Origin of the sequence: Polynucleobacter kasalickyi (assembly GCF_900176405.1) — a bacterium.
In the GTDB taxonomy this organism is placed as follows: domain Bacteria; phylum Pseudomonadota; class Gammaproteobacteria; order Burkholderiales; family Burkholderiaceae; genus Polynucleobacter; species Polynucleobacter kasalickyi.
In genome coordinates this window covers 1-57,671 of sequence record NZ_FWXJ01000005.1, presented here as the reverse complement: position 1 = coordinate 57,671, position 57,671 = coordinate 1, and the positions used below count along the sequence as shown (strand labels likewise).

At 39.8% G+C, this 57,671-nt stretch carries 47 protein-coding genes and 1 pseudogene (1 of these 48 running past the window's edge); 36 read left to right on the top strand and 12 right to left on the bottom strand.

The window, feature by feature from the left end:
• The 6 genes from purF to B8983_RS05825 form a co-directional block, all read left to right on the top strand.
• Positions 1–560: the final stretch of an amidophosphoribosyltransferase gene (purF, locus tag B8983_RS05850; RefSeq protein ID WP_084283210.1), read on the top strand. It extends 982 nt beyond the left edge of the window; the window shows 560 of its 1,542 coding nt (coding positions 983–1,542); its start codon lies off the left edge, out of view; it ends in the stop codon at positions 558–560.
• A gap of 14 nt (positions 561–574) precedes the next feature.
• The gene (locus B8983_RS05845; RefSeq protein WP_084283209.1) at positions 575–1,771 is read left to right on the top strand and encodes an O-succinylhomoserine sulfhydrylase; all 1,197 of its coding nucleotides are present in this window, start codon (positions 575–577) and stop codon (positions 1,769–1,771) included.
• A gap of 54 nt (positions 1,772–1,825) precedes the next feature.
• The gene (locus B8983_RS05840; RefSeq protein WP_084283208.1) at positions 1,826–2,170 is read left to right on the top strand and encodes a protein tyrosine phosphatase family protein; all 345 of its coding nucleotides are present in this window, start codon (positions 1,826–1,828) and stop codon (positions 2,168–2,170) included.
• Between the two features lie 85 nt (positions 2,171–2,255).
• Positions 2,256–2,669, top strand: a complete 414-nt coding sequence (locus B8983_RS05835; RefSeq protein WP_143736111.1) for a hypothetical protein — start codon at positions 2,256–2,258, stop codon at positions 2,667–2,669.
• A 2-nt stretch (positions 2,670–2,671) separates the two neighbouring features.
• Complete coding sequence (radA, locus tag B8983_RS05830; protein WP_084283206.1) at positions 2,672–4,033, top strand: DNA repair protein RadA; 1,362 nt, start codon at positions 2,672–2,674, stop codon at positions 4,031–4,033.
• Between the two features lie 17 nt (positions 4,034–4,050).
• On the top strand, positions 4,051–4,509 hold the full coding sequence (locus B8983_RS05825; RefSeq protein WP_084283205.1) for an acyl-CoA thioesterase: 459 nt from the start codon (positions 4,051–4,053) through the stop codon (positions 4,507–4,509).
• A gap of 18 nt (positions 4,510–4,527) precedes the next feature.
• Here the strand turns inward: B8983_RS05825 and prmB are convergent, their stop codons facing one another.
• The 4 genes from prmB to dapD are packed head-to-tail and all read right to left on the bottom strand — an operon-like array spanning position 4,528 to position 7,824.
• Positions 4,528–5,418 carry a 50S ribosomal protein L3 N(5)-glutamine methyltransferase gene (prmB, locus tag B8983_RS05820; protein ID WP_084283204.1) on the bottom strand — a complete coding sequence of 297 codons (891 nt, stop codon included), beginning with the start codon at positions 5,416–5,418 and terminating at the stop codon, positions 4,528–4,530.
• Positions 5,419–5,447: 29 nt separating this feature from the next.
• The gene (gene dapE / locus B8983_RS05815) at positions 5,448–6,620 is read right to left on the bottom strand and encodes a succinyl-diaminopimelate desuccinylase (RefSeq protein WP_084283203.1); all 1,173 of its coding nucleotides are present in this window, start codon (positions 6,618–6,620) and stop codon (positions 5,448–5,450) included.
• Entirely contained in the window at positions 6,617–6,976 is a 360-nt protein-coding gene (locus B8983_RS05810; RefSeq protein ID WP_084283202.1) for a Spx/MgsR family RNA polymerase-binding regulatory protein, read from the bottom strand. The genes dapE and B8983_RS05810 overlap by 4 nt, the downstream gene beginning before the upstream one ends.
• Before the next feature lie 8 nt (positions 6,977–6,984).
• Positions 6,985–7,824 carry a 2,3,4,5-tetrahydropyridine-2,6-dicarboxylate N-succinyltransferase gene (gene dapD, locus B8983_RS05805; protein ID WP_084283201.1) on the bottom strand — a complete coding sequence of 280 codons (840 nt, stop codon included), beginning with the start codon at positions 7,822–7,824 and terminating at the stop codon, positions 6,985–6,987.
• A 135-nt stretch (positions 7,825–7,959) separates the two neighbouring features.
• On the opposite strand from dapD, the gene smc reads away from it, so the two are divergent.
• From smc to ligA, 3 genes are read left to right on the top strand one after another with little or no spacing between them, the layout of a single operon-like run.
• Positions 7,960–11,481 carry a chromosome segregation protein SMC gene (gene smc / locus B8983_RS05800; protein ID WP_084283200.1) on the top strand — a complete coding sequence of 1,174 codons (3,522 nt, stop codon included), beginning with the start codon at positions 7,960–7,962 and terminating at the stop codon, positions 11,479–11,481.
• Positions 11,482–11,500: 19 nt separating this feature from the next.
• A complete protein-coding gene (locus B8983_RS05795; protein ID WP_084283199.1) occupies positions 11,501–12,715 on the top strand; it encodes a cell division protein ZipA C-terminal FtsZ-binding domain-containing protein in 1,215 nt (404 codons plus the stop codon).
• A gap of 11 nt (positions 12,716–12,726) precedes the next feature.
• On the top strand, positions 12,727–14,802 hold the full coding sequence (ligA, locus tag B8983_RS05790) for an NAD-dependent DNA ligase LigA (protein WP_084283198.1): 2,076 nt from the start codon (positions 12,727–12,729) through the stop codon (positions 14,800–14,802).
• Here the strand turns inward: ligA and B8983_RS05785 are convergent.
• Positions 14,799–17,366 (bottom strand): [protein-PII] uridylyltransferase, encoded by a 2,568-nt coding sequence (locus B8983_RS05785; RefSeq protein ID WP_084283197.1) that lies wholly within the window; start codon positions 17,364–17,366, stop codon positions 14,799–14,801. The two genes, ligA and B8983_RS05785, sit on opposite strands and share 4 nt — an antisense overlap.
• Positions 17,367–17,380: 14 nt before the next feature.
• The gene (gene map, locus B8983_RS05780) at positions 17,381–18,202 is read right to left on the bottom strand and encodes a type I methionyl aminopeptidase (protein WP_084283196.1); all 822 of its coding nucleotides are present in this window, start codon (positions 18,200–18,202) and stop codon (positions 17,381–17,383) included.
• Between the two features lie 165 nt (positions 18,203–18,367).
• Here map and rpsB point away from each other — a divergent pair, with 165 nt between their 5' ends.
• The 16 genes from rpsB (at position 18,368) to B8983_RS05700 (ending at position 33,309) form a co-directional block, all read left to right on the top strand.
• Entirely contained in the window at positions 18,368–19,114 is a 747-nt protein-coding gene (gene rpsB / locus B8983_RS05775; RefSeq protein ID WP_084283195.1) for a 30S ribosomal protein S2, read from the top strand.
• Complete coding sequence (gene tsf, locus B8983_RS05770) at positions 19,114–20,001, top strand: translation elongation factor Ts (protein WP_084283194.1); 888 nt, start codon at positions 19,114–19,116, stop codon at positions 19,999–20,001. Before rpsB ends, tsf begins: the two co-directional genes overlap by 1 nt.
• A gap of 100 nt (positions 20,002–20,101) precedes the next feature.
• The gene (gene pyrH, locus B8983_RS05765; RefSeq protein ID WP_084283193.1) at positions 20,102–20,812 is read left to right on the top strand and encodes a UMP kinase; all 711 of its coding nucleotides are present in this window, start codon (positions 20,102–20,104) and stop codon (positions 20,810–20,812) included.
• Between the two features lie 14 nt (positions 20,813–20,826).
• The gene (gene frr, locus B8983_RS05760; protein WP_084283192.1) at positions 20,827–21,387 is read left to right on the top strand and encodes a ribosome recycling factor; all 561 of its coding nucleotides are present in this window, start codon (positions 20,827–20,829) and stop codon (positions 21,385–21,387) included.
• 23 nt (positions 21,388–21,410) lie between these two features.
• Entirely contained in the window at positions 21,411–22,187 is a 777-nt protein-coding gene (gene uppS / locus B8983_RS05755; protein ID WP_084283191.1) for an undecaprenyl pyrophosphate synthase, read from the top strand.
• Positions 22,180–23,016 carry a phosphatidate cytidylyltransferase gene (locus B8983_RS05750; RefSeq protein WP_084283190.1) on the top strand — a complete coding sequence of 279 codons (837 nt, stop codon included), beginning with the start codon at positions 22,180–22,182 and terminating at the stop codon, positions 23,014–23,016. Before uppS ends, B8983_RS05750 begins: the two co-directional genes overlap by 8 nt.
• Positions 23,013–24,185, top strand: a complete 1,173-nt coding sequence (ispC, locus tag B8983_RS05745; protein ID WP_084283189.1) for a 1-deoxy-D-xylulose-5-phosphate reductoisomerase — start codon at positions 23,013–23,015, stop codon at positions 24,183–24,185. Before B8983_RS05750 ends, ispC begins: the two co-directional genes overlap by 4 nt.
• A 2-nt stretch (positions 24,186–24,187) precedes the next feature.
• On the top strand, positions 24,188–25,306 hold the full coding sequence (locus B8983_RS05740; protein ID WP_084283188.1) for a M50 family metallopeptidase: 1,119 nt from the start codon (positions 24,188–24,190) through the stop codon (positions 25,304–25,306).
• A gap of 58 nt (positions 25,307–25,364) precedes the next feature.
• Entirely contained in the window at positions 25,365–27,770 is a 2,406-nt protein-coding gene (bamA, locus tag B8983_RS05735; protein WP_084283187.1) for an outer membrane protein assembly factor BamA, read from the top strand.
• An 18-nt stretch (positions 27,771–27,788) separates the two neighbouring features.
• Positions 27,789–28,307: an OmpH/Skp family outer membrane protein gene (locus tag B8983_RS05730; RefSeq protein ID WP_084283186.1), complete on the top strand. Its 519-nt coding sequence runs from the start codon at positions 27,789–27,791 to the stop codon at positions 28,305–28,307.
• A 35-nt stretch (positions 28,308–28,342) separates the two neighbouring features.
• Positions 28,343–29,395, top strand: coding sequence for a UDP-3-O-(3-hydroxymyristoyl)glucosamine N-acyltransferase (gene lpxD, locus B8983_RS05725; protein ID WP_084283185.1), 1,053 nt, complete (start codon positions 28,343–28,345; stop codon positions 29,393–29,395).
• A 4-nt stretch (positions 29,396–29,399) separates the two neighbouring features.
• On the top strand, positions 29,400–29,852 hold the full coding sequence (gene fabZ, locus B8983_RS05720) for a 3-hydroxyacyl-ACP dehydratase FabZ (protein WP_084283184.1): 453 nt from the start codon (positions 29,400–29,402) through the stop codon (positions 29,850–29,852).
• A gap of 1 nt (position 29,853) precedes the next feature.
• Positions 29,854–30,663, top strand: a complete 810-nt coding sequence (gene lpxA / locus B8983_RS05715) for an acyl-ACP--UDP-N-acetylglucosamine O-acyltransferase (RefSeq protein WP_084283183.1) — start codon at positions 29,854–29,856, stop codon at positions 30,661–30,663.
• Between the two features lie 3 nt (positions 30,664–30,666).
• Entirely contained in the window at positions 30,667–31,860 is a 1,194-nt protein-coding gene (gene lpxB, locus B8983_RS05710) for a lipid-A-disaccharide synthase (protein WP_084283182.1), read from the top strand.
• A gap of 10 nt (positions 31,861–31,870) precedes the next feature.
• Positions 31,871–32,455: a ribonuclease HII gene (gene rnhB, locus B8983_RS05705; RefSeq protein WP_084283181.1), complete on the top strand. Its 585-nt coding sequence runs from the start codon at positions 31,871–31,873 to the stop codon at positions 32,453–32,455.
• Entirely contained in the window at positions 32,452–33,309 is an 858-nt protein-coding gene (locus B8983_RS05700) for a TrmH family RNA methyltransferase (RefSeq protein WP_084283180.1), read from the top strand. Before rnhB ends, B8983_RS05700 begins: the two co-directional genes overlap by 4 nt.
• 61 nt (positions 33,310–33,370) lie before the next feature.
• On the opposite strand, the gene ppsR is transcribed toward B8983_RS05700, so the two are convergent.
• Positions 33,371–34,195 (bottom strand): posphoenolpyruvate synthetase regulatory kinase/phosphorylase PpsR, encoded by an 825-nt coding sequence (ppsR, locus tag B8983_RS05695; protein WP_084283179.1) that lies wholly within the window; start codon positions 34,193–34,195, stop codon positions 33,371–33,373.
• 68 nt (positions 34,196–34,263) lie between these two features.
• On the opposite strand from ppsR, the gene ppsA reads away from it, so the two are divergent.
• The gene (ppsA, locus tag B8983_RS05690) at positions 34,264–36,642 is read left to right on the top strand and encodes a phosphoenolpyruvate synthase (protein ID WP_084283178.1); all 2,379 of its coding nucleotides are present in this window, start codon (positions 34,264–34,266) and stop codon (positions 36,640–36,642) included.
• A 67-nt stretch (positions 36,643–36,709) separates the two neighbouring features.
• Here the strand turns inward: ppsA and B8983_RS05685 are convergent, their stop codons facing one another.
• The 5 genes from B8983_RS05685 to smpB form a co-directional block, all read right to left on the bottom strand.
• Positions 36,710–37,504 (bottom strand): proteasome-type protease, encoded by a 795-nt coding sequence (locus B8983_RS05685; RefSeq protein ID WP_084283177.1) that lies wholly within the window; start codon positions 37,502–37,504, stop codon positions 36,710–36,712.
• A 33-nt stretch (positions 37,505–37,537) separates the two neighbouring features.
• Positions 37,538–38,332, bottom strand: a complete 795-nt coding sequence (locus tag B8983_RS05680) for a transglutaminase family protein (RefSeq protein WP_084283176.1) — start codon at positions 38,330–38,332, stop codon at positions 37,538–37,540.
• Positions 38,332–39,342 carry an alpha-E domain-containing protein gene (locus tag B8983_RS05675; RefSeq protein WP_084283175.1) on the bottom strand — a complete coding sequence of 337 codons (1,011 nt, stop codon included), beginning with the start codon at positions 39,340–39,342 and terminating at the stop codon, positions 38,332–38,334. Before B8983_RS05675 ends, B8983_RS05680 begins: the two co-directional genes overlap by 1 nt.
• 2 nt (positions 39,343–39,344) lie before the next feature.
• A complete protein-coding gene (locus B8983_RS05670) occupies positions 39,345–40,760 on the bottom strand; it encodes a circularly permuted type 2 ATP-grasp protein (protein WP_084283174.1) in 1,416 nt (471 codons plus the stop codon).
• Positions 40,761–40,858: 98 nt separating this feature from the next.
• Positions 40,859–41,308 (bottom strand): SsrA-binding protein SmpB, encoded by a 450-nt coding sequence (smpB, locus tag B8983_RS05665; protein ID WP_084283173.1) that lies wholly within the window; start codon positions 41,306–41,308, stop codon positions 40,859–40,861.
• Positions 41,309–41,404: 96 nt separating this feature from the next.
• Here smpB and B8983_RS05660 point away from each other — a divergent pair, with 96 nt between their 5' ends.
• The 10 genes and pseudogenes from B8983_RS05660 to B8983_RS05610 all read left to right on the top strand — a co-directional run bounded on the left by B8983_RS05660 (position 41,405) and on the right by B8983_RS05610 (position 57,581).
• The gene (locus tag B8983_RS05660; protein ID WP_084283331.1) at positions 41,405–41,839 is read left to right on the top strand and encodes a type II toxin-antitoxin system RatA family toxin; all 435 of its coding nucleotides are present in this window, start codon (positions 41,405–41,407) and stop codon (positions 41,837–41,839) included.
• Positions 41,836–42,195: an RnfH family protein gene (locus B8983_RS05655; protein WP_084283172.1), complete on the top strand. Its 360-nt coding sequence runs from the start codon at positions 41,836–41,838 to the stop codon at positions 42,193–42,195. The genes B8983_RS05660 and B8983_RS05655 overlap by 4 nt, the downstream gene beginning before the upstream one ends.
• A 51-nt stretch (positions 42,196–42,246) precedes the next feature.
• Entirely contained in the window at positions 42,247–43,710 is a 1,464-nt protein-coding gene (gene guaB, locus B8983_RS05650) for an IMP dehydrogenase (RefSeq protein ID WP_084283171.1), read from the top strand.
• A 24-nt stretch (positions 43,711–43,734) separates the two neighbouring features.
• Entirely contained in the window at positions 43,735–45,342 is a 1,608-nt protein-coding gene (gene guaA / locus B8983_RS05645) for a glutamine-hydrolyzing GMP synthase (protein ID WP_084283170.1), read from the top strand.
• A 161-nt stretch (positions 45,343–45,503) separates the two neighbouring features.
• The gene (locus B8983_RS05640) at positions 45,504–45,761 is read left to right on the top strand and encodes a type II toxin-antitoxin system Phd/YefM family antitoxin (protein WP_084283169.1); all 258 of its coding nucleotides are present in this window, start codon (positions 45,504–45,506) and stop codon (positions 45,759–45,761) included.
• On the top strand, positions 45,752–46,162 hold the full coding sequence (locus B8983_RS05635; RefSeq protein ID WP_084283168.1) for a type II toxin-antitoxin system VapC family toxin: 411 nt from the start codon (positions 45,752–45,754) through the stop codon (positions 46,160–46,162). The genes B8983_RS05640 and B8983_RS05635 overlap by 10 nt, the downstream gene beginning before the upstream one ends.
• A gap of 87 nt (positions 46,163–46,249) precedes the next feature.
• Positions 46,250–46,504: pseudogene (locus tag B8983_RS05630) on the top strand (GMP synthase (glutamine-hydrolyzing)); the annotation flags it as partial.
• 535 nt (positions 46,505–47,039) lie between these two features.
• Complete coding sequence (locus tag B8983_RS05620) at positions 47,040–47,360, top strand: hypothetical protein (protein ID WP_084283166.1); 321 nt, start codon at positions 47,040–47,042, stop codon at positions 47,358–47,360.
• Positions 47,361–48,180: 820 nt separating this feature from the next.
• Positions 48,181–55,698: a multicopper oxidase domain-containing protein gene (locus B8983_RS05615; RefSeq protein WP_084283165.1), complete on the top strand. Its 7,518-nt coding sequence runs from the start codon at positions 48,181–48,183 to the stop codon at positions 55,696–55,698.
• A 731-nt stretch (positions 55,699–56,429) separates the two neighbouring features.
• The gene (locus B8983_RS05610) at positions 56,430–57,581 is read left to right on the top strand and encodes a histidine kinase dimerization/phospho-acceptor domain-containing protein (protein ID WP_084283164.1); all 1,152 of its coding nucleotides are present in this window, start codon (positions 56,430–56,432) and stop codon (positions 57,579–57,581) included.
• Positions 57,582–57,671 lie beyond the last annotated feature (90 nt).

Below are 57,671 nucleotides of genomic sequence, written 5' to 3'. Positions count from 1 at the left end.
AAAATCGTTATATTGGTAGAACCTTTATCATGCCTGGTCAGGCCGTTCGTAAGAAGTCGGTGCGTCAGAAGTTAAATGCGATGCGGGTTGAGTTTCACAATAAATCCGTTTTAATCGTTGACGACTCAATCGTAAGAGGTACTACTTCTTATGAAATTGTCCAAATGGCCCGTATGGCTGGTGCTAGAAAAGTTATTTTTGCTTCTGCTGCACCACCAGTCTGCTTTCCGAATGTGTATGGTATTGATATGCCTACTCGCAGTGAGTTAGTTGCATATGGACGCACCCATGATGAGATCAATGAAATGATTGGGTCGGATCAATTAATTTATCAAGATGTAGAAGATTTGAAACAAGCTGTGAGAGATATTAACCCGATTATGACGAACTTTGAGGCTTCCTGCTTTGATGGTTTTTACGTCACTGGTAATATCACCACTTCTTATTTAGATGCATTGGAAGCGTCGAGGATTAATCCTGAGGCCACTTCCGATCGTGCTGGTGATAATTCTGACTTTTCAAGATCACAATTACATCTTCAATTAACTCAACAAGAATAATTAAAAAGATCAAAATGACTACCGATTCATTTTCCTCCAAGCCTCTTCACCCTGAGACATTAGCTGTTCGAGCGGGTACCCTTCGATCAAGCTTCAATGAACATTCCGAGGCAATTTTTTTAACCTCTAGTTTTGTATATGCGAACTCAGCTGAAGCAGCAGAAAAGTTTGCTCATGCTGAGACAGGATTTATTTATTCAAGATTTACGAACCCAACCGTATCGATGTTTCAGGATCGTTTGGCCGCGCTAGAAGAAGCCGAGGCTTGTGTTGCAACTTCCTCGGGCATGTCAGCAATTTTTGCAATCGTCGCAGCGCATCTTAAGGCTGGGGATCATATTGTTTGTTCAAGGGCTGTTTTTGGTTCGACGATTCAGCAGTTTAGTAATATTTTTTCACGCTTTAACATTGAAACGAGTTATGTCGATTTAGTTGATCTTCAAGCCTTTGAGAATGCCATGCGCCCGAACACCAGAATGGTGTTCATTGAAAGTCCTTCAAATCCATTAACTGAAATTGCGGATATCGCTGGGATTTCTAGGATTGCTAAAAAACATGATGCCTTGTTCGTGGTGGATAACTGTTTTTGTACTCCCGTTCTGCAAAAGCCTCTCAAGCTTGGCGCTGATGTTGTTACCCATTCAGCAACTAAATTCATTGACGGTCAGGGACGTGTTTTAGGTGGTGCGATCCTTGGTTCTAAAGAATTTATTTCAAAGGTTTTTACTCTCAATCGAAGTGCTGGTTTTACCCTGTCAGCATTCAATGCTTGGGTATTATTAAAAGGTTTAGAAACCCTTTCTTTACGAGTTGAAAAGCAAAGTCAAAATGCTTTAGATTTGGCAAAATGGCTTGAACAACAACCAGCGGTTGAACGTGTTCTTCATCCTGGTTTAGCCTCACATCCACAACACACTTTAGCGATGCAGCAGCAAAAGATGGGTGGTGCAGTTATTTCATTTATTGTCAAAGGTGGCCGACAAAATGCTTGGACTGTAATTGATAATACAAAAATTTGTTCAATTACAGCGAACCTTGGTGACACAAGGACGACCATTACTCATCCTGCAACTACGACGCATGGCAGAATGCCGCCGGCTGATCGTGAAAAGGCTGGTTTAGTTGAGGGGTTAGTGCGACTATCTGTTGGCTTAGAACATGTCGATGACTTAATTAACGATCTAGCTCTTGGATTATCTCTCATTGGGTAATTCTGGTATTCAATTCAATCATATTTAACTTCATCAATTAATAAGGATTTTTTCATGTCAGTTTCAATCATTTCTCATAACAGTGATTTTGGTACTACGGGTCAAATTTTCCAAGAGGATATCCCTGAGATTGTTGCTGCAGGTTACCAAACAGTGATAGATAATCGACCTGATTTTGAGGGAGGACTTGATCAACCTCAGCATACAGACATTGAAGAGGCAGTAAAGTCTGCAGGACTTACTTTTGCCTATTTGCCTGTCATTAGTGGTCAAATTACTCTGGCACAGGTGCAGCAAATGGCCGAACTATTGGATACCTTACCAAAACCAATCCTGGCCTTTTGTAGAAGTGGTGCCAGATCAACCAATCTTTACCAACTTGCATTACAACTCGGTTAATTGGTTAGGCTCGGTGCATAAACTTTGGCTTCTAACTAGTTTGTTAGTTTGGTGTTTTGCACCAGTTGTAAATGCAAGTCAAAGCTTGCAAAATGAATTGTTGACACTTGATCAAATCCAAGAAAAGATTGATTTAAAAAGGGATTGGATGAAATATCGTTACGATATGGAGTTTCAAACTTGTCAGGATTTGTTTTTTACAACGAGTTGCACCACGAAGGCAAAAAAACAATTACAAAAAGAAGAAAAAGATCTATTTGATCAGGAAAATCTGCTTCATACTCGTCAAAGAGATATCAAAAAAGCGCTAAAAGATGAAGCGGAACAACTTCGGATTGCCGAAAGAGCTGATCCGAAACAGGTTCAGATCAGAGCAAATAATCGAGCAAGTTTTGAGGAAAAACAACGTGAAAAAGCTTTACGTGAAGCAGATGTTGAAGAACGCCGCAAGGAAGCTGCTAAGCGTGCCCAGGAAAATCGTAATACATCTCCATTTTAATTTTGGCTAAAAATAAAACCCAATATATCTGTAATGCTTGTGGCGCTGACTTCCCAAAATGGCAGGGCCAGTGTCCTGCATGTAATGAGTGGAACTCTCTCGAAGAATCCATTGAATTAAAAACTCAACATCGCTATGCGAGTATTGCTAAAACAACACCTAATCAAAAACTCTCAGAGATTGCGCTAGAGGATTTCGGTCGAATTTCAACGCGTATCCCTGAGTTTGACAGAGTGCTTGGCGGGGGATTAGTGGATGCAGGGGTTGTTCTCATTGGCGGAGACCCAGGTATTGGTAAATCCACTTTACTCCTACAAACGTTGGCAAATTTAAGTCTTGATGGGATTCCAGTAATGTATGTGAGTGGGGAGGAGTCAGCGGCTCAGATTGCTCTTAGAGCGCAAAGAATTGATAGCGATGCTCCAGATTTAGTTGTTTATCCAGAAATTCAATTGGACAAAATCCTTTACTCTTTAGAAACTGAAAAACCTAAAGTGGCTGTAATTGACTCTATACAAACGATCTATTCTGATCAGTTAACTTCTGCGCCAGGTTCAGTAGCTCAAGTTCGAGAATGTGCTGCTCAGTTAACTCGTTTAGCTAAATCTACAGGTATCTCACTCATTTTGGTTGGTCATGTTACCAAAGAGGGTAATATTGCTGGGCCACGTGTTCTTGAGCATATTGTGGATACCGTATTGTATTTTGAGGGTGATACCCAATCATCCTTTCGTCTTGTTCGGGCAATTAAAAACCGCTTTGGTGCGGTTAATGAACTTGGCGTATTTGCCATGACAGAAAAAGGTTTAAAGGGGGTCAATAACCCTTCCGCATTGTTTTTATCGCAAAGTAGCGATGCTGTTCCAGGCGCTTGTGTGTTAGTGACGCAGGAGGGGAGTCGGCCCATTTTGGTAGAAATTCAAGCTTTAGTTGATAGTTCACACATCCCAAATCCGAGACGTTTAGCTGTCGGGCTTGAACAGAATCGTCTAGCTATGCTATTAGCCGTCATGAATCGACATGCTGGGATTTCTTGTTTTGATCAAGATGTATTTTTAAATGCTGTGGGTGGGGTGAAAATTTCAGAACCAGCCGCTGATTTAGCGGTATTACTAGCGATTCAATCATCACTTAAAAATAAAGCGCTCCCAAAGGATTTAGTAGTATTTGGTGAAGTTGGTCTTGCTGGTGAAATTCGTGCTTGTCCCAGGGGGCAAGAACGTTTACGCGAGGCTGCTAAATTAGGTTTTAAGAAAGCAATTATTCCTAAAGCTAATTTACCGAAAGGTGTGCAATTTGATTCCATGGAAATTCATGCGGTGGAAAGAATCGAAGTTGCTTTACAGTTAGTGCGTGATTTTTAACTGTCAATCAAATTACTATGGCTAAAATACCTTCTTTAACGCGTTCAGATTTTCCTAAAATAATTCAGATATCCACACGTTGGTCTGATAACGATGTTTATCAACATGTGAACAATGTGGTGTATTTTTCATTCTTCGATACGGCAGTCAATCAAAATTTGTTAGAGCAAGGTTTAATTGATTTGCATTCTAGTAAAGTCGTGGGCTTAGTGGTTGATAACCATTGTCAATTTTTCTCCTCCATAACATTCCCAGATGAAGTTTATGTTGGCATTGCTGTTGAAAAAATAGGTAACTCTAGTGTGGTATATCGCTTGGGTATTTTTAAAAATGATGATCCCGGACTATGCGCTCTAGGGCGTTTTACTCATGTATACGTTAACCGAGATGACCACCGTCCAACACCAATTCCCTTAGAACTCCGAACAGCTTTGACTGCAATTACTCGTGAATGGAATGATGTCGAAGGTATTTAAAGTAATTAATTTCAGTCATTACTCAGGAAGATTTTCTTCTAAGATTAACAGTACTTGTTGATTTGAAGTAGATACTTCAAGCCACTGAACCTCTAGTTCCGGGAAGGCTTTTAGGAAGTTCTCATATTCATTACCAATTTCTAATACGAGTGCGCCACGTTCATTTAGATAGTTTTTGGCATCTTGTATGATTTTCCGTACAACATACATGCCATCGATACCTCCGTCAAGAGCTAAGGAGGGTTCTTTTAAATACTCTGGCGGCAATTGCTGCATGGACGCTTGGTTGACATATGGCGGATTACAAATAATTAAATCAAATCGATTTTCCTCGTTTGGCTCTGGCAGATCTTTCCACAAGTCGCTATGAATAATTTCGATGACTTCAGACAAGTCATAATTCAGAATGTTTTTTTGCGCAAGTGCTAGGGCATTCAGGTCAATATCACTGGCACATACTTCAATGTCTGGATAATTTAATGAAAGCAAGATGGCTAATGAACCATTTCCAGTGCAGAGATCAAGAGCTTTTCCATTCGGCGGCAGAAAATCATCTAGCTCACCTTGGGTGATTAACTCAGCAATAAAAGACCTAGGGATAATACTTCTTTCGTCACATTCAAAACAGTGTCCCATGAGCCATGCTTCTTTCAAAATATAAGCAAGGGGGGATCTAGTCTGAATGCGTTGTTCGACGATTTTTAAAGCCTGCTGAAAACTTTCAGGATCATAAGGCTCTTCCAAATGTTCTAAAGTCTGAACAGGTGAGAGACCTGCGCAGTAAGCAATAATCCAAAGGGCTTCACTAGGGGCCTCAGGTGCTCCATGGCCAAAATAAATATCCGCGCCATTTAAAATTTCTGTGATCTGATCAATGGCTTGATCAAAGCTTTGAGGGTCTTCTTCCAATGTGGTATCGATGTCTCTTAGGTAGTTGCTTAACGAAGTAGTAATTTTTTTAATACTTGCAAATAAATATCTTTCAATGATTCTATATCATCTAAATTGACATTTTCATTTACTTGATGAATTGTGGCATTAATTGGTCCAAACTCAACGACTTGCGGGCAAATTTTAGCAATAAACCGACCATCGCTAGTGCCCCCTGTGGTGGATAGTTCGGCATTGATTCCAGTTCTTTCTTTAATGGCAGACTGCAAAACATCACATAACTCACCTTTGGGAGTCAAGAAAGGTTCACCACCTTGATTCCATGAGATATTATATTCAAGTTGATGTTTTTTAAGGATTTCTTCTACTTTATGCGCTAATCCAGCTGCAGTACTTGCTGTAGCAAAGCGAAAATTAAAGTCGATAATCGCTTCTCCAGGTATCACATTGGAGGCACCAGTACCGGCATGAAAGTTTGAGGTTTGCCAGGTCGTCGGTGGGAAGTATTCATTACCATGATCCCATTCAATTTGAGCTAGCTCTGCTAATACTGGGGCGACTTGATGAATTGGATTGCGAGCTAGGTGAGGGTAAGCAACATGCCCCTGGATCCCTTTGACACTCAACTTGGCAGATAATGAACCACGACGACCATTTTTGATCGTGTCCCCAAATACATGACTGCTTGTCGGCTCTCCTACAATGCAATAGTCAAGCTTTACTTGGCGTTCTTTTAGCTTATTAACGACGACAACAGTACCATCCGTATTTTTTGGTCCTTCTTCATCGCTAGTTAGTAAAAATGCAATATTACCCAAATGATCAGGATGAGCTTGAACAAACTCTTCTGTTGCAACAACGAAAGCAGCTAATGAACTTTTCATGTCAGCTGCGCCTCTACCATATAGGACGCCATCTTTAATGACTGGTACAAATGGGTCGGTATCCCATTTCTCTAAAGGACCTGGAGGAACAACATCAGTATGTCCAGCAAATACTAAACACTTTGCTTGAGCACCGTTACTGCCACGGCGAATAGCCCATAGATTAGTGACTAAAAAATCATCAGGACCACTCATGATAGTTTCGCAACTAAAATTGATTTGTTTTAAACGGTTAGCGATTAATTGTTGAATTCCTCCATCCACCGGAGTGACAGATGGATGAGCAATTAAGCCTTGGGCTAGTTGTTGAGTGAGTGTAAGCTGCGGATCAGTCATTCTTGATGTTTAAAAAAATCGGTATATTTTGCTTCGTCGAAACCTAACAAAATTCTACCTTCTTGTTGAAGTACGGGGCGCTTAATGATGGATGGTTTAGATATCATTAGTTCAATCGCACCCCCTTGGGTTTGCGCTAATAGTTGTTGATCAGCCGTGAGGGCTCTCCAAGTAGTACCTTTTCGATTAATTAAGACATCAGATCCAACATTACTCAACCAACCAAGTAACAGAGACTCGGTTGGTATTTGTTTTTTGAAATCGATAAAATCATGATCGACATTGTTAGTGACCAACCAATCACGTGCCTTTTTGACCGTGTTGCAATTAGGAATACCAAAAATTTTGATCGACATTGATGTATTTAATCTCTTAGTAAATCATTGATAGCAGTTTTTGCTCTAGTTTGTGCATCAACTTTTTTCACAATGATGGCGGCATACAAGCTATATTTGCCATCTTTAGAAGGAATTGAGCCAGGGACAACAACCGACCCAGCTGGGACGCGACCATAATGTACTTCACCTGTTTCACGGTCATAAATTTTAGTACTTTGGCCAATATAGACACCCATTGATAAGACGCTGTTTTCTTCGATGATGACACCTTCAACCACTTCAGAGCGAGCACCAATGAAGCAGTTATCTTCAATAATGACGGGTCCAGCCTGAACCGGTTCTAATACACCACCGATACCAACACCACCTGAGAGGTGAACGTTTTTGCCAATTTGCGCACATGAGCCAACAGTTGCCCAAGTATCTACCATCGTGCCTTCATCGACATACGCGCCAATATTGACATAAGATGGCATTAAAACAACGCTTTTACCAATAAAGGAACCGCGTCTTGCAATCGCTGGGGGGACAACTCTAAAACCACCAGCAGCGAAGTCGGCTGCAGAATAATTAGCAAATTTACTTGGAACTTTGTCATAAAACTGCGTAAATCCACCAGCTGGCATTACTTCATTATCTTGTAACTTGAAAGATAGTAGCACTGCTTTTTTTACCCATTGGTGAACGACCCAATTACCCACACTGACTCTTGTAGAGACACGCAAAGTTCCATTATTTAAGCCTTCAATCACTGTCGCAATAGCATTTTTTAAATCTGCAGTAGCGTTTTGAATATTGATATTGGCGCGATTATCCCATGCTGTATTAATGAGGTTTTCTAATGATTCGTTAGTTGTATTTGTCATAATTAAATTAGTGTTGTAATTTCAGTCGGTTAATAGTTAGTATTTTATATCGTGATGACTATTTCATGATAAAAGTCTTAGACTAGAGCTTACTCTTGCTATTATCTTAGTTTACTTGACTCAAAATTAATTGCTGTGAGACTTAAATCAATCAAACTTGCTGGTTTTAAATCCTTTGTGGATCCCACAAACTTTGACCTACCCGGTCAATTAATAGGCGTTGTTGGGCCCAATGGTTGCGGAAAATCAAATATTATCGACGCCGTTCGATGGGTTCTTGGCGAATCACGAGCTAGTGAATTACGTGGTGAATCCATGCAAGACGTGATTTTTAATGGTTCTGGCCTAAGAAAACCTTCAGGTCGGGCCAGCGTAGAGCTAGTATTTGACAATAGTGATGGTAAGGCTCAAGGTCAATGGGCAGCTTTTGGTGAGATTTCAGTGAAGCGTATCTTAACCCGAGATGGTACTTCTAATTATCTGATTAACCAGCAAAATGTTAGAAGAAAAGATATTCAAGACATGTTCCTAGGGACTGGTCTTGGACCCCGAGCTTATGCCATCATTGGTCAGGGTATGATCTCTAGAATCATTGAAGCAAAGCCTGAAGAGCTCAGAATTTTCTTGGAAGAAGCGGCTGGGGTTTCTAAATACAAAGAACGTCGTAAAGAAACAGAGTCACGGATTGAAGGGACGCAAGAAAACCTTACAAGAGTTAGGGATGTTCTTCGAGAATTAGAAAGTCAGTTAGCAAAACTTGAGTCTCAAGCTGAAGTTGCTGAAAAATATCAGGACTATCAAAAAAACATGACAGAAAAGCAGCAACTGTTATGGCTTTTAAGAAAAAATGAGGGCGAACAAGAGCAACTTTCTCAGGCTACTATTATTCGCGAACAACAGCTCGCATTCGAAGAGTTCACTGCAAAACTGCGGTCAGTTGAATCTGATCTGGAGTCTAAGCGAACCAATCAGTTTGATTTGCAAAATCAAGTGAATGATGCCCAAGGAAAACTATATGAAGTCAATGCACAAATTTCTCAATTAGAGTCTGAAATTCGATTCAATGAAAATTCCAAGCAACGATTGACCGAGCAATTAGCTGATTTAGCAAACCAATTTACTCGTTGGGAAACTCAACTTGAACTTGCTCAGGAACAAATTAGTCAGGTTGTAGAGGAAATTGAAGAGTCGATTGAAACAGAAGCTAGTTTTCAGGAGTTGCTAGCCCAGCATGCATCTGAAATGTCACTGGTAGAAGAACAATGGACAGACTCAAAAAATAAAGTAGAAACCACCCGTCAAGCGATTACTAACCAAGAAAAAGAAATCGCTCGTTTAAGTGCTGGAGCACAAGGGATCTCGACACAGTCACAACAAACTCAACAGCGAATTGCGCGCTTAAAAATTGAACTAGAACAGTTGATTAAGCCCGATGAGCAAGCCCTTGCCATGGCGATGGATCGTAATGAAAGTGCGATTAACAAACGGGATGAAGCACAACTCAAACAACAACAATCTGAGGCAAGTATTCCTGAGGCGGAACAAGCATCAATAAAATCTCAGGAAGTTTTACTACAAGCCAATACCGCATTGAGTCAAACTCAAGCAAGATTAAATGCCCTTAAAAATCTTCAAGCCCAAATTCAGTCTCAAGGTAAATTAAAACCTTGGTTAGATAAAAATAATTTAGCTAATTTGCCCCGATTGTGGCAAAAAATTCAAGTTGAGACAGGTTGGGAACCCGCTATTGAGGCAATCTTACATGAACGTTTAGGCGCAATTGAGTCTTCTCAATTAGAGTCCGTTTTAACCTATGTAGATCAAAAGCCTCCAGGTCGCGTTGCGTGGTTTGAACATAATGCCCAAAATGATTTTGCAAAGCCGATTCAAAATACTTCTTTTACGCCATTTGCTACCCGTGTAAAAGTGAAGGATTTAGGTCTGGCTCATGTGATGAACGAATGGCTGAGTAATATTTATGTAATGGATAGCGTAAATGAAGCACTTTCAAAACGGAAAGAACTGCCGGTAGGTGGCATCTTTGTGACGAAGTCGGGTCATATTATTTCTCGTGTTGGTGTTCAGGTTTATGCTGAAGATAATGAACAAGCTGGTTTGATTGCTCGTGCGAAAGAAATCGAGGATTTAGAAAAACAACTCAAGTCCGATATGATGATTTTAGAGGAAGCTCAATCGGAAAATGTTTCTGCTAGGGCGAATTACCAAGCAGCCTATGCTCAAGCTCAAGAGGATCGTTTATACGCTCAACAAGCTGTAAAAGATGCCCATCGGTTTGAAGTGGAAGCAATGCAATTGCGGCAAGCTGAAATTGACTACTTTTCAAAAGCGGAACAATTAAATATTGCTTTGCAAGAAGCTGAAATGGTTTTAGAGGAATACGCCGGTTCTTTGCTTGAGAATGCCGCCATCTCCGAGGAGCTTACAGCTCAAGTTGAGGAATTAAGTGCGACCTACCATCTATTGCAAAATGAAAATCAAGAGCTTTTAGCTCGTCGCGAAAAAGGAATGCAAAGACGACAAGAAATTTTGACGTCAGTGCAAGAAGCAAGCTTTTCCTTACGCTCCTTAAAACAACGTCAAGTCGATCTGACTAGAGATATCCAAACAGCGAATGAACAGATTGAAACGATCCAACAAAAGTCCGTTCAGAGTCGATTGGAATTAGATCAGGTAAGTGGCGATGAAAATATCGATCAACTTCAAGAGTTATTAGAGCAACGCTCCAAGTGTGAAGAAAACTTGACGCAAGCTAGAACGATTTTTGATGGATTAATGTTTGATATTAAATCACTCGATGAAAACCGTCTTTTCACAGAAAGATCGATTAATCCTATTCGCGAGCGTATTACTGCCGCGCAGTTAAAAGAGCAAGCTGCTAGATTAACAGTTGAACAATTTGCCGCCTTGTTAGAAGAAGCTCAGGCAAATATTGAAGAAATTCAACAGTTAATTTCACCAGAGATCAAGGTAAATCAATTACAGTCACAAGTGAATGAAATTCAACGGAATATCCAATCACTTGGCCCAGTGAATATGGCCGCTCTTGATGAGCTAAAGTCCTCAAGAGAACGCAAAGGGTTCTTGGATGCACAGTCAGCGGATTTAAACGAAGCTATTCAGACATTAACAGATGCCATTATGAAAATTGATGGTGAAACACGTGAATTACTTCAGGGAACCTTCGATGAAGTAAATAAACATTTTTCCCAGCTTTTCCCAGCTTTATTTGGCGGTGGTAATGCAAGACTTGTGATGACTGGGGATGAGATTTTAGACGCCGGTGTGCAAGTGATGGCACAACCCCCGGGTAAGAAAAACTCGACGATTCATTTGTTATCTGGTGGCGAAAAGGCACTGACTGCGATTGCATTGATTTTCTCAATGTTCCAACTCAATCCTGCACCATTTTGTTTATTAGATGAGGTGGATGCCCCTCTCGATGATGCAAATACTGCCAGATACGCTGACATTGTTGCCAAAATGTCAAAAAATACCCAGTTTTTGTTTATTTCGCATAATAAAATTACGATGGAAATAGCGAACCAATTAATCGGTGTTACTATGCAAGAGCAAGGCGTCTCCAGGGTTGTGGCGGTTGATTTACAATCCGCATCAAACTTGATACAAAGCGCTTAACTTTAGAATAATGTAGCCAGTGAGTACTATTAATTTACCTGAACAGATTGATTTACAACTTGCCCTCATATTAATCGGGGTCATTATTATTATTTCAATCATCATTTACAATATCGCTCGTTCAAACAAGTCAAAGTCAAAAAGAAATCAACAAGCTTCTTTAGTGGCTTCTACCAATGCCAATATTGCTAAGACGCAACCTGTGAACCTCATTTCAGATGAGTATGTTGCCATAGATGCAGGGCTTGAGCAGGGCCGTAAAGAGCCATCTTTGGGTACTTTAATGCCACATTCTGATGATTTAGATCTAGATACGTTGACAGAGGAGATTCAAACTTCTGCTTTAGATAAAACCAGCATCAGTGGAAATTCAATCACTCCATTTAAAGCAAATCAGTATGTGTCAAGAATTGATCCAAATATTGATTGCGTAGTTGCTTTTCGTTTTCCTTTGCCAGTCAATGGTGCAGAAATTATCGAGTGTATTCAAAAACTTTCAAAAAGTGACGACTTTCGAATTGCCTTTGAAGGACTTACAGAAACATCCTCTTATGCTGGTTCAGTGAACTCATCTTGGGAGTTAATCCAATTTAACAATTTGTATCGAGAATTACAAGCAAGTATTCAACTGGCAAATCGAAGAGGGCCTTTGGGGGCTGAGCACTTAGCTGAATTTATTGGGCTTGTACAAAATCTTTCTCAAGAGCTTGATGCTGAAATTGATATTCCACCAATCAATGACATTCTGAATGATGCTACCGATCTAGATCAGTTTGCCATTCAATGTGATATTCAATTAGGATTTAACTTAACTTCGAATATGTTGAGTTGGCAGTGCTCAGATGTTCAAAGTGTGTTGTTGAATCATGGTTTTATCTTATCAAGAGAAGGTTCTGCCTTCAACTACATATTAAATGATGTTCTTCTGTTTAAAGCTCAAGCAGCTTCTTTGAATTTTTTACGTGATGATCTCCAAACTGCACGTATCAACCAAGTATATTTTAGTTTTGATGTCCCTCTAATTCCAGAGAGTCTAAATCCATTTATTAAAATGTTAGAGGTTGGACAGCTATTAGCACAAGAGTTGGATGGAAGATTACTAGATGATAATGGTCAACCTTTGAGCGTCTTACTCACTCAAAATATTCAGAACCAACTTGCGCCGATTTACCAACTTATGCGTGAGCGTCAAATTGAGCCTGGTAGTGCATCCGCATTAAGACTTTTTAATTAAATTAATTAGATATGTCTGAGATATTGCAAACTAGATACTCCTGGTTATTGGCAGAAATTGCAAAGCATGACCATGCCTATTATTTAGATGACGCGCCGAATATTTCTGATGCGGAATACGATCAGCTATATCGAGAGCTACTTGAGATTGAGAAACTTCACCCAACTTGGGTATCCGCTGCTTCACCTTCACAAAAAGTCAGTGGTTATGCGAACGAGGTTTTTTCTCCAGTAATACATGGTACACCCATGCTCTCATTGAATAATGCACTGACTGAGGACGAAGCCATTGCTTTTGATAAGCGTTGCCATGATGGTTTGCAAATCCCTCAAATCGAATACTCCTGTGAGTTAAAATTTGATGGTTTAGCAATTTCTATTCTATATGAGAATGGGCGTTTAACGCGAGCCGCGACAAGAGGCGATGGTACAACTGGCGAGAATGTTACGGACAATATTAAAACGATTGAATCGATTCCAAAACAACTCATCGGCTTAAATATTCCAGAGAAAATTGAGGTCCGGGGCGAAGTCTTTATGCGTCACGATGACTTTTATCAACTCAATCAGATACAAAAAGAAGTCGGCGGAAAAGAGTTTGCCAATCCCAGGAATGCAGCTGCTGGAAGTTTGAGACAACTTGATTCCAAAGTAACGGCTAGTCGCAAACTATCTTTTTTTGCCTATGGCATTGGTGAGTTGAGCCCCAAGCAATGGCTTCCAACTGGTCATAGTCAATTAATGGATCGATATCAACAACTTGGGATACCGGTTTGTGAAGAGCGCTCCTTAGCGTCAAATGTGGATGATTTAATGTCATTTTTTAAGCACATTGCACAGAAACGGCCGAGTCTCCCGTTTGATATTGATGGCGTTGTTTATAAGATCAACAGCTATACCTTGCAAAACCAATTAGGCTTTGTTTCTCGTGCACCTCGATTTGCGATTGCACATAAATTCCCTCCTCAAGAAGCTCTAACTACAGTTCTAGCGATAGAAGTTCAAGTCGGGAGGACTGGAGCAATTACCCCTGTGGCAAGATTAAATCCAGTGTTGGTTGGTGGCGTAACCGTTACCAATGCGACCTTACATAATCAGGATGAAATTTCTCGAAAAGATGTTCGTATTGGTGATTATGTTTTTGTAAGAAGAGCAGGGGACGTGATTCCTGAAATTGTTCAAGTTGATTTAAATCAGCGCCCTCAGGATACCCAACCGTATCAGATGCCTTTGACTTGTCCGATCTGTAACTCCCATATAGAGAAACTCGCAGGTGAGGCCATTGCCCGCTGTTCAGGTGGACTATTTTGTCCAGCTCAAAGAAAACAAGCCATTATTCATTTTGCTCATCGTAGAGCCATGAATATTGATGGTTTAGGTGAAAAAATTGTCGATAAACTAGTTGATGAAAAAATAATCTCTAATCCTGCAGACTTGTACAAGTTGCAGTACAGCTTAAATAAATTGGTACAACTTTTTTATGTAAATGCGAACGATCCCTTAAAACAAAAAAAAGGACAAGATTTAACTGAAGGAAAGCAGATTCAGAATTTACTAATTGCTATAGAGAGTTCTAAATCTGCCTCACTTGCTAAGTTTATTTTTGGTTTGGGAATTCGACATGTCGGTGAAACAACAGCAAAAGATTTAGCAAAATCTTTTAGAAATATTCAAACCCTCATGAATGCCACAAGCGAAGACTTATTAAAGGTAAGGGACGTTGGTCCTGTAGTTGCTGAGTCAATCACCAGCTTTATGTCCGAAAGTCATAACCGTGAGGTCATTGAGCAGTTACTTGCCTCTGGATTAAACCCACAAGAACTATCAGAAGCTATCATCGAGTCTCCTTTTCAGGATAAGACGGTAGTAATTACTGGTACCTTACCAACGATGTCTAGGGATGAGGCAAAGTTACTTTTAGAAAAATATGGGGCTAAAGTTTCTAGTGCGGTATCTTCTAAAACGAATTATTTACTAGCTGGTTCTGATGCAGGTAGTAAACTTGAGAAAGCAACCTCCTTAAATATTCCTATCATCGATCAGGCAACCATGTTAGAAATGTTAGAAGGTTCTCAAGTTGCCACTTAGATACTAAGTACTTCGAATAATTCTGTTTCTAATTGAATTTGAAGCTTAGGATTTAACTTTAATTTTTCACCATCAAGTAATAATGTATCTTCTACTCGCTCGCCCAGTGTGTTGATACGGGCTGACTTTAAAGATATTTGATGTTTGACGAGAACTTTGGAAATTCCATAAAGTAATCCCACTCGATCACTAGCAGATAAGGATAGAATAAAGGAGTCACCTCTTTCATCTGGTACTAAACTTACTAACGGCTGCACTGGAAAGGTCCGAGACTGTCTTGAAATTCTGCCTTTGAATGCTTCGGGCAATGGTGAATTTACAGTGATGATTTCGTTCAATCCATATTCAATCATTTGAATCAAATCTCGGTAGGCCGCAATTTCAGTGCCCTCTAAATAACTAATTTGGAAAGTATCCAATGCATAGTGATGCTTAGTAGTATGGATATTTGCATCTAAAATATTGAACTTACTTCGATCAAAATAAGAACAAATTCTAGCGAATAAGTCGCCATGGTCTGGGGTATAGACAAACACTTGCAACCCTTCACCAATGGGTGAAATTCTGGCACAAACAATCGATTTTTGTGATTGCGTTTTATTAAATAAGTGTCTCGTTACCCAGGCGATATCATCAGCATCGTGCTTTAAAAAGAAACCAATATCAATTTGCTGCCAGAGTTCTAGATGGGCATCATTGCTTAAGCCATGCAACCTGAGTATCTCTTGGGCTTTTAGTTGGCATTGTTCTAATTGAGAGTGCGTGTCATACCTTGCCCCACCGAGGAATTTGAGAGTAATTCTATAAAGATCCTCCAGCAACTTCCCTTTCCAGGCATTCCATACCTTGGGGCTAGTCCCACGAATGTCAGCAACTGTGAGTAAATACAGAGCAGTTAAATGCTTCTCATCTTTTACTTTATGAGCAAAAGCTTCTACTACTTCAGGATCACTAATATCTTGTTTTTGAGCAATCTGACTCATTGATAAATGCTCTGCTACCAAAAATGAGACTAGTTCAGCATCCTCTGGAGCAAGTCCATGCTGTTTAGCAAAGATACGAACATCTTTTTTTCCTAAATCAGAATGGTCTCCACCTCTGCCTTTGGCAATGTCATGAAATAGTGCTCCCAAAACCAATAACCAAGGCTTATCGAAATTTGCTGCTAATTGTGAACAAAAAGGAAACTCATGAGAAAGTTCAGGAATAAAAAAGCGCCGAACATTTTTTAATACCGTCAAAATGTGTTGATCAACCGTATATACATGGAATAAATCATGCTGCATTTGTCCCACAATTTTTCTAAAAGGAGGCAGGTATCTGCCTAATACACTCGTTTGATTCATCAACTGTAAGGTGCGAGTAATCCCTTTGGGTTCCTTAATAATCTCGATAAACTGTTGGCGATTGTGGGGGCTTTCACGCCATTTTTTATCCATTAACTCCCTCGAGTTGTACAAAGAACGGAGTGCTTGGCTAGAGAAACCATCAAGGGATGAGTGTTTAGCAAATGTATGAAATGCTAAAAAAATCGACTCAGGATGACGTTCAAAAAATAAAGGATCAATAATTTCTAATTGATTATTTTTCTCAACAAAGTGTTCGGAAATCGGTAACGCTTGAGATGCTTCTTTTGGGAAAATTAATGCCTTAATATTCTGAATGAGAATCTCATTCAGTTGGTTCACCGCCTTTGCTGCCCAATAATAGCGACGCATCATTTGTTCGCTAGCTCTTTTTGCGGTTGTACTCGTAAGGCCAAAGCAGGTTGCAAGGGGAGTTTGAACCTCAAAAATCAACTGGTCTTGACGACGATTTGAAATGAGGTGTAAATGGGCACGAATTGTTTGTAACAACTTATGATTTTTATTTAACTCACGGGCTTCCCTCGGCGTTAAGATGCCACGAATACTTAAATCATTGATGTTTGAACCTAAGCCTGCAGCACGTGTCATCCAAAGAATTGCTTGAATATCTCGAAGCCCTCCTGGACTTTCTTTACAGTTAGGTTCTAAAGAATAGGGCGTATTTTGGTATTTTTGATGTCTTTGCCGAAGTTCAAGTAATTTCTCAACAAAAAATGACTTAGGATCCATCTCTGCGTCATAACGAGTTGAAAATAATTGATAAAGTTTGCGGTTGCCACAAAGAAATTTTGATTCTAAAAGAGCTGTTCTGATCGTAATATCTTTCTTCGACTCTTCAATGCACTCATCAACAGTGCGCACAGAAGATCCAATTTCTAGACCGTAATCCCAGCAAAGAGTAATAAATTTCTCTAACTTATCTTTGTATAAGTTGAATTCAGGATGATCTGAGCCAAAATGAAGCAAGACTAGAATATCAACATCTGAGTATGGAAATAACTCATCACGTCCAAAGCCTCCCACACCAACCAAACATGGAGATACGGCGTTGGGGAAATCGCAAAGACCTGCTTCGGTCCAAGCTTCTTCTAAAATGCTCTGTGCTGCTCGGCTAAGCTGTTTAGTAAGAAGATTGACTTTACCATTCTCATTAAACTCTTTAAAGATAAAGCTCTTCAGGGTTGCAAACTTATTCATCTTTGTAAATGATCTCAAATTACATTGAACTTATGCTTAACAATTTCAGGTATTGGTGGTGATCGATCTGATTTTGTTAGTACTTCTACACCGGTTGCGGTAACTAATACCGTATGCTCCCATTGTGCTGAAAGACTCCGGTCTTTTGTTTTCACAGTCCACATATCAGGCATGGTTCGGATATCTCTTTTACCAGCATTGATCATTGGTTCAATAGTGAAGGTCATGCCTTCTAATAATTCTTCACCCTGACCCTGCCGCCCGTAGTGAAGGATTTGAGGGTCTTGATGAAAAACCTTACCAATCCCATGGCCACAATATTCTCTAACAATTGAATAACCAGCCTTTTCAGCATGATTTTGAATAGCAAAGCCAATATCGCCTAAACGAGCGCCAGGTTTTACCACTGCAATACCTAACCACATGCACTCATAGGTAATCTGGCAAAGACGCTTCGCCAAAATAGATGGTTCGCCAATTAAAAACATCCTACTGGTATCACCATAAAAACCATCCTCGGTAATCACAGTAATATCTAAATTAACAATGTCACCAGATTTTAAAATGCGATCGCTAGGGATTCCATGACAGATTACGTCGTTAACGGAGGTACAAATAGATTTCGGAAATGGAGGGTAACCTGGAGGTTGGTAGTTTAAGGGCGCAGGAATCGTCTTTTGGACATCTCGCATATATTCATGGCAAAGGCGATCAATCTTTTCTGTACTAACGCCAATTTGCAAGTGGGGGGTAATGAAATCAAGTACTTCACTAGCTAATCGACCAGCTTCACGCATGCCATCGAGATCTGTTGAGTTGGTAAACAAAGGTTTCATTTTGTAGTAATTATCTTAAAAATATCTTATAATATTGAAACTTTGATGAATGGTCTAATAAATTGTTTATTTAACGCATCAAAGAATCGCGAGCCAAACCATCCGGGGTGACGTTTTTTAGCGTAATCAGGATTTGGCTTTAGTTTAAACCCTTAGGAGAAAAAAATGTCAGTATCCATGCGCGAAATGATCGAAGCAGGTTGCCACTTTGGCCATCAAACCCGTTTCTGGTCACCAAAAATGGCCCCATACATCTATGGCCACCGTAACAAAATTCATATTATCAATTTAGAAAAGACGCTTCCTTTATTTCAGGATGCGTTAAAGTTTGCAAAATCCATTTCAGCTAATCGTGGCACGATTCTATTTGTTGGCACAAAACGTCAATCAAAAGAAATTATTGCTGAAGAAGCAGCGCGTGCTGGTATGCCTTATGTTGATGCTCGTTGGTTAGGTGGTACGTTAACAAACTTCAAAACAGTTAAAGGTTCAATCAAGCGTTTAAAAGAAATGACTGCAGCCCGTGAAGCTGGTGATTGGGAACGTTTGTCCAAAAAAGAAGCCTTAATGAATGAGCGCGATGTTGAAAAACTTGCCAAATCATTAGGTGGTATTCAAGATATGGCTGGTATTCCAGATGCGATTTTCGTCGTGGATATCGGTTATCACAAAATTGCTTTAACGGAAGCTAAAAAGCTTGGTATTCCAGTCATCGCCGTAGTCGATACGAATCACTCTCCAGAAGGCGTTGATTACATTATTCCTGGAAATGATGATTCAAGTAAAGCTGTTTCTTTATATGTTCGTGGAATGGCTGATGCAATTCTTGAAGGCAAGGCAAGTGCTGTAACGCAAGTGCTAAATTCTATTAAAGAAAATGAAGAAGTAGCAATCGAAGAAGGGAAGGAATAATGGCGGCAATTACGGCAGCAATGGTTGGTGAGTTAAGAGCAAAAACTGACGCACCAATGATGGAATGTAAAAAGGCTTTAACTGAAGCTGATGGTGATTTAGTTAGAGCAGAAGAAATTCTAAGAGTTAAATTAGGCAGCAAAGCTAGTAAGGCTGCATCTAGAGTAACGGCCGAAGGCGTTATTGCCTCATTTATTGATGGTACTTCTGGCGTTTTAATTGAAATCAACTGCGAAACAGATTTTGTTTCAAAAAATGATGACTTTTTAAAGTTTACGAAAGATTGCGCTGAGTTGGTTGTCAAAAATGCTGTGGCTGATGACGATATTGCAACTTTATCTGGTTTATCAGTTGATGGTAAAACAATTGAAGAAACTCGTGCTGAACTCATCGGTCGTATCGGTGAAAACATGACTATTCGTCGTTTTAAGAGAATTTCTGGTGAAAATCAGTTGGTTTCTTATATTCACGGTACTCGTATTGGTGTATTGGTTGAGTTCAAAGGTAATGAAACTGCAGCTAAAGATGTTGCGATGCATATTGCAGCGATGAAGCCTGTAGCTCTTTCAACAGCTGATGTTCCTGCTGACAAGATTGCTACTGAAAGAAGTGTTGCTGAGCAAAAAGCAGCTGAATCAGGCAAGCCTGCTGAAATCGTTGCGAAGATGGTTGAAGGTTCTGTACAGAAGTTTTTAAAAGAAGTTTCTCTTTTAAACCAGACTTTTGTGAAGAACGACAAACAAACTGTTGAGCAAATGTTGAAAGCGAATGACACAACTATTCAATCATTCACTATGTATATTGTTGGTGAAGGTATTGAAAAGCGTCAGGATGATTTTGCTGCAGAAGTTGCAGCGCAAGTTGCAGCGGCTAAAAACGCCTCTTAAATTGATGCTTATAGTAGTATAAAAATAGGCGCTTTTCATAGCGCCTATTTTTTAGGGATTTATAATGTTTAATATCTGTATCTGAATGGAAAGTGAGTTTATGCCAGCTTATCAAAGTGTTTTATTAAAATTATCTGGTGAAGCCTTAATGGGAGATGATTCTTATGGAATCAATCCTCTGACCATTGAAGCGATGGCGACAGAAATCTCTGAAGTAGTTCAATTAGGTGTTAAGTTAGCAATTGTTATTGGTGGTGGAAATATTTTCCGTGGTGTGGCAGGCGGTGCCGCTGGGATGGACCGTGCAACGGCTGATTACATGGGGATGCTAGCAACAATGATGAACTCCTTAGCTTTACAAGATTCATTACGTCAAAAAGGGGTTGAAGCAAGAGTGCAATCCGCTCTAAGAATGGATCAAGTAGTCGAACCATATATTCGGCCAAGAGCAATTCGTCACATGAACGAGGGTAAGGTCGTAATATTTGCTGCTGGTACTGGAAATCCTTTTTTTACAACCGATACCGCAGCTGCCCTTCGGGGTGCAGAAATGAATGTTGATATCGTTCTCAAAGCAACGAAGGTAGATGGTATTTATTCAAGCGATCCTAAAAAAGACCCATTAGCAACACGTTACGATACGATTTCTTTTGATGAAGCCATCGTTAAAAATTTACAAGTAATGGATGCGACGGCTTTTGCTTTATGCAGAGATCGTGAATTACCAATTAAAGTTTTTTCAATTTTGAAACCAGGCGCTTTAATGCGAGTGGTGAACGGGGATCCTGAGGGTACCCTAGTACACGTCTAATGAGGGAGTAATTAATGTCATCAAGTGAAGTTATCTCAAACGCGGACCAGAAAATGGTGAAGTCGATAGACTCTTTTAAGAGTTCATTGGCGAAAATTCGAACTGGTAGAGCCCATACTGGTATTTTGGAGCATATTCAAATTGACTATTACGGTAATCCAACTCCAATTTCGCAGGTGGCTGCATTAGGTTTGGCGGATGCTCGGACGATTACAGTAACGCCATGGGAAAAGCCAATGATACAGGCTGTAGAAAAGGCCATTAGAGACTCTGATTTGGGTCTTAATCCTGCCACTCAAGGCAATGTAATTCGTGTACCGATGCCTGCCCTAACTGAGGAAAGAAGAAAAGACTTAGCTAAGCTCGTTAAATCTGAAGGCGAGGATGCAAAAATTGCTATTCGTAACTTACGTCGTGAAGCCAATGAAGGTCTAAAAAAACTAACGAAAGATAAGTTAATTTCTGAGGATGAAGAGCGTCGTAGTCAAGATGATGTTCAAAAGAGAACAGATAAATTTGTAGCAGAAGTTGACAAATTAGTGCAAGATAAAGAAAAAGAAATCATGACTGTATAGAGATTTCTCTAACTACTCAATTTATGACAACGACAATTAAGAGTTCTACACTAGCCGTGCCGCCCCCCAAGGCTGTTCCTGCCCATGTTGCAATCATCATGGATGGTAATGGTCGGTGGGCGAATCAACGCTTTCTCCCAAGAGTGGCGGGTCACTCAAAAGGCGTTGATGCAGTAAGGACCATCGCCCAAGAGTGTAGTAACTACGGCATTCAGTATTTAACTCTATTTGCTTTTAGTACAGAAAACTGGCGCAGACCCCCTGATGAAGTAAGTTTTTTAATGGCTTTGTTTTTCAAGGTTTTAAAACGTGAAATTAATAAACTTCACAAAAACAATGTAAAACTCGTAATTATTGGTGATTTATCTGCTTTTTCCGAAGAAATTCAATTGAGTGCTAAGGAGGCTCAACAAAAAACAGAAAACAATACGGGACTCGTTTTGACAGTAGCCGCAAATTATGGGGGTCGCTGGGATATCCTCAATGCGATGCGGTGTGCATATGAAAATAATCCTGATATTTTGCCTGAACAGATGACAGAGGAATGGATCAATCCCTATTTATCGATGGCATATGCCCCTGAGCCTGACTTGTTTATTCGTACTGGTGGTGAGCAACGTATTAGTAATTTTTTGGTATGGCAGCTGGCATACACTGAAATGTACTTTACACCAATATTTTGGCCTGACTTTGATAAACAAGCATTTGCCGATGCATTGTCTTGGTATCGACATCGTGAGAGAAGGTTTGGACAAACCGGTCATCAATTATTGGAAAGTCAAATTGTAAAAAATGCTTAAAGCAAGAGTTTGGACAGCAATTGTACTTCTGACACTATTTGGACCAATTCTTATCCTATTGCCGGCTTTGCATTTATATATATCACTCATAGGTATTTTATCCATTGGCGCTTGGGAGTGGGGGAGACTCCTATGGCCCTCCAATAAGTATCTACCGATAGCATATGCGCTTCTTGTAGGCATCTCATTAGCAGGCTTGCTAGGTCAACATCAGGGCATCATCCTTGATCTTGATACGGTCATGATGAACATCCTGTTCCAATACCCAATTTATGCTGGTGTAGCCTTATGGCTAGTGGTGGTACCTGTTATTCTTAAGAAGAGTTTAAATTTTTCATTACTGAAATTTTCTAATTTGTTATCCGTATTGGGCTTTCTCATATTTATAAGTGCATTTTGTTCTGCTCTTGTTCTGAGAGATCAGGGTAGATGGTTATTTCTTGCGGTAATAGGTATTGTTTGGTGTGCTGATATTGGAGCCTATTTTGCAGGAAAGAAGTTTGGTAAAAATAAATTAGCCATCAATATTAGTCCTGGGAAATCCTGGGAGGGTGCATTTGGAGGTGGATTGGTTGTTTGTCTATTTATCCTCGGTGTGTATTTAATTGCGAATCAGCCTGAACTTAACTTAACCTTAGTACTGCTTATTGGATTATTCTTAAGTGTGATGAGTGTTGTTGGGGATTTATTTGAGTCTTTAATGAAGAGGCTAGCAAAGGTTAAAGATAGTAGTGCTTTGTTACCAGGGCATGGAGGGGTTTTAGACCGAATTGATGCAATATTGCCCGTTTTACCGCTAGCGGCACTTTTGTTTAAGGTGATTTCATGAGATATCTTTGCGTATTGGGTTCAACAGGTTCAATTGGTGAAAACACTTTAGATGTGGTTCGTCAACATCCTGATAAGTACTGTATTTCATCTCTTTCAGCGAATACGCAAATTGAAAAATTAGCAAGCCAATGCTTAGAGTTTAGGCCCGAGATTGCAGTTGTCAGTACGGCAGAATTAGCAACCAAGTTAAGGGATCTATTAGGCGAATCACCAACTACCGTAATGTATGGTTTAGATGGATTAATTCAAGCTGTTCGGTTGACTCAAGTTGATACGGTGATGGCAGCAATTGTCGGAGCTGCTGGCTTGCTGCCTACCTTAGAGGCCGCGAAACTTGGCAAAAGGGTATTACTAGCTAATAAAGAAGCGCTTGTGATGTCAGGTGAATTAATGATTAACTTAGTTCGTCAAAGTGGGGCTGAGTTATTGCCCATCGATAGTGAACACAATGCCATTTTTCAATGTTTACCGCAGAATCAGATTGGTCAAAGTTCCGCCAATACTGTTAAAGAACTTTTACTAACTGCTTCGGGTGGACCATTTTTACATCGGGAATTGAATAGTTTTCCAGATATTTCTCCTGCGGAAGCTTGTAAACATCCTAATTGGGTAATGGGAAGGAAAATCTCTGTTGATTCGGCTACGATGATGAATAAGGGGCTTGAGTTAATTGAAGCAATGTGGTTATTTGATACATCCCCTGAAAAGATTAAGGTTGTAATTCATCCTCAAAGTATTATTCACTCAATGGTTCGATATATTGATGGATCTATTATTGCCCAATTGGGAGCTCCAGATATGAGAACTCCCATTGCTTATGGCCTTGGATGGCCAAACAGAATTTCCTCTGGCGTCCAAGAACTTGACTTTGAAATGATTTCTAATTTAAGTTTTCATGCCCTTGAAGATGCGAGATTTCCTCTCCTGAAATTGGCTAGAGCAGTAGCAGGGCAAGGTGGTACGGCACCTACAATCATGAATGCAGCCAATGAAATCGCTGTAGCAGCATTTTTAAATAACCAAATTCAATTTACACAAATAAATGAGGTTGTTGACACTGTTTTGAATACTCTGGAAGTTTGTAATGTTGATAATCTCGAAATAGTTTTAGAGACAGATAAAATGGTCAGAGACTTTACTAACAAACACATTCAAACTATTAATTAACTATGTCACTACTGGCTTTTTTGATCGCCATTTTTATTTTGGTTGGATTTCATGAGTTTGGTCACTTCATCACTGCAAAATGGTGTGGTATCACTGTGGAACGATTTTCGATTGGCTTTGGTCCAGTCTTATGGCGTAAAAAACCGGTTCGTGCTAACGATACAGAATTTGTCTTGTCATTGATCCCTTTGGGTGGTTACGTCAAAATGCTTGATAATCGAAATGGTGACTTCTTAAGTGAGGAACAAAAGCTGCGTGCTTTTAATCATCAAGTACTCTGGAAACGCTCCCTCGTTGTTTTAGCTGGGCCATTGGCAAACTTTTTACTCGCATGGGTTTTATTGGCGGTTCTTTTTTTAAGTTCACCTATTCAAGTTCGACCTATTTTGAGTGCGCCAGGTATCAATTCTATGGCTGCTGAATTAGGTATTGTTGAAGGAGATGAGGTTAGAGGTTTTTTAGAGCTCGATTCGACAATGACTGAACAAATTATTCAAACCGAATCTATTCAAAGTTGGAACCGTCTACGTTGGAAGCTTTTGAAAACTGTATTTACTAAGAACGGCTTTGTACTCGAGTTGGATCACGAGGGTAAGGGTCTATATCGTGTTCAGTTTACTAGTTCACAAATTCAAAACATTAATTTTCAGGGTGATTTGTTTGGTCAATTAGGACTAATTCCTTCAAAAACAGATGTTGATTTATTATTTAACTTAGATGTTGATATACCAACAGCTTTTTATTTGGCGACGGAGCGAGTCTTTGATATCTCCTATGTATCACTAATGAGTATTAAATCCTTGATTACAGGTGATGCCTCAATTAAGCAGATTACTGGCCCTATAGGAATTGCTGGTATGGCAGGTAAATCAGCTCAATCGGGAATTGTGGCTTATTTTGGTTTTTTATCCCTCATCAGCATTAGTCTGGGCTTAATGAATTTACTTCCTTTGCCCATGTTAGATGGTGGCCAACTGGTTTTTGATGCTTGGGAACTCGTAACAGGAAGTCCTATCTCCGAGGCATTCAGAGCCCTTGCTGTTAAAGTTGGACTGATGGGAATAATCTTAGTCACCTGCATTGCATTTTATAATGATTTTTTAAAAATTTTTAGTGGATAATTAAGTTTGAAATTCTCATCATTGACCAATTAACCTAATACAATATTGAATTAACCACATGATTTCTAAAGAACAGAAGAGCGCTCCGTTGAATACTAAAAATAAATTAAAAAACATTGTTGGAATATGGGTACTATTGGTTTGCTCTTTGCTGACAGTTTCTAATGTCAAGGCTGCCGAGCCATTTGTTGTCAAAGATATTCGTGTTGAGGGTTTGCAAAGGGTCGAAGCTGGTACTATTTTTAGCTACTTACCCGTAAAAGTAGGTGATACCTTTAATGACTCAAAAGGATCTGATGCGATTAGAAGTTTATTTAATACTGGTTTTTTTAAAGACGTTCAAGTTAGAAATGATCAAAATGTTTTAGTTGTTGTCGTTGAAGAAAGACCAACTATTTCTAAAATTGATTTTACCGGCATGAAAGAGTTTGATAAAGAAGCTATTCTTAAAGCTTTGAGGGCCATCGGTCTTTCCGAGGCAAGATATTATGACAAATCTTTAGTAGATCGCGCAGAGCAAGAAATTAAACGTCAATATGTCAGCAAGGGGTTTTATGATGCTGAAATTGTAACTACAGTTACCCCAGGTGAACGTAATCAAGTTTCAGTTTTCTTAAATATTGAAGAGGGATTAGTTTCTAAAATTGCTCAAATCAATATTATTGGCAATAAAGTCTTTACCGAAAGTCGCCTAAAAGAGGAAATGCAACTGTCAGTTGGTAATTGGGTTTCTTGGTACACCAAAAACAATCTCTACTCTAAGCAAAAATTAACCGCAGATTTAGAAACTTTAAGATCGTTCTATTTAAATCAAGGGTATCTTGAATTTAATATTGAATCTACTCAAGTTTCAATTTCGCCTGATAAAAAAGGTGTTTTTCTGACGATTAAGATTTTTGAGGGAGAGCAATATACCGTCAAGAATATTAAACTTGGTGGTGAAATGTACGGTAAAGAGTCCGAGTTGATGGCCTTAATCCCATTAAAAGCTGGAGATATCTATTCGGCTACAAAACTTAATATGGGAACAAAAGCGATTGCTGATGTGCTAGGTAGTTATGGTTATGCTTTTGCTTTAATTAATCCACAACCAGACTTAAGGAAAGAAGATAAAACAGTTGATCTTTTATTGGTTGTTGATCCTGGTAAAAGGGCTTATGTGCGAAATATTAACGTGGTTGGTAACGCTAAAACTAGGGATACCGTTATTCGTCGCGAAATGAGACAGTTTGAAAGTTCTTGGTACGATGGGGAGAAAATTAAACTCTCCAAGGATCGTATTAATCGTTTGGGCTACTTTACTGAGGTAGATGTTGGTACACAAGAGATTCCTGGTTCAAACGATCAAGTCGATTTGAATGTCAAGGTGACTGAAAAACCTACTGGATCCTTTACTTTAGGTGCTGGTTTCTCTTCTATGGAAGGTTTAGTCTTAAGCGCAGGTATTAATCAAGAAAATGCTTTTGGTACAGGTACTAGCGTTGGATTTAACATAAATACTGGTTCAATTAATAGAACCTTAGTCGTATCTCAGTTTGATCCGTATTTTACAGATGAAGGTATCAGTCGTTACACGGATGTTTACTATAGAACTTCTAGGCCTCTTTATTACCTCGGTGATGCAGACTATACGATCGTTACTGCTGGTACCACAACTCGTTTAGGTATTCCTTACTCTGAAACAGGAAGAGTCTTTGTTGGTTTAGGGGTGGAAAATTTAAGTCTGAATACGACTCAAAATACACCTATTCAATATCAGAAATATGCAGCCCAGTTGTCCGGTTTTGATCCGTCCCTCGTTGATGGAACTGCAAATGACCCACATCTAGGCATCTATTCCGCAAGTTCATGGAACGTACCGCTCACCTTAGGGTGGTCCAAAGATCGAAGAGATAGTGCCTTAATTCCAACAAGTGGTCTTTATCAACAGGTAAGCTTAGAGCTTGGATTACCAGTTGCTGAGGTTAGATACTATCGTGCTTATTATCAGTCTCAATTCTTTTATCCAGTTACTAAAACCAATGTTTTATCTTTGAATGGTACATTGGGTTATGGTGCATCGTATGGCGTCAATCCTTTTCCAATTACCAAAAATTACTATGTTGGTGGTATCGGTTCAGTTAGAGGCTTCACACCTGGCTCTTTAGGACCTCAAACATACAACCAAACCTTAGGCATTTATCAGCCTATTGGTGGACCATCAAAAATGATTGGTAACATTGAATACACCTTCCCAGTTCCCGGATCTGGTACGGACAAAACATTGCGTTTCTTTGGATTCTTTGATGCAGGTAATGTTTATGATGGAATGCCAAATTTTAGCGGCTTAAGGTATTCTTATGGTTTAGGTATTGCTTGGATCTCACCACTTGGCCCATTAAAGTTCAGTTATGCGCTCCCTATGAATACTACTGAAGTTGATCACATTCAAAATTTCCAATTCCAAATCGGTACAACCTTTTAATTTTCTAGGAATCTTTTCATGAAGCTGCTTAAAATTCAACGCTTAATAAATTTGTTAGGTCTTTCTTTATTAATTACTCTTCCTGTTTTATCTCATGGACAAGAGGCATCTGCAAAAATTGCTTATGTAAGTCTCGAGCGTATTCTCAATGAGTCCAAAATTGCCAAAGAAGCTCAAAGTAAAATGCAAAATGAATTTGGACAGCGTGAGAAAGAAGTCCGTGATGGTATTGCCAAAATCAAGACTGAAGCAGCTCAGTTGGATAAAGATGCTGCGATTCTCCCTGAAGCGGATCGTATCCGTAAACAACGTGAATTAGCAGATCATGATCGCGAACTTCAGAGAAAGCAAAGAGAATTGATTGAAGACTCGCAACGTCGAGGCGCTGAAGAGAGAGCTAAAATTTTTGAAAGAGCAAATCAAGTTCTGAAATCAATTGTTGAACAGAAAAAGTTAGACTTAGTTGTTCAAGATGCGGCTTATGTAAATCCTAGAATTGATATTACGAATGATGTGTTGTCAGCATTGAATAAGTAATTTATTTACTATTCTTTGTAAGTTATCTAAAAAGTATGTCCAACTCATTGAACCTTAGCAAACTAACTGGTCAATTTGACTTCGTGTTACATGGAGATAAAGATTTTGTAATTGAAGGCTTATCTCCCTTATCGGTTGCAAATGATAAGCAGCTTTCTTTTCTGGTGAATCCACTCTACCGTACTCAGGCTGTTACAAGTGCAGCTGGAGCTCTGATATTGAGTGAGGCTGATTATCAATTTGTTTCCGGCGAGTCTACGCAATCACGAAACTATTTAGTTGCAAAAAATCCTTATGCGCTTTTTGCTAGAGTTGCTCAAGAATTTGAGAAATTAACGAAGCTCGATGAAATTGGTTCTATTCATCCTACTGCGGTGATTGAGCCTGGAGCGGTGATTGCTTCTTCGGCAAAGATTGGTCCGTTTTGTACCGTAAAATCAGGAGCACAAATCGGTGAAAAAGTAATTCTTGAGGGCCATGTTCATATTGGTAAAAATGTGAAGGTCGGATCTTTTTCAAAAATCTTCCCAATGACAGTTATTTATGATGAGTGTCAGATTGGTCAGCGTTGCATTCTCCATGGTGGGGTCGTGATAGGTTCTGATGGTTTTGGCTTTGCTCCTGACTTTTCATCAACTGGAGGAGAGTGGGTTAAGATACCTCAAACAGGTAGAGTAATCGTTGGTAATGATGTTGAAATGGGGGCATCTACGACTGTTGATCGTGGTGCCATGGCTGATACAGTGATTGGAAATGGATGTAAATTTGATAATCAAGTTCAAATTGGACATAACGTTAAACTAGGTGATCATTGTGTCATGGCAGGTTGTTCTGGGGTAGCTGGAAGTACAGAGTTGGGTAATTTATGTATTGTTGGTGGTTATTCAAATTTTTCTGGGCATTTGCAAATTGCAGATAGGACAACTGTTTCAGGTGGTACGTCCATTACCAAATCAGTCACTACTCCTGGTCTTCATTTCACAGGTGTTTTTCCATTTACACAACATGCGCAATGGGAAAAAAATGCTGCGATTTTGCGTGGTTTAGATAAATTGCGTCAACAAGTAAGAAAGTTAATTAAAGGGTAAATAAATAATGACTGATCATTTGAATATGAATATAAATCGTATTCTCAAACTTCTACCCCATCGGTATCCTATCCTTCTTGTGGATAGAGTACTCGAACTTGAGCCAAGTAAGAGAATTAAAGCCTTGAAAAATGTGTCCGTGAATGAACCTTATTTCCAAGGACATTTCCCAGAATTTCCTGTAATGCCAGGCGTTCTCATTTTGGAATCTCTAGCTCAAGCTTCTGCTTTACTTGCTTTTTCTCAAGAGCAAAAACCAGATACAGTTTATTATTTTGCAGGCATCGATAATGCAAGATTTAAAAAACCAGTTACGCCTGGTGATCAATTAATCTTAAATGCTGAAGTCATCCGTAATAAGGCTGGAATTTGGAAATTTACTGCTTTTGCCACAGTAGACAATGAGATTGTTGCTCAAGCCGATTTATTATGTGCGATTCGTCAAAAGGGTGAGTGAAATGTCTCTTATTCATTCGACTGCTATTGTTGACCCCTTAGCAATCATTGATCCTACTGCACAAATTGGGCCGTATGCAATTATTGGGCCCAATGTGAAGATTGGTGCTCGTACGCAAGTGGGTTCTCATACAGTCATTGAAGGTAAAACCACTATTGGTGAAGACAATAAGATTAGTCATTTTGCCGCTGTAGGTGGGGTTCCTCAAGATATGAAATATCAGGGCGAGGATACCGAGTTAGTTATTGGTGATCGAAATACTATTCGAGAGTTCACGACGATTCACACTGGAACGAGTCAGGATCTTGGTAAAACTGTGATTGGTAATGACAACTGGATCATGGCGTATGTTCATATTGCTCATGACTGCCAAGTTGGTAACCACACGATATTTTCGAGTAACGCCCAGATTGCCGGCCATGTAATAGTGGAGGATTGGGCTATTTTAGGTGGTATGTCTGGAGTTCATCAATTTGTTCGGATTGGTCAGCACTCCATGTTAGGTGGAGCATCTGCCTTAGTTCAAGATATCCCACCGTTTGTGATTGCTGCAGGTGATAAGGCTTCTCCACATGGTTTGAATGCTGAGGGGTTAAAACGCAGAGGCTTTTCTGCTGAGACAGTTACTGCCTTAAGGCAAGCGTATAAAATTTTATATAAGGATGGCTTAACTTTTGAAGATGCCAAAGTTGCCATCCAAAATATGATTACATCAAGTAATAATATCGCGCCAATTTCTTTAGAAACTACCGAGAAGCTTCAGGAATTTTTGAATTTTATCACTGCCTCTAAACGCGGCATTATCCGTTAATTTATGACAAATCAAATGATCACCTGCGTTGCAGGCGAGCCATCTGGCGACCTGCTGGGTGCGGAATTAGTATCAGGTTTGAAGGGAAATCCTTTTACCTCTAATTATCAATTAAATGGTATCGGTGGTTCTCACATGGCATCCGTTGGTTTTGAATCGAATTGGGATATGTCGACTCTCAGTGTCCGAGGTTATGTCGAGGCGCTAAAACAACTACCCGCCATCTTATCGATTCGCAAACAATTAATTAAGAGTATCTATCAAAATCCACCCAGTGTTTACGTTGGTATTGATGCACCAGACTTTAATTTGTTTGTTGAGAAAAAATGTAAAACAATCAACATACCAACCGTTCACTATATAAGTCCATCGATTTGGGCTTGGCGTAGTAACCGACTCGATAATATTAAAAAAGCTGTGGATCACATGCTTTGTATTTTTCCTTTTGAGCCCGGTATTTATCATCAAGCTGGAATGAAAGCGACCTATGTTGGCCATCCACTTGCTAATAAAATTCCTTTAAAACCCGACCCAAAGAGCGCTAAGCAATTTTTGTTTGAGAATCAGTTTTTGAAGTTTGGGGAGATTGCTAGTGATGAAACTATCATTGCAGTTTTACCAGGAAGTCGAAAATCTGAAATTGAATACATTGGTAAGGGTTTCTTTGAGGCAATTGGTCATATGTATCAGATGCACCAAGGATCGATTCGCTTTTTAGTGCCGGTAGCAACTCCGCAGTTAATGGAAATGTTAGTCTTTCTGAAGAACGACTTATTAATTACTTATCCAAATGTAAAAGTTGAGTTGATTAATGGTAACTCTAGTAAGGTTTTAGAAGCTGCTGACTCTGTATTGATTGCTAGTGGCACTGCAACTCTGGAAGCAGCATTGTGGAAAAAACCAATGGTAATTTCTTATACAGTTCCATGGTTGACTGCTCAAATTATGAAAAGACAAGGTTATCTACCATATATCGGGTTGCCGAATATCCTATGTCAAAACTTTGTAGTGCCTGAGCTTTTGCAAGATCAAGCGGATCCAAAAGTAATGGCAAAGGCTACATTAGAGTGGTTAGAGCATCCTGCACAGGTTGCCCAATTAGTCGATATTTTTGAAGAGTTACATCACATACTTAAAAAACCTAGTGACGAAATTGCTGCTCAAGTAATTGAGGAAACCATTAAACAAGCCAAATAGAAGGCTAACCATGCAAATCATTTGTGGTATTGATGAGGTGGGTAGAGGACCCTTAGTCGGTAATGTTGTGGCAGCGGCTGTCATCTTGCCTGATCAGTATGTCTTACCCGGTTTAAATGACTCTAAAAAGTTGTCTAGTAAACAACGTGAAGAGCTAAATATCAACATCAAAAATGAAGCCTTAGCGTGGGGTATTGGTCAAGCTAGCCCTGCTGAGATTGACCAAATTAACATTTTATATGCTTCACTTTTAGCTATGACCCGGGCTTTTCATGAGATGTTGAATCATTTCCCTATTAAACCGGAGTTGGTGTTAGTTGATGGAAATCGTTGTCCAGAATTAAATTACCCATCGCAAGCAGTTATTAAAGGGGATACTAAAATACCCCAAATTTCGGCGGCTTCTATTATTGCCAAAGTGTATCGAGATCAACAAATGTTAGAGTTACATGCAAAATACCCCGAATATGGTTTTAATCATCATATGGGATACCCAACGAAGCAGCATCTTGAAAAAATCAAATCCTACGGTGTGACAGATGAATATAGAAAGTCATTTAAACCGGTAAAGGCCATACTGGCAGGGAGTAAATGATGAATTACGATTTGCACTCTTTTTTCAAAGTAATCCAATCAAAATCGAATGATTCAATTAAAGAGCTAATCATTCATCAAGAGGGCGGTTCTAAAGCGAACAAATTAAGAAAAGAGACTGGACTAGCCTTGATTGAAGGGATTCACCTATTAGATTCATGGGTGAAGTCGCAGCATCTAAATCAAATTCAGGCAATCTATACAACAGCCACAGGTTTAGAGCATCCTGAAATTAAAAACCTGTTACAGGTTGTGATTGAATATTTTCAAGACACTGGAACAAAATTTCCTGAACTTGTCATGTTGGATGAGGGGCTTCAAAAATTCGTTACCTTGATGCCGGAAGCACCTTTACTCCAATGCCTCTTAAAAATCCCAAGCGTTGTCGAAATTAATTACGCTGAGGATATGGTTGTTTTAGATTCGATCCAAGATGCTGGTAATGTAGGGACCATATTAAGAACCTGTGCGGCGGCTGGCTTTAAGCAGATTATTTGCTCGAAAGGAACTGCTGCTGCCTGGTCAAATAAGGTCCTGAGAGCTGGAATGGGGGCTCACGCTAATTTAAAAATCATTGAAGGTATAACACCATATCAATTATTGGCCGAGCTTGAGATTCCTTTATTGTGTTCTCAATTAGAGAACGCTTCTAGTCTTTATGAAATCTCAGAAAAATTAAAGACACCTTTGGCATGGGTATTTGGTAATGAAGGTCAAGGAGTCAGTCGGGAATTTCAACAAGATGGCTTTGGTGTGAAAATTCCCCAAGTAGAGTCGGTTGAGTCTTTAAATGTTTCAGCAGCAGCAGCAGTGGCTTTATTTGAAACCCGCAGAGTTCGGTTGATGCATAATTAAGAGAAACAATCGATGATCAAATCGAACATAATTACAATTACTCAATCCAATGAAGTGACATTTAATCAGTTGGTTTATCTATCTTAATCACTTGAAGGATGGTTGTTGCAATTTCTTCAATTGATTTATGGGTTGAGGATAACCAGGTGATATTCTCTCTTTTCATCATGGCCTCTGCCTCGTTAACCTCGTATCGACAGTTATCCAAGCTTGCATATTTACTACCTGGGCGTCGCTCATTCCTAATCTCTGACAACCGATTTGCTTGGATGGTTAATCCAAATAATTTATTTTGGTATTTTTTTAACTCTGACGGTAGAACCCCTCGTTCGAAATCATCTGGAATTAGTGGGTAGTTAGCTGACTTTACCCCGTATTGCATCGCTAAATAAAGGCAGGTTGGTGTTTTCCCACTTCGAGAAACACCCACTAAAATCACATCTGCGCTTTCTAAATTTTTGTGGGACTGCCCATCATCATGCGCTAAAGAAAAGTTAATTGCCTCAATCCTATTTCTGTAGCTCTCTGTATCAATATTTTGGTGAAACTGACCAATTGCATGGGTAGATTTAACTTTCAACTCAAGCTCTAATGGGGCGACGAAAGTATGAAACATATCCATTACCATCGCATTTGCTTGATTAATCACTGCATTAATTTCTTCATTCACTAGGGTCGTAAAAACGATCGGTTTTTCGCCACTCTTTTCAGCATGATGATTAATTTCTAATAAAGCTTGACTCGCTTTTTCTAGGGTGTTGATAAAAGGCAATCTTATTTGCTTAAATCTAATTTCAAATTGAGCAAGGATGGAGTGACTAAATGTTTCAGCTGTAATTCCTGTGCCATCTGAAATGATAAATACTGTGCGAACTTGATGATTCATATGAGGGATTGGCTGATAGAATGAAAGAATTAGATATTGTGCAGATTTTTTATTTTTAGAGAGTATTTATGACTAATTTAACTCATGCCACAGCTTATGTCATTCCTTTTGAGGAATTAAGAATGACAGACGTTGAAATTGTAGGAGGCAAAAATGCCTCACTGGGTGAAATGATTTCCCAGTTGCACGCCAAAGGGGTACGTGTACCCACAGGTTTTGCAACAACAGCTCACGCATTTCGGGAGTTCCTTGAACATAATCAATTAACCCAACGAATTATCGAACGTCTAAAAGATTTGAATATTGATGATGTGAAAGCCCTAGCAATCGCTGGCAATGAAATTCGTCAATGGATTATTGAAAGCCCATTACAACCCAAGTTAGAAGAACAAATTCGTATTGCCTTCAAGACCCTTGACAGTGATGGTCTAGGTTCATTTGCGGTTAGATCCTCTGCCACCGCAGAAGACTTACCAGATGCATCATTTGCTGGCCAACAAGAAAGCTTTTTAAATGTAGTTGGGATTGAAGATGTTTTAGTTCGTTTAAAAGAAGTGTTCGCTTCTCTTTATAACGACCGTGCAATTTCATATCGTGTGCATAAAGGTTTCCTACACGCTGAGGTTGCGTTATCTGCCGGCGTACAAAGAATGGTTCGTTCTGATAAGGCAGCTTCAGGCGTGATGTTTACGCTTGATACAGAATCTGGATTCAAAGATGCTATCTTCATTACGTCTAGTTATGGACTTGGTGAAACTGTGGTCCAAGGTGCAGTGAATCCTGACGAGTTCTATGTATTTAAACCATCCTTACGTTCAAATCATTATCCAATTATTCGTAGAAATTTGGGTTCAAAATTAGTTCAAATGCGCTTTACGGAAGAGGGTGAAGAAGGGCGTGTAAAAACGATTGACGTCCCGCTTGAAGCCCGAAATAGGTATTCTCTTGAAGATCTGGACATCATTGAACTAGCTAAATATGCCCTAATTATTGAAGAACATTATGGCCGCCCAATGGATATTGAATGGGGTAAGGATGGCGTTGATCAGAAAATTTATATTCTGCAAGCACGTCCAGAAACTGTCAAAAGCCAAGCTATTGGTAAGGTGGAGTTGAAATATCAATTAAAAGGCAGTTCAACAGTTTTAACCCACGGACGTGCTATTGGTCAGAAAATTGGTGCTGGTCCAGTGCGTATTATTCGCGATCCTTCTGAGATGGATCGTGTCCAGCCTGGTGATGTATTAGTGGCAGATATGACAGACCCGAATTGGGAACCTGTGATGAAGCGTGCCTCTGCCATTGTGACCAACCGGGGCGGTAGAACTTGTCATGCTGCGATTATTGCTAGGGAGTTAGGCGTGCCAGCCGTGGTCGGTTGCGGTGATGCTACCGATGTTTTGATGGATGGTGCGATGGTTACCGTCTCCTGTGCCGAAGGGGATGAAGGAAAGATTTATGATGGCTTACTAGATACTGATGTAAGTGAAGTTCATCGTGGTGTTCTACCTGAGATTCCTCTGAAAATTATGATGAATGTGGGTAATCCTCAGTTAGCATTTAACTTTTGCCAATTGCCAAATCAGGGAGTTGGGCTTGCCCGTTTGGAATTTATTATTAACAATAATATTGGCGTACATCCGAGTGCTATTTTGCAATATCCGAATATTGACGCTGATCTAAAAGTTGCTATTGAGAGTATTGCTAGAGGTCACTCTAGTCCGGAGGCTTTTTATGTTGATAAGCTCTCAGAGGGGATTGCTACCATTGGTGCAGCGTTCTACCCCAAACCGGTAATTGTTCGTCTCTCTGACTTTAAATCGAATGAGTATAAAAAGCTGATTGGTGGCACAAGGTACGAGCCGGACGAAGAAAATCCAATGCTAGGTTTTAGAGGGGCCTCACGCTATATTTCCGCTGATTTTGCAAAAGCATTTGAAATGGAGTGTGAAGCTATCAAGCGGGTCCGAAATGAAATGGGGCTTACGAACGTGGAGATCATGATTCCATTTGTTAGAACTGTTCAGCAAGCTGCAAAAGTGATTGATCTATTAGCAAAGAATCAATTAGTTCGTGGCGAAAATGGTTTACGGATTGTGATGATGTGTGAAGTACCTTCAAATGCCATCCTTGCTGATGAGTTCCTTGAATACTTTGATGGTTTCTCTATTGGTTCGAATGACCTGACACAGCTCTCACTTGGTTTAGATCGTGACTCCGGCATGGCATTGTTAGCGATTGACTTTGATGAAAGGGATCCGGCAGTTCTATTCCTGATTGAGCGAGCTATCCAAGCTTGTAATGCCAAAGGTAAATATATTGGTATTTGTGGGCAAGGTCCTTCTGATCATCCTGATTTTGCTAAATGGTTAATGGATAAAGGAATTGCTTCCATCTCCCTAAATCCAGATACAGTAGTTAAAACTTGGGAAGAACTCGCCAAGTAATTTGTTTCTTCTGAAAAGCAAAAGCCTTGATTTACATCAAGGCTTTTAATTTTTTTAAAAACTAAAATTAATTCTCGATCGTTGGAATTGGTCCTAATCGGTTTGAGTGAGTCGATATTTTTGTTTGATGATCTTGTTCTGACCAGTTCGGATCTTCCACACTCATAATAATTTCAGTTAATTTTTGTCCCCATAGATTTCTGAGCATACTGAAGTAGGGGTTTTGCTCATCAATTGAAATGGCTAAATGTTTCTCGATGGCATCTTTTTGATAAACCATTAAATCGAGTGGGAGTCCTACCGAGATGTTACTTTTTAAGGTTGAATCCATCGAAATGAGGGCACATTTGGTAGCTAACTCAAGGCTTGTTTCATAGTTAATGACACGGTCAAGAATCGGTTTGCCATATTTAGCCTCACCAATTTGAAAATAACATGTCTCTGGAGTTGACTCTACAAAGTTTCCAGCAGAATAAATATTAAAGAGACGATGTTTCTCGCCTTTGATTTGGCCACCAAAAATAAAATTACAGTTAAAGTCGATATTGGAACTATTTAATGCTTCCTCATCACGCGCTTTTACTTCTCGTATCGCCTTACCAACCACAAGCGCTGCATCATAAGAACTTTTAGCATTCCAGAGATTAACTCCATCAAACTTTTGACCTTGAATCAACATTTCTTTGACAGATTGGGTAATGGCAAGATTACCTGAACTCATCATGGTGAAAAGGCGGTTCTTATCCTTTTCAAAAATAACCATTTTTCTGAAAGTTCCAATTGCATCCACACCAGCATTCGTGCGAGTATCCGATAAAAAAACCATGCCTTTTTCAAGGCAAAGTGCAACGCAATAAGTCATAATTTCAATCTAGTTATTTGAGAAGATGTTAATTTAACACTCTTTTAGTGAAAAATTGGTAATTAAACTTTCCTCTCCACCACCAAATCTCACTCCTTTTACAGGAGAGATGTGGTCATAATCACGACCGACAGCTAATCTGATATGGCAATCATTAGTAAAACATTGATTGGTTATATCTATGCTTAACCATTCAGCTTTATCAATATTCAAACACACATCAATCCAAGCATGACTAGAATCAACCGGCTTATCAACGTCATACACATAACCACTAACATATCTCGCCGGGATACCGCTGTAGCGACAAAAACTAAGCAGAAGGTGTGTTTGATCTTGGCAGACGCCTTTACCAAGTTTAAATGCCTCTGAAGCTAAGGTTTTAGAGTGGGTTACGCCTGTAACATATTGAATTTTTTCACCAATATTCTTGGTTAACTCAAGCATTGACTGCTCAGTCCATGCTGCAGGAGTAATTTTTTTAAAGTACTCCATCATTTCTTCATTCGGAGCAGTTAAATCAGTTTGCTGCAATAAATAATAGGGTGAGACGGATTTGGGTTGATCAATAATTAAATACTCATTTTTTGTTTCAACTTCACCTTTTGCCTCAATGATGAGTTCCGAGTAATTTTTTTCCATCACAAAACTTTGCATAGCATTACCAAAAGCATCTACCGAATCGAATACTTTACTAGGGGCATTTACACGCCATCGAATTATTTCTTGGGTAGAGTGATTCTGTGGAGTTAAGCGCAATTCGTGAATCGAGTGATGCACAGGGCGATCGTAGTGGAACTCAGTTTGGTGATGGACTTGTAATTTCATTAGGAAACAGACAGTGGAATGAGATAACTATTGCTGAATTCATCAGCGATATGATTAATTTTTTCAAGGAAGCGCTGGATAAAATTATCTAGCCCTTCAGAGAAAACATCGTCCACATCAGAATAATCTAGTTCAGATTTTAATTTACTAACTAAATGCTCAATATCTCTAGATTGATGTGCCTTTAAATCACCTAACAAGCTAAGAATACTATTAATACACTTAGTTAATGACCTTGGTAATAAGGGGTTAAATACCAATAAATCGACAATTCTTTCAGGTGTAATTTGATCAGCATAGGTTTGACGATAAATTTCAAATGCCGAAACTGACCTTAACAGGGAAACCCAATGATAGAAATCAAAAATTTCATTGGAGTTTTTAGGGTTCAAATTCGATGTACTTGATTGGCTTTGTGACATGCCGGTACTACCCATCGTCTGTTGTTGACCTGCTTGATGAACTTGATATTTTGCTTTCAAAATTCGAGCTGTATTATCGGCGCGCTCTAAATAGGTGCCCATCTCTAGAAATTTAAAAGATTCATTCACCAGCATAGTACCAATCACAACACCATGAAATAAATGACAACGATATTTAACCCACTCAAAAAAGGCAGAAGGATCATCGTCCGGAGTATTCGGTAAAAATTTTTGTACGTTTAAATAAGTTAAATTTTGAGTTTCCCAAACTTCAGATGGAATTTTCCCCCGAATGATCCGAGCATTCACCCGAGCTGCATTTAAACAAGTGACTATACTAGATGGATTATCAGGATCAGAAATCATGAATTCCAGAACATTTTCACGGGTATATTCAGAGTATTTGGACTCAAATAAACTCTCTAATAAAGAAACATTAAGAATTTTTCTCCAATTTTCTTCCATCGAACTATTTGGATGTGGCATTAAAGAGGTTTGATAGGCTACGTCAAGCATTCTTGCCGTATTTTCAGCTCTCTCGTTATATCTTGACATCCAATAGAGACAATCTGCGGTGCGACTTAACATTTTTATGCCTCCAAAACCCATGTATCTTTTGTGCCACCACCTTGAGAGGAGTTGACTACTAAAGAACCTTCTTTCAAGGCAACTCGAGTGAGTCCACCTTGCACCATTTTAATTTGTTTACCTGACAACACTAACGGACGCAAATCAATATGTCTTGGTGCTACACCTGACTCCACAAAGGTAGGGCATGTAGATAGCGATAGGGTTGGTTGAGCAATATATTTATCTGGACTTGCTGTGATTAGAGAACGGAATTTTTCAATTTCTTCTTTGGTCGCAACAGGCCCAATCAACATGCCGTACCCACCAGCTCCATGTGTTTCTTTCACTACAAGTTCATGTAAATTCGCTAGCGTATATTTCAAATCTTCTGGTTTTCGACATTGGAAAGTCGGGACATTTTTAAGGATTGGCTTTTCCCCCAAATAAAACTCAATCATCTCCGGGACATAGGGATAAATCGACTTATCATCAGCGATTCCAGTACCAATTGCATTGGCAATACCGACATTACCTGCTCGATAGGCTGATAGGATGCCGGGGATACCCAAGGTTGAATCTGCGCGAAGGGAGAGTGGATCTAAATAGTCATCATCAATCCGTCGATAAATAACATCAACCAATTGTGGACCTTCGGTAGTTCTTAAAAAGACTTGTTCATTTTTAACGAATAAATCATTTCCTTCGACTAACTCGACACCCATTTGCTGAGCTAAATAAGAATGTTCAAAATAGGCAGAATTGTACATGCCAGGGGTTAACACCACGACATTGGATTTTTTCTTTGCACCAGAAGGAGAGCCTGTTTTAAGGCATTCCAAGAGTAAATCTGGATAATGCTCAACGGGTGCGACTCGATATTTTTCAAAGAGTTCTGGGAAGAGGCGCATCATCATCTTACGGTTTTCCACCATATAAGACACACCAGAAGGAACCCTAAGGTTATCTTCTAAAACAAAATATTCACCGGCATTCGCTCTTACAATATCAATGCCAGCAATATGGGCGTAGATATCTCTTGGTAAATTCACAAAGCGCATTTCTGGACGATATTGCGAATTGTTATAAATTTGCTGACGGGGAATAATTCCAGCCTTTAAAATATTTTCGTCATGATAAATATCTTTTAGAAATAAATTCAAGGCTTTAACACGTTGTTTTAAACCATCCTCTAAGACTTGCCATTCGGCAGCTGGGATGATTCTTGGCACCTGATCGAATGGAATCGTTCGCTCAGTTCCTTTTTCATCACCATAGACGGCAAATGTAATGCCGATACGTCTGAAAATGAGTTCAGCTTCTGCCCGTTTATAGGACATTTCGACATCATTTTGTTTTTTTAGCCACTGATCAAAAATCTCATAATGTGTACGAGATTTGCCAGAATCATGGTGCATTTCATTAAAAGGAGTATCCATGACTCTAAGATACAAGAAAATTGTTAAATTAGCCCGATTCTATGCATCAAAACATGGATTTATGCACTATTTTAGTGTTGTGGCGTCAATTTGGACAACTAATCATATTTCCCACGACTGATTTGCGCTTTTTCTCTTTGCCAGTCGCGTTGCTTTTCAGTCTCTCGTTTATCGAATTGTTTTTTGCCTTTAGCTAAACCGATTTCACACTTCACTCTACCTTTTGAGTAATGAAGATTGAGAGGGACTAGGGTAAAACCTTTTTGTTCTGCTTTGCCAATCAATTTACTTATTTCGGCGGCATGCAGTAATAGTTTTCTAGTACGAGTAGGTTCTGGATAAACATGTGTGGATGCTTCTGGCAATGGACTGATATGACTACCAATCAAATAAAGCTCAGCATCACGAATGACTACATAGGCTTCTTTAATATTGGCTCTACCCGCGCGAATTGCTTTTACTTCCCAACCTTGTAAAACGATACCTGCTTCGTACCGATCCTCAATGAAATAGTCAAAGAATGCTTTTTTGTTATCAATAATACTCATCTAGCTATTATATTTTCAAACAGTGATCTGGTATAGATAAATCTCAAAATCATTCATCGAACAGAATCATGGATAATAGCCATGTACGGGAGAATTATGGCAGATATACACAAATCACTATTAATAGAACATTCGGCGGAAAGAATGTTTGGTCTAGTTACGGATGTAGAAAAATACCCTGAATTTTTACCTTGGTGCGGAGGCGTTGAAGTATTCCAATCAACGGATGAGCTGATGGAAGCAAAAATACACATCAACTTCAAGGGAGTAAATCAATATTTCCATACCCGAAATATCCAGCACTTTCCTACAACAATCGATATGCAATTTGTCGATGGCCCCTTTAAAAACTTTGAGGGCAAATGGCTTTTTACGCCGTTACAAGAGGATGCTTGCAAAATTGAATTTCGTTTAAAGTATGAATTTTCTAACTTTCTCTTAGACAAATTAATCGGTCCTGTCTTTGGAATGATTGCCAATACTTTTGTCAATAGCTTTGTAAAAAGAGCGAATGATTTATTTGGCGAATGATGAAATTTTATGTAGAACTGGTTGATACCAGAATAAAACCTTTCCATATTCAGGAGTTTAGCTTTGATGTGCTAAACCAACAAGATACTTACCCTTTAAAAGAAGTACTTTTTAAAATCGGTTTGAATACCGTTGAAATTGATCGATTATTCGACGAAAAGGGGTTAGTTGGTGTTTTTGGAATCGTTTTGTTAGCAGATTCCCCTATTTATTCTGGGGATCGTATCGAACTCTATACACCAATTTTGATTGATCCTAAGCATGCTCGAAGAAAAAAAGCCAATCAAAATAAAGACGCACAACTAAAAGCAAAGGCAAAACAAAAATCTGATGAAAAGGCTTTTCGAGAAAGTTAATTCGTTTTTTGAGTAAACATTTATAATATTGTTTTGCTTCTAGGGGGTTTTATGCGTTTATTGAAAAAAGCACTTACCTTTGACGATGTCCTGTTAGTTCCGGCTTATTCTTCTGTGTTACCACGAGATACGCAACTTGGGACGAAACTTACCCGTCAGATTTCGTTAAATATTCCACTAGTGTCCGCTGCAATGGATACAGTTACTGAGGGTCGTCTTGCGATCGCCATGGCTTCTGAGGGTGGAATCGGTATTATTCACAAGAATTTAAAGCCAGCTGAACAAGCTAGAGAAGTTCTTAAAGTCAAACGTTATGAATCTGGAGTGTTGAGAGACCCAATCACGATTGATCCTGAAATGACGGTTAGGAATGTGATTGCCCTATCGAAAGAACATGGTTTTTCTGGTTTTCCTGTTCTTGAGGGAAAAAAAGTTGTCGGTATCATTACGAACCGTGACTTACGTTTTGAAGAAGACTTAGACTCTAAAGTCAGTAAAAAAATGACTCCCAAAGAGCGTTTAGTTACTGTGAGCGAATCGGCTAACTTAGATGAAGCGAAAAGGCTGATGAATAAGCATCGCCTTGAACGCGTGCTGGTCGTTAATGATGACTTTGAGCTTAAAGGTCTAGTTACAGTCAAAGATATTATGAAAGCCACTGAACACCCAAATGCTTCGAAAGATAGTTTAGGTCGTTTAATTGTTGGTGCTGCTGTTGGCGTTGGTCCTGAAAATGATGAGAGGGTAGAACTACTCGTGCATGCAGGTGTAGACGTGCTCGTGGTGGATACAGCACATGGTCACAGCCAAGGTGTCTTAAATAGGGTGAAATGGATTAAAGATAATTACCCTCATATTCAAGTGATTGGTGGCAATATTGCTACTGGATCGGCTGCTCTTGATCTAGTTAAGCATGGTGCTGATGGTGTAAAAGTAGGTATTGGGCCAGGCTCTATTTGCACAACAAGGATTGTTGCTGGGGTAGGTGTTCCGCAAATTACTGCTATAGAAAATGTTGCTACTGCATTACTTGGTACTGGCGTACCTTTAATTGCCGACGGTGGTGTTCGATATTCTGGTGACATCTCTAAAGCTCTAGCGGCTGGTGCTCATACAGTAATGATGGGAAGTATGTTCGCGGGTACCGAAGAAGGACCTGGTGAAGTGTTCTTATATCAAGGTAGATCTTACAAGAGTTACCGTGGTATGGGATCTGTTGGTGCCATGAAAGATGGCGCAGCAGATCGTTATTTTCAGGAAGACAATAGTGCCAACGTGGATAAATTAGTTCCTGAGGGCATTGAAGGTCAAGTGCCATTTAAAGGTAGCGTTATTCCAATTCTGCATCAGCTAACTGGTGGTGTGCGTTCCTCCATGGGGTATTGTGGATGTAAAACAATCGATGAACTGCATGAAAAAGCAGAGTTTGTTGAAATCACCTCTGCGGGAGTTCGGGAATCTCATGTTCATGATGTGATGATTACCAAAGAAGCCCCGAACTACCATATTGACTAACTATTAAAGAAAAAGACTCCATCAGTGCACGATAAGATACTCATTTTAGATTTTGGTTCACAAGTTACTCAATTAATTGCCAGAAGGGTGAGAGACTCTAAAGTCCTCTCAGAAATTTATCCTTATGATATTGATGAGGGGCGCTTGTCACAAATTGTTAAAAATGAAAACGTGAAAGGGATCATTCTTTCAGGTGGCCCTAGTTCCGTGACTGAAGGTGATACACCAAGAGCCCCAGCATTAGTATTTAACTTAGGTTTACCTGTACTCGGTATTTGTTATGGGATGCAAACCATGGCAGAACAATTAGGTGGTCAGGTACAGACAGCAGAGTCACTGGGCAAATCAAGAGAGTTTGGCTATGCTGAAGTTCGTGCTCGTGGCCATACTCCGTTACTTAACGGGATCATGGATTTTGAAACCCTAGAAGGTCATGGCATTCTCAAAGTATGGATGAGTCATGGTGACTCAGTCACTGCAATGCCTGAGGGTTTCAAATTGATGGCATCAACAGATTCCTGCCCGATTGCTGGTATGGCGGATGAAGTGCGGCAGTTTTATGCTGTACAGTTTCATCCGGAAGTTACCCATACAGTCCAAGGAACAGCTATTCTTGAAAAGTTTGTGCATGATATCTGTGCATGTAGGCCTGACTGGGAAATGGGTGACTATATTTCTGAGGCTGTTGCTACGATTAAGGCGCAGGTTGGCAGTGATGAAGTAATTCTAGGTCTGTCTGGGGGAGTTGACTCTTCTGTAGCCGCAGCACTCATCCATCGTGCAATTGGTAATCAGCTTACCTGCGTGTTTGTAGATCATGGTCTTCTGCGCTTAAATGAAGGTCAAATGGTAATGGAAATGTTTGCGAATAACCTCGGTGTGAAGGTGATTCATGTGCAAGCTGAAGAGCAATTTATGGGTAAACTCGCTGGAGTTAGCGATCCTGAACAAAAACGTAAGATTATTGGTCGTGAGTTTGTCGAGGTTTTCCAAGCAGAATCTGCAAAAATTGAAAATGCCAAATGGCTTGCTCAAGGAACGATTTATCCAGATGTGATTGAATCTGCTGGTAAAGGGAAGAAGGGGGCTCATACCATTAAGAGTCACCACAATGTTGGTGGTTTGCCAGATGATATGCATTTAAAACTTCTAGAACCTCTCAGAGAGCTATTTAAAGATGAAGTGAGAGAATTAGGCATCGCTTTAGGTTTACCCAAAGAAATGGTCTATCGCCATCCTTTCCCTGGACCTGGTTTAGCAGTCAGAATTTTGGGGGAAGTAAAACAAGATTTTGCACACCTTCTTCAAAGAGCGGATGCAATTTTTATTGAAGAACTACGAAACACCATTGACCCTTCAACTGGAAAAAGTTGGTATGACTTAACGAGTCAAGCTTTTGCTGTATTTTTACCTGTTAAATCTGTTGGTGTCATGGGTGATGGTAGAACTTATGAATATGTTGTTGCGCTCAGAGCTGTTCAAACCCTTGACTTTATGACTGCTCATTGGGCACATTTGCCACATGAATTATTGGGTAAAGTATCGAATCGAATTATTAACGAGGTTCGAGGAATTAACCGGGTGGTCTACGATATCTCTGGTAAACCACCTGCTACGATTGAGTGGGAGTAGTTTCTTTATCTAAGTACATGATTTATATGTTTATTCTCTAAAAATGAACGTCATTAAATATTTCATTTGTTTGTAATTGCATCATATCAATTAGATTAGCTACAAATCCTCGCAATTATTACGTATAATATGTATTGATACATAAATTACGAGGTGCCGAGATGCATGCAATTAGTGCAACTGAACTTGCTAGAAATACGAGAGAAGTATTAGACCGCGTGACTAGTCAAGGAGAAACGGTAACAATTCAGCGGAATCAAACCTCGATTGCTCAAATTGTTCCATCACCACGAACCATGAGTGCTACTCAAGCTCTCCAAGGCTTGGGTCTTTCTATGCTATCGCCAAAGCAGTCAGATGCTTGGTTAACCGATAGCAAGGAGCAATTTAGCGACGCGGTGCGTGATCCATGGGCATGATTTTGGATAGTTGTGTCTGGATTGGACTTGCCAGCAACCAAGTTAATCGACAGGCAGTAATTGAAGTTGCTGGCAACTTGCCCGTATTTATATCTGTTATATCTTTAGGCGAATTGAGTTTTGGTGTCGAATCTTGTAAAGATCCTTCCGAACGTGCCTTACGCGCTGCTTACATGCGTCAACTTGAGATTCGACCTACATTGGAAATAACTAAACAAACAGCTGCGAGTTTTGGGGTGCTGGCTGCAACTGTAAAACAATCTGGACGATCTCCTCGGCCTCGTTACAATGATTTATGGTTGGCAGCACAAGCAATCGAACATGGTTACGAGTTGTTAACTTTGAACATCAAAGATTTTGAAGACCTTCCTGGATTACGTTTAGCAAGCTTAAAATCTTAAACGTAGAGTACATAAAGTTCAGCTTATCCAATTTTGATTAATATCTAGATAACCTAGCTTACTCGTTAACTAGCAAAAAGTTGAGATAACTCAGCAAGTAAAGCTTTTACAGTGTTTTTACCTGTTAAATCGCTTGGAGTGATGGGTGATGGTCGAACCTATGAATAGGTTGTTGCCCTTCGAGCAGTTCAAACCCTCGATTTTATGACAGCGCATTGGGCACATTTACCACATGAATTGTTGGGTAAAGTATCGAATCGAATTATTAACGAGGTTCGAGAAATTAATCGGGTGGTCTACAATATCTCTGGTAAACCTCCTGCTACGATTGAGTGGGAATAAAACCTCTGAAAAATAGCTAGGTTTCTCAGAAAAAACTACTTGATTTGGCTGTGGGGCCAACAATTTCTCAAATTCAACACCTAATTATAAATTTGAGGGAATTCTTTATTGCTTATTTAAGCTCAGATTTTTTAATCAAAGCATCTTTTGGGTTGTATGATCCAACCCAATATCAGAAATTATTCAAAGATTTATTTTGCAAAGAGTATTTTTTTATCGATGTTTTCAGTCAATAAGCGATAAAAAAATCTGGAAGATTTGAAATATAAACTTTTCAACCGCCAAATTTTTTATTTAACAAAATCGATGTGACCTTACTTCGTGCTATTCACGAAAATATTCGTGAGTAATTGCATGGATAAACAATTTTTATTCAAGGGATAAATGCTTAAGCATATAAGTACTTTTTTTGAATAAAAAAAACCAAAAAACTTCTACAAAAATCTTTAACAATTTCTCATTGATTAATAAAAATTAGTATGAAATAGTTAAGGTCTTATTAACGAATTATTTAATGTTTGGAAGTTTGAATTAATTGGAAATATTAACAGCCATCTTGCGCCTCTTTCGGGAGGAAAAAGTTCAAGAGGGTAATTCAATGCTTTCTATCTTGATCCTGATCACCGTATTAGATTTTGAAAAAAGAAACATAGAGTTATCTTTGAAAAAACTCTACCTTGAGTTAGGTCAGTTCAGCGACGTAACCATCAGAAAAGATTTAAATAGACTATCCAAGGCTCAACTATTAAATATAGAAACGCCTAGTGATGATTTACGCTCAAAAATTATTACTTCATCACCTCGACTCAAATCCATTGAATTGAGAATTGCAAATTTAAATTGTGAGCAGCTATAGTTTCTGCCAGTTTATGGTTTATCAAAACATAGGCTATTGGTGAGAAATGAATCGTTACAAATGATTGTAAATTTTGGGAACTGATTATTTTACGACTTGCTTAATCTGCCCTTGTCTTCTGATGATAGATTGACTTAAGTAATTCCGTATTATTCTGATTATTTTTTTAGAAGAAAGTCCTGATTATTCATTTTGATTTTTAATAGTATTAATTTACTACCTAAATACTTCAACGAATGAAGTTGGAATCAAGGTGGGAGGGTGCTTTTCAATCAATACCGAATGAATCAATCAGTGAAAACCCTAATTATTCATTGCAAAAAATCCAAGTTTTAAAAACATAAGTACCTAATAACAATAATGAAAAAAACTTCACGCATTGAAGCCAATATCCCGACAAGCATATTCTAGACTTTAAATAAGACATTCAATTGTAGAACTGACACATTCTTAGTTTAATGAATATCCCATTGTGCTTCTTGATTTACGGCTTAGGCTTGTTAAAAGTATAAATAAAATAATTAAAATACACCGCCAAAAAAAGTCAGCATCGCTCATTTTCTGCCGATCTGAAAATCTTTAGAATCTGAAGGTAATTTCTAAGAGCTCGTTTAAAAATTTATCGTCAACATGCAATTCACCTTTTGGAAACTTCATAACGATTTGAAGTTTCTGATGGGAAAAGGGGTTGATTTAGAAATAACAGCAAAATTTTGTCTCTTTTTGACTATGAGATCGATTGGGGCATTGAGGATGCTGGTAATAAATTTTAATCAATTTTTTGAATTTTTAAAATAAAACATATAAGGTGGGTAAAGTAATGACTTCAACAATTGCACCAGTTCTACCAATAAACAGCACAGCTGATTTATTCATTCCTGACCTTGCCACAGCTGTGAGCGGAGCCAACCCCTTAAGCTCTAGATATGTCATAGACGCCAGAACAGGTGGCAATTACATTATCCGCGCTGTTCAAGTCACAATGGATGTTGGTCTTTTTGGTGCAGCGAATACGATTATGTGGGCTTACGAGCTAATCGATCCTACAACTGGTTCAGCAATGACTAGTTTGCCCAATATTCCGGGTTTGATTATGGGTGATCCAGTAAATTCTGCACTCACAGGTTCGGCTGCATTATCTGCTGGTGCCCCAATTCTGAATCCAACTTTCTTAGTACAGGGTAACTCTATCGTTGGAGATGGTACCAACGTGCCGATTTCAATTACTTGGCAAAATGGCTTACCTATTGGCGGACATTTATTACCATTGGACATGAGTGTTCCAATGGCTGGTATGGATAGCATGGGCAGTATGAGTGGTATGCCAGGCATGAATGCCTCTACAAACACGATGTGTACTGTGACTACACCAACCGGTGTATACATGGTGCCAATGACAACACACGTTCATGGTGCTCACGTTGCCGCTATTTATGATGGTAATCCGAACCTCACCATCACCCCAGATCAAGTGGTGACTTATGTCTATGACAATACTCAAAAAGGTGCCTTTATTTGGTATCACGACCACTCCATGGGGGTGACCCGCTTAAACGTATATGCGGGATTAGCAGGTGGTTATTTAATTGATAGTAACACTCGTGAACTAGTTGGCGAAGGCCCTGCAGCTAAAGCAGTTAATGGTTTACATCTCTTACCCGATATTTCAAAAGAAGTTCCAGTCGTTGTTTGTGACAAGTCATTTCGCACAGACGGTTCCCTTTTCTATCCTTCCCAACTTGCTGATCCATTGCCTGGAACAGGCGAAATTGTCGCTGATGTACAGCACGATATTTATGACATGCATGGACAACTCGTTTATTCCACAGCGAATCCGTTCATGCTGGACACAGCAGATTCCATCGCCAAATTAGCGGCGCTTAAAGATGCTTACATCATTAATCCGGATATTAAAGTAGTCACCTTGCATGCCGGAGAGTGTTTTGTATGTGACATGAATGGAAATTTGGTCAAAGATGATGGAAAGTTGCAATTCTTTTATGACGCAACTCAGCCTGTTGGAATGCGCTATATCCTCAGCACTCCTGAAAGTATCGCAATGCATAGTGCAACGGCAGATACAACGAAGTTATATGCGTTTGATTGTGAAACGGGCCGAATCTATAACTCACCAACTATCCCAACCAATCTTTATTTGCAAGATTCAAATGGTCAAGATATCGTAACGAAACATCAAGATATTGTCATAGGTGGTTGCTACGTTCATGATGAAAATAACCTTCTTGTCTCAGGTAATGCTCAATTACAGTACTTTCAGGATAATCAACACCCTGACAAATTTATTCTGCTAACAGCAGAAAGCGGAATCAAACATCATGTTGATGGCACAACACCGCTGTATGCACTTGATTGTCCTACTGGTAAGTTATATGCTGGCCCAACCGCGTCTGGCCCTTACCTGCAGTTGGTGGCAGGAACCGATGTAACGGTTCCACATTTTGAGCTCCAGCCGGGTTGTTATGTTCACGATATCAATAACATCCCAGTGATTGACAATGGTAGTCTGGAGTTCTTCCAATTGGCAAATGGCGAATTTATTCTAAGCACTCCTGACAGTATCACGACTTATCCTACTGAGAGTGCTACGGTTTACGCTTTCGATTGTATGACAGCCAAACTTTTCACAACTGGCCATACGACTGACAACACATTTGTCATTGATCCAAGCACTAACGTAGAAGCAATGGTAATGCATCACGAAGCACAGATGAGTGATTGCTATGTATTGGATATGAATGGTAATTACGTCAAAGATACCCCAGCCGGTCTTTTGTATTTCTTTGATGAAGCTTGCGGTCAATATACATTGGTAACTCCTGAGAGTATTGCCATGCATAACATCATGGAGACCACGCCTTTATATTTGTTGGACTGCACGAATGGCAAACTCTTTGATAGCACGGTGAATAGTGGGCATTATTTACAGGCCAATGGTGCTGATGTGACAGTCATGATGTATGACACTAATTATGTGCTCGATAACTTTGGTAATACAGTACTCGATCATGCCGGCGCATTTTTTATTGAAGATACGGCCAATCCAGGTACTTATGTATTGGATAATACACCGCATTTCAGCCTCAACGGTGGTATTTATACCTTAAGCGAAGCAGGTACTTTAATCCAAGAGACTCGCTATATTAAAGATACGAATATTCCACAGCATTATTCATTTGATAATGCTCATCTTACTTATGTGGCAAATGTAGACGGCTCTTATGTCGCTGATACCGCTAACCCTGGAAAGTATGTAGTCGATACAAACCCACATTATTCTATCGATAGCACAGGTGCTTACGTAATAGACAATGCGAACGGCACGTTCGTGCAAGACCCAACTGTTTATTATGTAGAAGACACAACGCCTCGCTTCACGCTGGATGCTGTGACGCATGCGGTGATCGACTCTACAGGTACTCCTGTTTTAGATGCGATTACCGGCGCACCTGTACTGGTAGATCATTTCTTGCCTCATTTCATGAAGTTGCCTATCCCAACAGCCGTACCAGAGTATTTCGGTAACGTCATTATGGGTAATGGCCAAGCATGGCCAAACATGACAGTAGCTCCTGGTGATGTATTGATTGATTTGCTCAATGGCTCAGACTCTCGATTCTACGACTTGATGTTGGACGATCCTGGCGTTAAAGTAACTCTGGTCGGTACTGACCAAGGACTTTTGGAACATCCAATTGTCTTGTTCAACGGCGATGGTGTTCAAGAGAAGGGCGAACATTTTATCTTTGCACCGGCGGATCGCTATCAGCTACTCTTTGATTTCACAAACGCCAGCCAGAAGATTATTCATTTAGAAAACGTTGGTACCGCCTACGAGCCATTCAAAGGGCTTAATGCAGACGGTGGTTTAGCTGGCCCAGTGCAGCATATTGACCTGTCTCAAGATCCAGTCGGTCAAGTAATGTCGTTTACAGTAGATCAGAATCAAGCGGCAACTGCATTTCACTCTGCAATTTCTGCAAAAGTAGATGCCATCAATGCTGCTGATAAGTTAGCAGGCACGCATAGTCTGAGTGCAGAGGCTCCTGCCGGTGAATCCGGGATGGGCGGTCATGTCTTAACGGATGCAAACTTGGTTTTAGATAATTCCTTTCAAACCTACAAGCTGGTTCCTACTAGTACTTTACCAACGGGTAGCACCGTGGATACTGTTACCTATGGTGATGGCACAGCTGTCACAGCAACGGATCCAAACACGATATTGGTCGATGCTGCAGCGGTAACCACTCGGAAAATCGGTGTGTTTGAGGTTGCTGATCAATATGGTCGCATCATGCCACAAGTAGGTATCGCCGAAGTTAAAGTTGACCAAACTGGTAAAACTATTCAGGCAGGTGGTTTAGGCTACGACCAGCCAACCACTGAAATCATTCAATTGAAGGACGGCTCAAAGCCTGTTACTGAAATCTGGGAGTTCTACAACGTTACTGCTGATGCCCATCCAATGCACATTCACCAGGTAAATTTCCAAGTCCTAGGCCGTTATTTGTTAACTGAAACGCCTACTTCTGGCCCAAATACTGGTGATACGAATGGTGATGGAATTGTATTAACGAGTGAGGCTTCTTATAACAACGACTTTGGTACAGAAATCCCTTTATATGCAACCGATGCTGGTGCCCAAGATACAGTTTGGGTTGGTCCTGGTCAAGGTATTAAAGTAGTAATGACTTTCGACCGTCCCGGTGATTACATGTGGCATTGCCATATTTTGTCCCACGAAGATCATGACATGATGCGTACCCTAAAAGTTGTCGGTGTTACTGGTGACTTTGAAGGAATGGTTACAGAAGATTCTGCTAATGCTGCAACTGGTTTGATTGAAATTGGTAAAGTTGATCAGGCAATGCAAGGATTTACAACAGATATTGACCCTGTTACTAAAGCTGATCTTGGTTACAAAATTTACCAGAGTCAGTTCGGTTCGCTGACAATGTATAAAGATGGCAATTGGAGCTACCACGCCGATAATACAAACGCAGCTGTTCAGGCAATCGGTTTAGCTGATAAGCTTACTGACACAATTACCATTACAGAGTTAGACGGCACTACCCACAATATTAGTGTTACTGTGAATGGTGTCAATGATGGTCCAGTAATTACCTCAAATGGTGGTTTAGCCACAGCCACTATTCAGATTGATCAATACGCTCCAGCGTTAATTACTACTCTGCATGCGACTGATGTTGATACTAATGATGTTGGCTTGCTTCAATACAGTATTGTTGGCGGCGCTGATCAAGCGTTGTTTAGTATTGACCAGGCAACAGGTGCATTGACACTGAATAATCCTACCAATTTTGTAGCTCCTACGGATACGAATAGTGACCTAAGCTATGAGGTGCAAGTGCAAGTAGCCGATGGTCATGGTGGCAAAGCTGCACAAATGATTGCCGTTAATGCGGTCTGGAGTGGCACTACCATTGTTCTTACTGAGGGGATTGATACCTATGTTGCTACTGGTTCAGCCGACTTCTGGATAAAGGGCTTGGGTAGTGATGATGTCTTAACTGGTTCAACTGGTAATGACTTAATTGAAGGTGGTACAGGCAATGACTTGATTACTGGTCGTGTTGGTAATGACAACTTAATCGGTGGTGATGGTATTGATACGGCTTCTTACGCAGCAGCAAGCGGTGGAGTCACGGTTAACTTGTCAACCGGCCTTGCTACTGGTGCTGATGGTAGCGACACCTTAAGCACGATTGAAAACATCATTGGTTCTGCTTTCGCCGATTCCTTAACGGGTGATGCAGGCAATAACGTCTTAACTGGTGGTGCTGGTCTTGATACTTTTGTTGTTACTGGTGGCACTGACACGATTACAGACTTAGGTAAGGGCGGGGCTGACATCTTAACCGTTGCTGTTGGCGCTACCGCCAACGCGACAGTTACTTCTGCATGGACAGCAACAGCCACTAGCGTTAATAGTGGTACAGAAAATATTACGTCCTCTGGCTTGGCTGTCAATTTAGTGGCCATTACTACTGGTAACGGCTTTACTGTGACGAATACGGGTATTGCAGCTAGTTTCACAGGTTCTAGCTTAAATGACACCTTAATTGGTGGTACCGGTAACGATACTTTGAACGGTGGTGCCGGTAATGATCTACTCCGAGGAGGCTTAGGTAAGGATGTCTTGATTGGTGGAACTGGAATTGATACTGTCTCTTACTCTGCTGCCACTGCCGCAGTCAACGTTAACTTGACAACCGGTTTAGCGACGGGTGCTGATGGTAGCGACACCTTAAGCACGATTGAAAACATCATTGGTTCTGCTTTCGCAGATTCCTTAACTGGTGATGCAGGAAATAACGTTTTAACTGGTGATGCTGGTCTTGATACTTTTGTTGTTACTGGTGGCACTGACACCATTACTGACTTAGGTAGGGGTGGTGCTGACATCTTGACTGTAGCTGCCGGCGCTACCGCCAATGCCACAGTTACTTCTGCATGGACAGCTAGCTCAGCAAGTGTGAATAAAGGTACAGAAAATATCACTTCCTCTGGTTTTGCTGTGAATTTAACAGCAGTCACTACTGGTAACGGCTTTACTGTGACAAATACTGGCGTTGCAGCTGCCTTGACAGGTTCAGGTTTAAATGACAACTTAATCGGTGGTGCTGGAAATGACACCTTAATTGGTGGTGCCGGAAACGATACCTTGACAGGTGTTGCTGGTAACGACATCCTTACTGGTGGTACTGGTATCGATACCTTTACCGTGAGTGCTGGTGTTGACACAATTACCGACTTAGGTAACGGTGGTGCTGACATTTTGACCGTAGCTACAGGCGCCACTGCCAACGCGACAATTACCTCTGCATGGACCGCAACAGCCACTAGCGTTAATAATGGTGCAGAAAATATCGCATCCGCTGGCTTGGCTGTCAATTTAGCAGCAGTCACTACTGGTAACGGCTTTACTGTGACAAATACGGGTGTTGCAACTAGCTTCACAGGTTCTAGCTTAAATGACACCTTAAATGGTGGTGTTGGTAACGATACTTTGAGCGGTGGAGCTGGTAACGACCTTCTGAACGGCGGTTTGGGTAACGACGCGCTTACTGGTGGTACTGGTATTGATACGTTCACGGTAAGTGCTGGTGTTGACACCATTAACGACTTAGGTATTGGTGGTGCTGACATCTTGATCGTATCAGCTGGTGCAACCGCCAATGCAAAAGTGACTGCAACTTACGCAGCAACAGTTGCAACAAGTAACGCTGGTATTGCCAACATCTCAACCGGTGGTTTTAATGTAGATCTCACTTTAGCGACTGGTACTGTTGGTTACAGCCTAACGAATACTGGTAACGCTGCAGTCTTAACAGGTTCTGGCTTAAACGATACTTTGATGGGTGGTACTGGTAACGATACTTTGAACGGCGGTGCAGGCGATGATCTACTGCGCGGTGGCTTAGGTAACGACGTCATCATTGGTGGGACTGGAGTTGATACCGTCTCTTATTCTGCTGCTACTGGTTCAGTCAACGTTAACTTGACAACAGGTTTAGCTACTGGTGCTGATGGTAGCGATACTTTTAGAACTATTGAAAACATCATTGGTTCTGCTTTCGCAGATACCTTAACTGGTGATGCAGGCAATAACGTCTTAACTGGCGGTGCTGGTGTTGATACGTTCACGGTGAGTGCTGGTATTGATACGATTACCGACTTAGGTAACGGTGGTGCTGACATCTTAACCGTAGCTGCCAGCGCTACCGCCAACGCTACAGTTACCTCTGCTTGGACAGCAACAGCTACTAGCGTCAACAAGGGTATAGAAAATATTAGTACCGCTGGCTTGGCGGTGAATTTAGCAGCCGTCACTACTGGTAATGGCTTTACTGTTACCAATACTGGGGTTGCAGCTGCCTTGACAGGTTCAGGGTTGAATGACACCTTAATTGGTGGTGTCGGAAATGATACTTTGAGTGGTGGCGTTGGTAATGACATCCTAACAGGTGGTAATGGTTCGGACGTCTTTGTTTTTAAGAATGCATTTGGTACGAATAATATTGATACCATCACTGACTTTTTATCCAAGACTGATACGGTACAACTCAGTAAGGCAATTTTTTCAGCTCTCGGCAATGTAAACCAATCAATTACGGCAAACCAATGGCTTGAGACCACTAACCATACCGCAACTTCCCAAACTCAGCGTGTTATCCATGATACGGTGGATGGTGGCTTGTATTATGATGCTGATGGTTGTGGTGCTATCGCTGCTGTGAAAATTGCCGTTATTGGGGTTGATCATATGGTGATTGGAGATATTTCAGTGATTGCCTAAACACACCTGGGATTGTTTAAATCCTCGGTATTTTTGGAGTATGAGACCTTAAGCATTTCGCTGCTTAAGGTCTCATTTTTTAGCTTGTATGGCTTATTACCGATTACTGTTAGTGGCTTTTTTTCATAGGAATAACTGTCACAAACACTTAAACCTACAAGATAAAACGTCCTAAACTAATAATTTAGTGATTGGAAAGTCAAGCAATCGAATTTGGTTACAGGTTCTTGGCCTGAAACATCAAGAACTTTATAGATTTTGTTGATTACGTTTGGTTTCATTGTGGCCAAAAATACAGTAGTAATTAATTTCTTAAGTGTTCAAGTGTAAAAATTCATTTGGTTGAAATAAAGAAGCACTGAGCATTAACTCATTGATATTATTCTGAAAGAATTATCTATCTAGGATCTTTTATTTGTTAGAATTTTACGTTGTAATCTTGTAGTGCCTTGATGTGATTAGATTGAGAATCCTATGGATATAAATTCAAGTTTAATTGCCAACATCATCAGGCATAAACAAGTTTTTTATATTGAATCACTTTTATCAATCCAAAAATTTTTGGATTGTGAACGACCGAATAAAATCTCTTGTACAAGACCATATATTTATTCAAGAACAAACTATGTGATCTTTAGGGAAAAATTGTTGTATGAAAATTTTCTAAATAGAAAATCCTTGTAGGACGATTTATTCGAATAAGATAATGTGCCTTGGGTGGAAGATAATTTATGGAATTGATGAATCAGGTTTTATTTGCAATCTTTACCTTGATCTTATTTGGGATTTACCTGTCATCTGCAAAAGGCATCGTTTTTGAGCTTTCTGGATCGAGGGCTTTATATTGGCGTTACTCTATCGCCTTAAGAGCCTTGGCATTTTTAGCTTGGGCATTAGTCCCACTCGTTGGCCCCAATGTCTTAATAGTTGCCAATTTTTCCTATGAAGCATCCGTCATCCTCTTGGCTCTTTTCTTAAGTAGTTGGCGAACAATCCCCAGTAAAAAATTATTAAGAATTTTAGTAATTTATTATCTTACTGTTTGCTTAATTTACCTCTATCTTTTTTTGATAGGGGATCACTTTGTCCAACGATCAAATCTTATCGCTATATCCTCATTAGTCATGATGGTCTGGGAAGTCGTAGAAGTTCTAAAGATTTCTAAAACTAATAAAGATGGCATCATCAAGGTCATTGCAATTTTTTTGCTTCTACAACTTGCTCTAGCAATTACATCGATTATCTTTATCAATACAAATTTGAATCAAGATGCAAAAAATATACTGCAAGCAAATTTAAAATCAAGTGTAATGCTTTGGATTGTTTTTGGAATTCACATCACAGTTTATACATTGATTAACAGTTATCTTTATAAGAAGTTATTAATCAGTGAGCGAGAAGCGAACTCAAAGTTTGATAAAGCATCTATAGAGCGATTAGAAATTCAGGCTTTGCTTGTGGAACGTGAAAGCCTAATTGCAAACTTACTCAAGACGAATAAAACTGCTGCTACCGGCGCTTTAGCTGCTTCTTTAGCCCACGAGTTAAGCCAGCCACTAGGTTCATCACTGTTGAATGCGCAGCATCTATTATCACTAATGAGTTTCGGTGATTCTAGTCTGGAAATTAATAAAAAAATCGTCGAATCGATAGAAGCCGATACTAAAAGAGCAGGGCAAATTATTCACTCACTTAGATCATTATTCTCTGGGGAAGCAATTTCAGTTGAATTGGTAGATGTGACCAAATTAATTCATTCATTAATCCAACTAGTTGAGCCTGAGTGTAAGGCCTCTAAAATCAAATTAAGCGTTAATACTCCTGAGAAATGTTTGGTTGAACTAAACTACATTGAAATTTACCAAGTTATTTTAAACTGGTGAATTCTAATACGAAGTGCAACTTTGAACAATGAGAGGAGGCTAAGGATGATTTAGTATCTAAAGCTTCTAGACCGCCAAGTCAAAGTAGCC

Bases quoted from the DNA above. Each gene is read 5' to 3' on its own strand.
- B8983_RS05810 (WP_084283202.1), bottom strand. From the start codon at position 6,976: ATGTCGATCAAAATTTTTGGTATTCCTAATTGCAACACGGTCAAAAAG.
- ppsR (WP_084283179.1), bottom strand. From the start codon at position 34,195: ATGAATCATCAAGTTCGCACAGTATTTATCATTTCAGATGGCACAGGA.
- uppS (WP_084283191.1), top strand. From the start codon at position 21,411: ATGACAACGACAATTAAGAGTTCTACACTAGCCGTGCCGCCCCCCAAG.
- B8983_RS05785 (WP_084283197.1), bottom strand. From the start codon at position 17,366: ATGAATAAGTTTGCAACCCTGAAGAGCTTTATCTTTAAAGAGTTTAAT.
- frr (WP_084283192.1), top strand. From the start codon at position 20,827: ATGTCATCAAGTGAAGTTATCTCAAACGCGGACCAGAAAATGGTGAAG.
- B8983_RS05675 (WP_084283175.1), bottom strand. From the start codon at position 39,342: ATGTTAAGTCGCACCGCAGATTGTCTCTATTGGATGTCAAGATATAAC.
- B8983_RS05825 (WP_084283205.1), top strand. From the start codon at position 4,051: ATGGCTAAAATACCTTCTTTAACGCGTTCAGATTTTCCTAAAATAATT.
- pyrH (WP_084283193.1), top strand. From the start codon at position 20,102: ATGCCAGCTTATCAAAGTGTTTTATTAAAATTATCTGGTGAAGCCTTA.
- B8983_RS05700 (WP_084283180.1), top strand. From the start codon at position 32,452: ATGATGAATTACGATTTGCACTCTTTTTTCAAAGTAATCCAATCAAAA.
- lpxA (WP_084283183.1), top strand. From the start codon at position 29,854: ATGTCTCTTATTCATTCGACTGCTATTGTTGACCCCTTAGCAATCATT.
- B8983_RS05610 (WP_084283164.1), top strand. From the start codon at position 56,430: ATGGAATTGATGAATCAGGTTTTATTTGCAATCTTTACCTTGATCTTA.
- ppsA (WP_084283178.1), top strand. From the start codon at position 34,264: ATGACTAATTTAACTCATGCCACAGCTTATGTCATTCCTTTTGAGGAA.
- B8983_RS05660 (WP_084283331.1), top strand. From the start codon at position 41,405: ATGGCAGATATACACAAATCACTATTAATAGAACATTCGGCGGAAAGA.
- ligA (WP_084283198.1), top strand. From the start codon at position 12,727: ATGTCTGAGATATTGCAAACTAGATACTCCTGGTTATTGGCAGAAATT.
- lpxD (WP_084283185.1), top strand. From the start codon at position 28,343: ATGTCCAACTCATTGAACCTTAGCAAACTAACTGGTCAATTTGACTTC.
- B8983_RS05680 (WP_084283176.1), bottom strand. From the start codon at position 38,332: ATGAAATTACAAGTCCATCACCAAACTGAGTTCCACTACGATCGCCCT.
- smpB (WP_084283173.1), bottom strand. From the start codon at position 41,308: ATGAGTATTATTGATAACAAAAAAGCATTCTTTGACTATTTCATTGAG.
- B8983_RS05740 (WP_084283188.1), top strand. From the start codon at position 24,188: ATGTCACTACTGGCTTTTTTGATCGCCATTTTTATTTTGGTTGGATTT.
- tsf (WP_084283194.1), top strand. From the start codon at position 19,114: ATGGCGGCAATTACGGCAGCAATGGTTGGTGAGTTAAGAGCAAAAACT.
- B8983_RS05615 (WP_084283165.1), top strand. From the start codon at position 48,181: ATGACTTCAACAATTGCACCAGTTCTACCAATAAACAGCACAGCTGAT.
- B8983_RS05845 (WP_084283209.1), top strand. From the start codon at position 575: ATGACTACCGATTCATTTTCCTCCAAGCCTCTTCACCCTGAGACATTA.
- B8983_RS05655 (WP_084283172.1), top strand. From the start codon at position 41,836: ATGATGAAATTTTATGTAGAACTGGTTGATACCAGAATAAAACCTTTC.
- rpsB (WP_084283195.1), top strand. From the start codon at position 18,368: ATGTCAGTATCCATGCGCGAAATGATCGAAGCAGGTTGCCACTTTGGC.
- B8983_RS05670 (WP_084283174.1), bottom strand. From the start codon at position 40,760: ATGGATACTCCTTTTAATGAAATGCACCATGATTCTGGCAAATCTCGT.
- rnhB (WP_084283181.1), top strand. From the start codon at position 31,871: ATGCAAATCATTTGTGGTATTGATGAGGTGGGTAGAGGACCCTTAGTC.
- guaB (WP_084283171.1), top strand. From the start codon at position 42,247: ATGCGTTTATTGAAAAAAGCACTTACCTTTGACGATGTCCTGTTAGTT.
- lpxB (WP_084283182.1), top strand. From the start codon at position 30,667: ATGACAAATCAAATGATCACCTGCGTTGCAGGCGAGCCATCTGGCGAC.
- dapE (WP_084283203.1), bottom strand. From the start codon at position 6,620: ATGACTGATCCGCAGCTTACACTCACTCAACAACTAGCCCAAGGCTTA.
- dapD (WP_084283201.1), bottom strand. From the start codon at position 7,824: ATGACAAATACAACTAACGAATCATTAGAAAACCTCATTAATACAGCA.
- B8983_RS05640 (WP_084283169.1), top strand. From the start codon at position 45,504: ATGCATGCAATTAGTGCAACTGAACTTGCTAGAAATACGAGAGAAGTA.
- B8983_RS05750 (WP_084283190.1), top strand. From the start codon at position 22,180: ATGCTTAAAGCAAGAGTTTGGACAGCAATTGTACTTCTGACACTATTT.
- ispC (WP_084283189.1), top strand. From the start codon at position 23,013: ATGAGATATCTTTGCGTATTGGGTTCAACAGGTTCAATTGGTGAAAAC.
- B8983_RS05635 (WP_084283168.1), top strand. From the start codon at position 45,752: ATGGGCATGATTTTGGATAGTTGTGTCTGGATTGGACTTGCCAGCAAC.
- B8983_RS05685 (WP_084283177.1), bottom strand. From the start codon at position 37,504: ATGACTTATTGCGTTGCACTTTGCCTTGAAAAAGGCATGGTTTTTTTA.
- bamA (WP_084283187.1), top strand. From the start codon at position 25,365: ATGATTTCTAAAGAACAGAAGAGCGCTCCGTTGAATACTAAAAATAAA.
- map (WP_084283196.1), bottom strand. From the start codon at position 18,202: ATGAAACCTTTGTTTACCAACTCAACAGATCTCGATGGCATGCGTGAA.
- B8983_RS05730 (WP_084283186.1), top strand. From the start codon at position 27,789: ATGAAGCTGCTTAAAATTCAACGCTTAATAAATTTGTTAGGTCTTTCT.
- B8983_RS05840 (WP_084283208.1), top strand. From the start codon at position 1,826: ATGTCAGTTTCAATCATTTCTCATAACAGTGATTTTGGTACTACGGGT.